Raw genomic sequence first — 57671 nt, forward strand, 5'->3', positions numbered from 1 at the left:
CGTATACGCTCACTCAAAAGAACGGTTACGTTCTTTAAACGTACAGCGCTGTGCGGGAAGGGGTTCGCGTGACATCCGCCGTATTCTGGAGGCGTTCGGCTAGACCGGGAAAGCGCCCGGCCCGAGCCGGGCATGTGCCGGGTGAACCGGGCTTCTGGGTGATCATCTTCGGTGATCTCTGCGCTTTCACCCTGTTTTTCGCTCTGTATCTGGGGCAACGCGCACACGATCACGATATTTTCGTGGCGGGCGAGCGCAAACTCGCGGTGGGGTACGGAGCGGTGATGACGCTCCTGCTACTGACCAGCTCATTACTGGTGGTCCGAGGAGTCCAACGGGTTCGTGAACAACGTTGGGGCGCAGGAATGTTCGGGGGAGCACTGGCGTGTGCAGCTGCATTCGTGTCGCTCAAGGTCATCGAGTGGTCATCGCATGTGAGCTCCGGCGATCTGTTGGGCAGCGACGGATTCTGGTCCTGGTACTTCGTCCTCACCGGATTGCATCTTCTGCACGTATTGTTGGGAATGGTGCTGTTGGGTTACCTGCAATGGGAATCGCGGCGTCCCAAAGAGGCGCTTTCTCGCATGCACTACATCGAGTGCTCCGCACTTTTCTGGCACATGGTGGACCTGCTGTGGGTCCTGATATTCCCGTTGCTCTATTTCATGAGGTGATGTGTGATGGTACTTGTTCGCGACCGAATTACGGTTGTCTGGTTGGTCCTGATGGTCGCCACTGCGGCCAACTGGTGGCTGGGTCGTGCGTCCGGACTGTCGATGATCGACGCGACCATCCCCAATATCTTGATTATTGCGGTGAGCCTTTTCAAGGCGTTCCTGGTTGGTCGCTACTTCATGGAAGTCGTAGATGCCCCGCGCTGGCTCCGGCGAACGATGGAAATATATGTGGTGTGGGCATTTATCATTCTTTCGGCGGTGGTTCTAGCGATGGCATGAGCAAGCGGGTAGTCGGTGCGGTCCGTTGGCATCGATATACTCCGGAGTTGTGGACTCACGCCGCTCCGTGTTGTCGGGAACGCACGGTGCCGACATGCCGGCCCTGCCGCGTGGCCGAGGGAAGCTGCCTGAGAGCGTCATAAAAGAGGCGCAGTACCGCCGGATGCTGCGGGCCGCGGTATCGGCGATTGCTGAAAAAGGTTATGCCGAAGTCACTGTCGCGGACATCGTCACCCGTGCGCGCGTCTCGCGGAAGGTCTTCTACGAGCACTTCAGTCATAAGAAAGACTGCTTCTTGGCAACGGTGCAGGACGGCGCTGAGTTGATCTTCGAGAGGCTAGTCGCCGCTGCCCAGAGCGCAGAACCGGGAGAAGAATTGCGCGGCGCCATGCGCGCGTACCTCCGGTTGGTCACGGAAGAGCCAGAGTTCATCCGGTGCTTCGGTATCGAGTTGTACGCGGCGGGTGACGACGGACTGCGGCTCCGCCAGGAAGCCTACAAGCGATATGCCGCGTTGCTACGGGCTTTGGTGAACGGCACTGCCGTCGGTAGTGACATCGAGCCCGTCGAACTTAGATCGAGGGACCGTGCGGTCATCGCCGCACTCGCCGAGCTAGTCGTCGCCAACATGCTCAACGGAATGATCGAGCAGATGCTCGAACTTGAAGACGACATCGTTTCCATCGTGCGCGCGCTTTACCGCGACGACATCTGATCGATCTGAACTCCCAGTGTCGCAACGTTTTTAAGCGACGGACGCCGAGCTCTCAAACCTCTTTGCAATAGTTTGGCGCTGCTATTGACTGCGGCGTCAGGCGCCCTTACTATCATCGTTAATAAAAGAACGATGTCGTATTTTTGTATGGATCATGAAGGGCCCCAACGGTGAACATCGAGGCGATGGTCGACAGAAGAGTGATGCGTGGGTGCGTCGGGGTCGCACTGGTGGGCATTGCGATGTTCGCGGGCGGCCTGTTCATCATGGGATTTATTCCACCGCCCTCGCCGAACGCGTCGACAGCCGAAATCGCAGGTCTGTGGCAATTGAATAGCGCCAGCATCCGGGTTGGAGTGATCGTCGCCGTGATCGGCGCTACCTTGAGTACCGGGTATCCGGCGGTGCTTTCGGCCCTTGTGCGCAGGTGCGAAGGGCAGGACAGTCCGCTGACCTACTTCCAGGTGCAATTGGGCGCCATCAATTACACGTTCGCGGCCGCAGTGATGGCGGTCATGGGTGCCGTGGCCATTCGGGAGAGAGCACCCGAGACGTATCAGTTCTGGATGGATGTGTTGTGGCTGTTGCTCATTGGCGTTCCGTTTTTGGGTGACGTCCAGATGGTTGTCATCGCCGTTGCCGCGTTCCGGGATCGATCGCAGGCTGTCTTTCCCCGCTGGTATGCGTGGTACTCGCTATGGCAGGCGTTCATTACCGCCCCTGCAGGGGTGGTGTTCTTCATGCCGAAAGGGGGGATGTTCGGTTGGAACGGCGGAGTCTCGTTCTATTTCATCTTTCCGATGTTCTTCATTTGGGTTTGCGTAACAGCGAGGGTCCTGTGGTTGAGTAGCGGTCGGATTGGCGTGGTGACAAGTGATGCGGCATCCCATCCCTTCGTGCGGTGCGGTGCGCCTGGTCAGCTTGCGGCGCAAGAAGATTCAGGAGTCCTCAGGCGACAGGAGGAACTGACAATGCCCACGTCCGCCTCACGTGACTTCGGAGCAGGCCAATGACGACACAGAGCAATTGCGACGCGCGGCGGCCCCTGGACCGCGACGTCAGCGGCGAGGTGATCGGCTGGGGTCGGCGGTATGTCGCTTCGCATCCAGTAATGTCGTTGGACACCTTGGGTGGGCAGGTTGTGCTCGCAATTCGGACGGTGCAGTGTCTGTTCACGGACATTTTCGTTGGACGCTTGCAGTTCCGCGAGTTCGTGCAACAAGCGGCATTTATGGCCTCAACTGCTTTTGTTCCAACGATTTTCGTGACGATACCGATTGGCGTCACGTTGGCTATCCAGTTCAGTCTGCTGGCCGGACAGGTGGGCGCGACATCCTTAGCGGGCGCCGCGACCGGCCTTGCAGTGATCCGGCAGGGTGCGCCACTAGTGGCAGCCGTGCTCCTGGCGGCCGCCGTCGGTTCGGCGGTATGCGCGGACTTGGGTTCCCGGACGATGCGCGAGGAAATCGATGCGATGACGGTAATGGGTGTGTCTCCGATCCACCGCCTGGTCGTCCCACGCTTCGTGGCGGTCATCGTCGTCGGGATGGCACTTACCGGCCTGACGAGCTTTGTCGGCTTTCTCGCCGGCTATACGTTCAATGTCTACATGCAGAACGGCACCCCGGGATCATTCGTCGCGACCTTTTCCTCATTCGCGACGCTCGGGGATCTGATGCTGGCACTTGCCAAGGCTGTTGTCTTCGGCTGCATCGTGGCAATTGTGAGCTGTCACAAGGGATTAAGTACTCGTGGTGGCCCGGCTGGAGTGGCCAACTCCGTCAACGCTGCGGTGGTCGAGTCGATCCTGCTGCTGATGATTGTCAATGTCGTGATGACCCAGCTCTATATCGTCATCTTCCCCCGAGCGAGCTTCTGACACATGACTGCATCGACTCATCAACCGTTCCCTGGACTGCGGCCGGTAGTCACCACCGCGCGGGCCGCCGGCATGCTCGTAGCCAAGAGCGGTCACATCAGTTACTTCTTTCGAAACATCCTGATGTCCGTACCCTTTGTGGCACGGCGATATTCCAAGGAATTCATTCGAGTACTGGCCGACATCTCGTGGGGCAACGGGGCGATCGTGGTAGGCGGCGGCACGATTGGGGTCGCGATCGTGCTCGGTGCCACCGCAGGGGCATTGATCAGCGTGGAGGGTTACAACGCCCTCAACCTGCTCGGTCTGGGGCCAGCTACCGGATTGATTTCCTCATTCGTTGGGACGCGTGAACTCGCGCCGGTGATGATCGCTTTGGCGTTCGCAACGCAGGCCGGTTGCCGCTTCACGGCGCAGCTGGGCGCGATGCGCATCAATGAGGAGATTGACGCCCTAGATGCCCTCGCCATCAACTCCATTGCCTACCTTGTCACTACCCGTGTCATGGCAGCTGTCGCGGCCGCCATTCCGCTGTTCCTCATCTGCCTTGCCGCCGCGTACCTGACTGCTCAGATCGTGGCGGGTGCCGTCAGTGATCACTCGGTGGGCACTTACCTGCATTATTTCAACTTGGCGACCAGCGGGCGCGATGTCTTCTTCGCCGTCATCAAGGCTGTCGTCTTTGTCTTTACCGCATCGACGATGCAGTGCTATTACGGCTATTACGCCAGCGGTGGGCCTGCGGGCGTTGGTGTCGCGGCCGGGCGTGCTATGCGCGCCAGCATCACCGTCGTGATCATCGTGAACATGCTGCTCACCATGGCGCTGTGGAGCGTCGACTCGGGCGCAAGGTTCGGCGGATAGCATGCCAAACTCATTCGACTCTGACTTCCGCGGACCGTCGAACCGGCGCCTGTTCGTGGCGGGTGTGTGTTTCTGCGCTATTACTACCGGAATCATCCAACTGTGTCTGATGAAATCCCAAGGCAGACTTGACGACATCGTGCGGGTGAGCGCCGAGTTGGTCAACGTCGGCGATGGTCTGCCGGCCAAATCGGATGTGAAGTTCCGCGGCTTGCTGGTGGGTGAGGTTACCGAGGTTCAGCTGCGTGGAAGCGGCCAACCGAATACCGTGCGGATCAACCTTAAACCGCAATACGCGTCCCGGATTCCCGACACCGTCACCGCACGAGTCGTCCCATCGAACGTGTTCGCGGTTTCCTCGGTGCAGCTGGTCGCCAATGGTCCCCGCATCCTGCCACTGCACTCGGGCTCCGTGATTCGCGAAGACACCAGCTTGCCGACCGTTCTGTTTCAGTCGCTTCTGACGAAAGTTCGGCAGCTGCTCAAGTCTGTGAGCCGAGACAGTACCGACAACACCGTTGGAGTATTGGCAGCTCTAAGTGGCGCCACTGAAAGCCGCGGCAGTGCATTACGGGACGCGGGAGCCGACCTGAATGATATTGTCAGTCAACTGAATACGGTTATGGGCGGACATGACGAGCCCACCACCTTGTCGAGCCTCGCCACCGCTGCCCAAGCGCTGCGGCAGGCCGAGCCGGAACTGAGCGACGCGTTGGCGAACGCCGTGGCACCGATGCGCGCACTTGCCGAGACGCGGTCGCAGCTGACTGGCTTGCTATCGGCGGGCGTGCAGACGACCGGAACGCTTGGCGATGCGTTTGACAACCAAACAGATCGACTGATCGCCATCACCACGCAGCTGACGCCCGTCGTCGGGGTCCTTGCTGACAACTCGGACAAGTTCAGACCGATTGCCACCCGGATGGCGCGGATGGCCGAACGCGTCGAGGACACTTACGACACGGAGCGGCACAACTACGTCATCAAAGTTGTCGTAACCCTGGCACCCTACCGCCAGTACGTCCGTGCCGACTGCCCCCGCTACGGCGTGCTCGAGGGTCCCAGCTGTCAAACGGCCCCAGAGGTGCCCACCGCGCCGGACCTCCTCCCGGCCCTGGCTTCAATGGGAATTCCGCCTCCGCCGGGAGCCAACGAGAATCGCCCCAACCTCGCCCCGCCGCGTGATTCGGTACGGCATGCCGGCGAGGTGCCCGGTGGGATCGGTGCGGACGCGTCCCCCGCACCGATCCCATCCCTAAGCCCGGCAACGAATCCAGGGCCAGCCGACCATGCCGGGGCCCAACCCCAACCCGCAAGCTACGGCGGCACCGTCGGTCCGGTCGGCAGCTCAACCGAGGGTGCCCAACTGAGCCAGATCGTCGGCCACCACGCCAACTCTTCAGATCGCCTGCTGTTGGGGCCTGTGGTGCGCGGCACTGCGGTGCATATCGAACCGGACGTAGGGAGATAGCGCGGTGAACGTTCGGAAGGCGTCTATCGGCTTGGCCTTGTTTCTTGTGCTGTGCATATCGGTCACCTGGCTGGTGTCAGTTACTTTGCTGCGCAAGGTTAGTGGGCCAGTGAACACGTATTCGGCAGTGTTCACCAACGTGGCGGGTCTGCATGCGGGTGATGACGTTCGGGTCGCTGGAGTGCGTGTTGGCCGGGTGGAGAAGGTTGTGTTGGGAGATGACGCGCTAGCCAGCGTGACATTTCAGGTCCACCGGGAACAGACCCTTTACACCGACACTGTGGCATCGGTGACCTATCAAAACATCGTGGGACAGCGTTACCTCGGCCTGGCATCCGGGCGAGACGAGAAAAGACAGATTCTGGCCGATCATGGCCAGATACCCGTCGAGCGCACAGAGCCCTCGTTCGACATTACGCAGCTGCTGCGAGGATTTGAACCTCTCTTCGCGCTGTTGGACCCGCAGCAAGTAGACAACCTCACCAAAGGGATTATCCAAGCGTTGCAGGGAGATAGCAGTTCGGTGCTGACGCTCATTACACAGACATCGGCACTGGCCGAGCTATTCGCCGGCCCCGATCAGATCCTCGGGGATGTCATTACCAACCTGAACGACACGGTGGGCATCCTGGCGAACCAGAACACGAACCTGCAGTTGGTCATCTCCCGCACCCGAGAGCTGATGGTGGCGTTGGGAAACCGGCGGACCGATCTTGTCGCGTCGGTCGGATCTATCACCTCCACCGTGAACCGACTGGCGTCGATCGCAGGGAAGGTCCAACCGGATATCAACGAGCTGATGGTCCGTGAACCCGGCCTCACCGGTCATCTCAGCACTGATGCGCGTGAGCGATTCGCGTACTTCGGCGCCAATCTGCCTGCCATGTTGAAGGGTTTGGCCCGCTCGATGCAATCTGGGACCTACGCCGACGTGTATCCCTGCGATATCAACGTCACTATTTTCGACTTCCTCGGCCGACTGATCCCCGACATCGTGCGGGCGGCAACACCTGGAAACACCATGAAAAACACACCGATATGCAGGTAGGTCACGTCATGATCAAACGCGCATTCGCGGGCCTGAAGCTCAGACGCCCTCTTGAGGATTACAACAGGGTGCAGCTGGGTCTGGTCGCCCTGGCAGTGGTCGTTGTCGTGGTCGGCGCAATCGGCTTGGCCGGCGCCGTCAATGTGGGGAAAACCGTTTACCGGGCCGAGTTTTTGCAGGCGGCTTCCGTTCGTAAGGGTGACCAAGTCACGATCGCGGGCATCGCGGTAGGCAAGGTCGAGTCCCTGAAATTGGCAGGTGATCGCGTCGACATCCGGTTGTCCATCGACAAGAACGTCCACCTCGGCAGCGGCACTAGGGCGGACATCAGGCTGACGACGCTCCTGGGGTCCCGGTACATCGAGGTGACGCCCGGGCGCACGGGCGACCTCGCGGACCGCACGATTCCCCTGGAGAACACCGCGGCACCTTACGACCTGCAAACTGCTTTGGCCGATGCCACAACAACATTCGATCAGATAGACGCCGATCAAATCGCCGAGTCTATGACCATCGCGTCCCGCAGTCTCCATGGCCTGCCCGAGGCGCTCCCGGACGCACTGCGCAACCTGCGGTCATTGTCCAGAGTTGTCTCGGATCGGCGAGATCAGATCGGCACCCTGCTGGCAAGCACTGACACGCTTACCGCGACGATTTTGAGCCAAAAGGCGAATCTCGGGCTGCTGGTGACGCAAGGCCGCGACCTGCTGAAGGAAATCACCACGCGCCGCGCGGCGGTTGAACGACTGTTCGATGGCACTACCGCCATGGTGGCGACGCTGTCCCGAATCCTCAACGACGCACCCGCCCTCAACGACATGCTGGCGAGCGTTCGCGACTTCTCTCGAATGATCGCCGAGCACGACGCCCTGTTTCGTAATACGTTGCAGGTCTTGCCGATTGCCTTGCGAAACGCTGCAAATGCCTCGGGCAGCGGCACCGCTGTGGACGGGACATTCACATCAGGTCCGCTGATCGATTCGTGGATGTGCGCGATAAGCGGGCGCGCGAAGCAGTTCGGATTAGTCGAGTACTTCGAGGATTGCGCATGAGTAAAAGAGCAGCTATCTCACTGACAGCGGCGGTGGTCGCGATGGCCATCGCGACGATCGTGATGATCACCCGGGCCGAGACCAAACCGATGACGGTCACCGCGCATTTCGAGGACGCCATCGGGCTATACGAGGGCAACACCGTAGCGGTGTTGGGAATGTCGGTGGGTCATGTTTCCCGCATCACACCCCAGGGTGATTCTGTGGAGGTCACGTTGGTGCTCGACGGGGACGTCGACATACCTGCCGACGTCCAGGCGGTTACCGTCTCCACCTCGATTCTGACCGATCGGCACGTGGAACTCACTCCTCCTTACCGCAGCGGACCCACGTTGCGTGACGGAGACATCATCGGCCTCGGCCGGACCCGCACCCCCGTGGAGTTCGATAAGACGTTGGCGATGATCGACCGGCTGGCGGTGGCGCTGCGTGGCGACGGAGCAGGTGCCGGACCGCTGTCTGGCCTGGTGAACATCGGTGCGCAGATCGCGACCAATAACGGTGATGACATCAAGGGCGCCCTGGGGGAGTTGTCGTCGGCCCTGCGACTGGGATCGGACCACGGCGCACGTACCAAAGAGAACATCGACCAGATCGCCACCGGCCTCGACGTTCTCAGCCAATCAGCGGCGGATAACGAGCAGACGATTCGGGAGTTTGGGTCAAACATCCACCAACTCAGCACAATCCTGGCCGACGAGAGCCTCGGCGCCGGAACCACCGGCTCGAAGATCAACCAGATTCTTGAGCGGGCGGCCTCGGTGCTGGAAACGAATCGAGACGGACTCAAGATCACAGCAACAGATGCACGAACGATCACCCAGGCCCTCGTGGACTATCGGCGGGAGACGGCCGAGTTCTTCGACCTCGCCCCGCTGACCCTCGACAACGTTTGGAACGTCATCGACATGGACAACGGCGCAGTGCGACTTCACGCACTAGCGGACAAGATCGTCCTGGACAGTCAGCTCGCCAAGGAGATGTGCAATCTCATAGGTCTTCGGCAACTAGGTTGCGCCACCGGCACTCTGCGCGACTACGGGCCTGATTTTGGGCTCACCGGAATGCTCGAGCTCATGGCAGGAACCGCAAAATGAAAGCCCCGATCGGTCGCGCACGCGTCCTCATAGCCATCGGCGCCGTAACGGTACTATCCGGCTGTTCCACCGGGTTGGAGAGCCTCCCGTTGAGCACACCCTCGGTGGGCGGCGAAACCTACCGATTGACAGCGGTTTTCACCAATGCCCTGAACCTTCCCGCCCACGCCAAGGTGAAAGTCGGCGGTACAGACGTCGGGGAAGTCGACACGATCCACGCCAAGGAGTTCACTGCGCACGTCACAATGCGGATCCGACGCGATATTTCGGTGTACGCGGGGGCGACTGCCGAGCTTAGGTCCGCCACTCCACTTGGTGACCTCTTTGTCGCCATCCGGTCCGATCAAGGCACGTCGGCGAACGCCCAGCCCTTGACCGACGGCAGTACGATACCGCTAAGCGCAACTTCCGCGGGTGCCACCGTGGAGGAGCTGCTCAGCTCGGCGGCCGTACTTGTCAACGGCGGCGTAGTTCGAAGTCTGACCCACATCCTCAACGGCGCAGGCTCGGCCGTCGGCGACAGCGGTGCGAAAATTGCCGATCTGCTTCGTCAATCGAATGAACTGGTCGCGCGGCTCAACGCGCGTTCTGGGCAGATCAAGGATGCCCTTGATCACACTTCGAAGCTCGCGGCGGCCCTCTCCGCACGTCAAGACACGCTTACCAGCGCACTCTCGGCGGCCGACCCGGCAATCGCCGCCATCGCGGACAATCGAGACCAGATACTCACCCTGATTGACGCCGTCGCCCGCGTGACGCGACAACTCTCACGATTTCCTTCACTGCAGGGCACCGATACCCGCGGACTGATCGCCGACATCAACGCCCTGAGTGCGGCATTCAACGACGCGAGCGTTGACCCCGCGACCTCGCTGACTTCATTCAACCGAGTAATTCCACGGGTTCTCAAGGTGACCTCCGGGGCCAACCTGCACGCATCGGGCGATGTTGAGCAACTCATCCTCGGGGCCCTGCCCGATATGAACTACCCGGGCGATCCCATGGCACACGGGCCCGACGGCACCGATTGGCACGCGATGATCGGCAGCCTGCGATACCAGTGGAACCTTTTACTGAACAGAATCTACGGACCCCACCGATGAACGCTTCCAGACTCTTCTCACGATGCCTTGCCACGGTCGTCGACGCCATCAGGGCTCTTCAATCACGACGCGCGATCGTTGCGATTGTCGGGTTGATCTGCGCCTTTCTCTTAGCGTTGTGTTACGTCTCGGCGGGCGCACTTGGCTACAACCCGATCCGACCCACCATCGCGCTGCACGTACAGCTTCCCGAATCGGGTGGACTGCTCGCCGGTCAGGACGTGACCCTGCGAGGCGTCCACATTGGCACCGTTGAGGCCATCCAGGTGGCGGACGAGGGACTACTCGCGGACATCGCGATAAACCCCAGCGTCCACATTCCGAGGGATTCGGCGTTTCAGGTATCGGGCCTGTCGCCGGCCGGCGAACAATATCTCGACATCCGACCCGCCCACAAAGACGGCCCTTTCCTGCACGACGGCGACACCGTCACCATGAATCAGACCGCCATCCCCGTGCAGTTCTACAGACTGGTGACAGATGCCGAAGGGCTTCTCGCGCAGCTCGATCCGGCACAGCTCGCGGCGATGACGAAGGAAATCGGCGTTGGGAAAGAGGGTCCCAGGAAGCTAGCGGATATCCTCGACGGCGGGGTATTTCTCATATCAACACTGGATTCTGTACTGCCAGAGACCATTCGCCTGATCCGCAGCAGCCGCACCGTGTTGACGATGATTTCCGATGCCGGTCCGAAGTTGCGTGAAACCGGAGCGAATGTGCGCGACGTAGTGGCGGGCGCCAGCCGAATGGAGGGTGGCTATCGGACGCTGGTGGGCGCCGGCAGTCGGCCACTGTCGGCGCTAGATTCCGTGATCACCGACAACTCGGACACTATGGTGCAGTTACTCGGCAATCTGACCACCGTCGCGCAGCTGTCCTACGTGCGGGTGCCCGCGTTGAAGGCACTCTTTCCTACTGTCGAGCAACGTGGTTCGGTTCTCGACGCCGTGGGCTCCATTTTCCACGATGGTTATGTCTGGGAGGTCGTCGACCCGTACCCACGCTATTCATGTGACTACGACCTGCCGCGGCACCCGCCGTCGCAAGCGGATTTTCCGGAGCCTTATCGGTACACCTACTGCGCCAACCCGGATCCCGCGGTTCTCGTCCGGGGTGCGCGCAATGCACCGCGGCCACCCGGCGATGACACCGCGGGACCACCCCCAGGATACGACCGTATGGCGGTAACCGACCCGACTCCGGTTGGCCCCAACACCATTCCCACGCCGTACGGCGGTCCACCGCCGGATCTGGCACCGCCACCGAAGTAGAACCAGGAGGATCTGTGCCTAAGCGAATGCCGCCGACGAACGTGTTCGACGCGATCGTCGAACAAGACATAGCCGAGCCGCGTCCGGATCGACGGGGCAGGCTCACCCGACGACTGCTACTCGGCTGCACCCTATCGACCCTGCTCGCCGCGGTAGGTGTAGCCGCCTTCCTCGGGTGGCAGCTCAAACGTCAAGACGAGATGCTGGACACCCGACGCGCGGCGTTGGCAGTTGCCAACGATTACGCGGTGGTCCTCACCAGTATCGACAGCGCCAAGGTGGACGAGAACTATGCCAAGGTGCTCGACGGCGCCACCGGTGAATTCCGAGACACATACGGTAAATCCGCCGCCCAACTACGCCAACTGTTGGTCGACAACAAGGCCGTCAGCCGCAGCGTCGTGGTCGATTCCGCCATCAAATCAGCCACCCCAAACAAGGTCGAGGTCTTGCTCTTCATCGACCAATCGATATCCAACGTGGCCAACCCCACTCCCCGAATCGATCGCAGCCGAGTAGTGATCACCCTGGAGCACATCGCAAACCGTTGGCTAGCAAGCAAAGTAGACATCAAGTAGGGATCATGGGCAACACTATCTTCAGGGCGATACTTGGTGCGGTATGTATCGGCTTCACCACACTGGCGGCCGCCTCGCCGGCACGGGCTGACAACGTGTGCGACGCGGCATTGGATGGTCAGTGGGATCGTCGCAATGACACGTGTACAACGATGATCGTTTCACAGCGCCAAGCGGTGATGGCCCTGAAAGTGGACCTGCCGCAAGATCTCATCGCCCACCCCACGCTCGGCCCGCCACTCCTCGGCTACCTGCGAGATCGCGCCCAGACCTGGCGCGCCGAGGGACGTCGAATGGTGCGCGCCAGCGATGTCACGATCGACCATCGAACGTACGCGCACAAGACCGTCAGATCGGTGGTGTTCCACGAGTTCCAGCAGACCGTGGGCAACCCGGCCAACAACGCCTTTCAGAGCTTCACCTTCGACCTCGACACCGGCAGACAACTTGCGCTCGCCGATCTTTTGCGGCCCGGTGTCGATCCGCGGACGACGCTGCCACCGCTGGCCAGGCCATTTCTCACCGAATCGCTCGACCATGCGCGACCACCCCACGACACAGGGACCTATCCATTCACCACCGACCGATTCGAACCACAGGCAGGCGCTTCTAACTACTCCGGCGACTACCGAGCATTCGCGTTGACCCCAGACGAACTGATCCTCTTCATGCCAGACCGACCCATGGCCCACGAGAATCCATGGCCCCAGGACCGGTTGGTGTGGTCCATGGACGGCGGCGCGGTCGAAACCCACATCCCTCTGGCCGCTCTCCGCTCGATCCTCCGCCAAGACCTGACCATGTACTAGTAATGGTTGAATTTATTGAAAGGCATTGAATAACAATATTTTTCGCGGAGACCGCGGTCACTGACCGTGCAAACGATTAGCTTCAGTGGAAGCTGAATTTCTCATACCTAGAACCGAACTCATACCTAGAAAACGGAACAGGTGGCGCACCGATGCCCTATGCAACTCATTACCGGATGTATATCAACGGCGAGTGGGTGGACTCGCCGTCTGTGGTCGAAATCCATTCGCCCACAGATGGATCGCTGGTCGCTACGGTCGCTGAAGGCGATGCGGATGCAGTAGATCGGGCGGTCGCCGCGGCAAGTGCGGCGCATAATTCGGGGATCTGGCGTGACCGGCCTCCAGCCGAGCGCGCGGCGGTCCTGGATGACATCGCGGACCGCCTCGAGGCGAGAGTAGATGAGCTCGTTGCGTTGCAGGTCCGTGAGAACGGCGCGACGATACGTGCGGCGGCCTCGTTTTTGGTCGGCTATTCGATTGCCCATCTTCGCTACTTCGCTGGTCTTGCCAGGATGTTTCCGTTCGAGTAACTCGGAGAGCTCCTCGAATCACCCACGCTCGCAACCGGAATTGTCCGAAATGAACCAGTCGGCGTATGCGGCGCTATTGTGCCGTGGAACTTTCCTTTGTTGATAGCGGTGTGGAAGCTGGGGCCGGCGCTGGCTGCGGGTAACACGATGGTTGTGAAACCCGATGAGCAGACACCACTGACGTTGCTTGAGCTTGTTCGCGCTGCCGACGAGGCGGGGCTTCCGGCGGGCGTGCTAAATGTAGTGACTGGCCCGGGCCCCACCACGGGAGCGAGGCTGGTCGAGCACCCCGATGTTCGCAAGATCGCGTTCACCGGCTCGACCGAAGTGGGCAGGCAAGTGATGCGCGGTGCCGCCGACAACATTAAGAAGGTCACCCTCGAACTTGGTGGTAAGGGCGCCAACATCGTCTTGGACGACGCCGATATCGATCTCGCGGTCGACGGCGCGCTGTTCGGGTTCCTTCTGCTCAGCGGCCAGGTCTGTCTGTCTGGGACACGGCTGCTGCTTCCAGCTTCCATCCACGACGCCTTCGTGGAGAAGCTGGTCGCCCGCATTGCAACGATCACTATGGGTGATCCGATGGATATCGGAACCGACATCGGCCCACTTGTATCGCTGAAGCAGAAGCAGCGGGTGGAGAAGTACATAGCGCTGGGTCAAGAGGAAGGTGCGACGGTTGCCTACCAAGGGACAACACCGCAGGACCCCGCTTTGGCCAGTGGGCACTGGGTGGCCCCGGTGATTTTCACCGACGTCACGAACGACATGAGGATCGCTCGTGAGGAGATCTTCGGACCGGTTCTCGCAGTGATTCGGTACGAGGATGATGAGGATGCAGTGCGGATCGCGAACGACAGCGAATATGGGCTATCGGCGGGCGTGTGGAGTACCGATAACCAGCGAGCCCTGACGTTGGCACGTCGACTTGATGCGGGGACCGTCTGGATCAATGACTGGCACATGCTGGACTGCCAGCACCCCTTTGGGGGTTTTAAGCAGTCGGGTCTCGGACGTGAACTAGGCCCCGATGCTCTGCGTGAATATCTCGAGCCGAAGTTGATACGTGTCGACATGACAAATGACAGGGCTAAGCGCGCGTTCTCACTGGTTGTGCCTGCGCCTGCCTGACCACCGAGCCCAACGGACTATTCGACGCGTGTTCGGACGATTAGCAGTCGCTCGCATCGTTGTGTTGTTGGAGCGGCGCTGTCGTCGGTGGACACGGCTCGTCACCCCGAACCTCGTCGATAAATAAACCTTGAGAAGGAGAATACCGATGAAGACAACAGCGGCAGTACTTCTAGAAGCAGGCAAGCCGTTCGAGATCATGGAGCTCGACCTAGATGGGCCCGGCGACGGCGAGGTGCTGATCAACTACACCGCTGCGGGACTGTGTCATTCAGACTTGCATCTCACTGAGGGGGACCTGCCTCCGCGGTACCCCATCATCGGCGGGCACGAGGGTGCGGGCATCATCGAAGACGTGGGGCCGGGCGTCACCAAGGTCAAACCCGGAGACCACGTGGTGTGCAGCTTCATCCCGACCTGCGGTCATTGCCGATACTGTTCGACCGGCAGACAGGGCCTGTGCGATATGGGCGCTACTATCCTGGAGGGCTGCATGCCCGACGGGACATTCCGATTCCGTAGCGGTGGAACCGATTTCGGTCAGATGTGCATGCTTGGGACCTTTGCTCAGAAGGCAACTATCTCACAGTACTCAGTGGTTAAGATCGACGACTGGATTCCGCTTGAGACGGCGGTGCTTGTCGGATGTGGTGTACCTACAGGATGGGGCAGTGCGACCTACGCAGGTGGGGTGCGGCCGGGAGATATCGCGGTGGTGTACGGGGTCGGTGGTATCGGCATCAACGCCGTGCAAGGCGCGGCGCAGGCTGGTGCAAAGTACATCGTGGCCATTGACCCCGTGCCGTTCAAACGTGACATGGCATCCAAATTCGGTGCCACGCATACCTTCGCAACCGCAGAAGAAGCCGCCGAAAAGCTCATCGAGCTGTCCTGGGGACAAGGCGCCGATCAGGCGATCATCACGGTCGGGGTGGTGGACGAGGAGGTCGTCACTGCCGCGTTCAATGCCATCGGCAAAGGCGGCACCGTGGTGGTGACCGGTCTGGCGAATCCAGAGAAGCTGACGGTTCATGTGTCCGGAATGGAGATGGTGCTATCGGGAAAGACCATCAAGGGAAGCCTCTTCGGCTCCGCTAATCCGCAGTACGACATCGTGCGGCTGCTTCGGCTCTACAACGACGGCCAGCTACAGCTCGACGAGCTGGTGACCACCAGGTACCGACTGGAGGACATCAATCAGGGTTACCAGGACCTGCGGGACGGCAAGAACATTCGCGGAGTAATCGTGCACTGATCTGCGGTGTGGTCAGAGTGGCCGTCCGGCCGAAATCGCGATTATGCGCCTGCGCCGGTACGGATCATGGCGCTCGGATGAACCCGGGCCTGCACCTGCAACCTGTCCACCTGCCAATCGAGTGCCTCAGTGTGTCTCAGTTGACGCTTCGAACAAGGAGTCGAATTGCCTACCAGCGCCGTGACAGTGAGTTCCGGTATGAAGTCGTATGACGTGGGACCGACGTGCACCCCGATCCGCGAGGGCACGATCGGGGTGAATTTCGAGCGGACGGTAGCGGCTAATCCGGACGTTGAGGCGCTCGTTGAGGTGGCCGGTGGCCGCCGCTGGACCTACCGGGAGCTTGATGCCGAGATCAACCGGGTGGCAAGGGGGTTGATGGCTCTTGGGATCGATCATGGTGACCGGGTAGGCATTTGGGCGCCGAACTGTGCGGAGTGGACTATCACCCAGTTCGCTACGGCGAAGATCGGCGCGATCCTGGTCAATATCAACCCGGCGTATCGCACCCACGAACTGGTATATGTGCTCAACCAGTCTGGGGTGCGGATGCTGATATCGGCCACCGCGTTCAAGTCCTCGGACTATGTGGCAATGGTGGCGCAGGTGCGTGCTAAGGCGGTGGACTTGGAAGAGGTGCTGTTCCTGGGTACCCCGGACTGGGACCGGTTGCGCAGCGGCGCCAGCCGAGTCAGCCACGACGAGTTGGCTGAGCGGTCGGCAAGCCTGGCCAACACCGACCCGATCAACATTCAATACACTTCCGGGACAACAGGGTTTCCAAAGGGTGCCACGCTGTCGCACCGCAACATTCTCAACAACGGCTTCTTTGTCGCCGAACAGATCAAGTTGGCCCCCGGTGACCGAATGTGTATTCCGGTGCCGTTCTACCACTGCTTCGGCATGGTGATAGGCAACCTTGGCTGCGTAACTCACGGTGCCACCATGGTGATCCCGGCGCCCGGGTTCGACCCGGGACTGACACTGGAGGGAATCGAAAAGGAAAGGTGTACCGGCGTTTACGGCGTTCCGACGATGTTCATCGCGATGCAGAACCACCCCGACTTCGCGGACCGTAACCTATCGACGCTTCGCACCGGGATCATGGCCGGCGCGGTGTGCCCGATCGAGGTGATGAAGCGATGCATCGAGGACATGAACATGTCCGAGGTCGCTATCGCCTACGGCATGACCGAAACCTCGCCCGTGTCGTGCCAGACCCTGATCGATGACGACCTGGAACGGCGTACCTCCTCGATCGGGCGCGCACATCCGCACGTGGAGATCAAGATCGTCGACCCAGACACGGGCCAGACCGTCGAACGCGGGCAGCCGGGCGAGTTCTGCACCCGCGGCTACTCGGTGATGCTCGGGTACTGGAACGATCCCGAAAAGACCAGTGAAGCAATTGATTCCGAAGGATGGATACACACCGGCGACCTCGCGGTGATGCGCGAAGACGGCTACTGCAACGTCGTCGGACGGATCAAAGACATGGTGATCCGCGGCGGGGAGAACATCTACCCGCGCGAGATCGAGGAATTCCTCTACACCCACCCTGACATCGAGGACGCACAGGTCACCGGGGTGCCGGACGAGAAGTACGGCGAAGAGGTCTGCGCCTGGATTCGGATGAAACCGGGTCGCCCACCTCTGGATGCCGCCACAGTGCGAAGCTACGCCACCGGCAAGCTCGCACATTACAAGATCCCGCGTTACGTCCAAATCGTGGACGAATTCCCGATGACAGTCACAGGCAAAGTCCGCAAAGCCGAACTACGCGCCACGATGTCCAAACAACTCGGACTCACCCCACCGGCGCAGTAACCACCCCGCTGTTGCCTTTCAGCATTTGGATCACGCGGTGGCGGCAACGGTGAAGCACACCTGCCTCGAAGGAGATCGCAATGAGGTCTCCGGAAGGCGTACTTCGGCCGGAGATTGCCATGTCTTGGGAGCGGTCGGCTCAAGCAGATTGGCCAGGGCGGCATTTCCGTCAGTCGAGGCATCTGCAGAAGAGGCAGAGTCATTGAGGGTGATGTTGCGGCCCTGCCGATTCTCTACGAGTTGTCATGTCGGATCGCGGGGACTCCGACTCAACAAGTCCGTCGGCGAGGCACCGTAGTTGTTCGAACGCTTATCTTCCGAGCCGCCCAGATAGTAGGTGGGCCTGTTCTAGTAGTAGCTTGCCGAGTTCGGGCCTGCGCTGTGGTTTGAAGCGTGTCTCGACGCCGGTCAGACTCAGCGCCCACGCCGGCCGACCCTGAGTGTCGAACACCGCGGCGCCGATCCCCCAGCTACCTTCGACGAGTAGTGCGGGGTTCACGGCATACCCCGTGATTCGGGTGGATTCGATCCGCTGCCGGATTGCTGTCTCGGAATGCTCATCTCCCCAAGATGAATGGAGTTGTACCCGTGTGAAGTAGTCGTCGATGTCGCGGGTGGGCAGGTGGCTCAAGATCGCTAGGCCGGCCGACGCGACGCCCAAAGGAAAGCGGATTCCCACATGCAGGACGTGTGAGCGCAGCGGGAAACTGCCTTCGGCGCCGAGAATGCACACGGTTTCATCCCCTCTGCGGGCGGACAAGAATGCGCTCTCGCCAGTTTCTCGGACCAGTCGGTCGATGATGTCGCGGGCTTGATCGGCGATGTCGTACCTGCTGGCTGCGCTGGCGCCCAGCAGGTACAACTCTGGGCCCAGCGACCACTGTCCGGTTTTGGTGTCGCGGTCGATGAGGCCCTCGGAGACAAGGGCGGCCAGCAGGCGATGGGCCGTTGGCCGGGGCAAGTCCGCCGCTGTCGCCAGTTCGGTGGTCGAGGCACCGTTTGGCTCAGCCGCGCCTACCGCGCGTAACAACGTACCTACCCGTGCGACCACATTGGGTCTCCGCTGCGTGTCCGTCACGCGGGTCAGTCTAGGCGGTCACTGAATGAAAGCCTAAGCCTCTCATGCTCATCTGACGAGCAGTTTACGCGCGAATAACAGAACCACTTGACGCTTTGAACTGGCATCTTGTTCACTCGAAGGGAGCACAAAAGCGTTTGTTCAGTGAACGTGATGGAGAGGGGCTCGATGGAATCCAAGGTTTACGGGTCGGCGGCCGAGGCGGTCGCGGATATTCCCGACGGCGCCAGGCTTGCGGTCGGCGGCTTCGGGTTGTGTGGAGTCCCGGACAAACTGATTGAAGTGCTGGCTGAGTCGGCAGTGACTGATCTTGAGGTCTTCTCCAACAACTGTGGGGTCGATGATTATGGGTTGGGGATCCTGTTGTCCCAGAGACGGATTCGGCGTGTCACTGCCTCGTATGTCGGCGAGAATAAAGAGTTCGCCCGGCAGTACCTGGCCGGCGAGCTTGAGGTCGAGCTGACGCCCCAGGGCACCCTCGCTGAACGGCTACGCGCCGGCGGCGTTGGGATTCCGGCATTCTTTACCCCCGCCGGCGTCGGTAGCCCGGTGTCCGAGGGTGGCCTGCCGTGGCGGTACGCACCGGACGGGTCGATTGCGATCCCCTCGCCGCCCAAAGAGACCCGCGTATTCGGTGAGATGCGATACGTCTTGGAGGAGGCGATCAATGCCGATTACGCGCTTGTCCATGCCGCATTGGGTGACACGGACGGCAATCTTGTGTTCAACAAGACTGCAATGAACTTCAATCCGTTGGCCGCAATGGCGGCGCGGATCACCATCGCTCAGGTCGAACAGCTCGTCGAACCGGGTGAGATCGATCCAGGCGCCGTCCACCTCCCAGGGGTCTTTGTACAGCGCATCGTGCATATCGGGCCGCAGGCCAAACGCATAGAGAAGCGGACTATCCGCACCGTAGAGGGAATTGAGGAATGAGCGCTTCGAATATCACCGGATGGAGCCGGAATCAGATAGCGGCCCGCGCGGCCGCGGATATGATCGATGGCGAGTACGTCAACCTCGGTATTGGTCTGCCCACCCTGATCCCGGGATATCTCACCGACGATGTGCGGGTGATCCTGCATTCTGAGAATGGCATCCTGGGAACTGGTCCTTACCCCACCAACGACGCCGTGGACGCCGAGCTCATCAACGCGGGCAAAGAGACCGTCACCGTCAATGACGGTGCGGCATACTTCGATTCGGCGCTGTCGTTCGGCATGATCCGTGGCGGTCACATCGATACTGCGTTCCTCGGTGGCATGGAGGTGTCCAAGACGGGTGACCTCGCCAACTGGATGGTGCCCGGCAAGATGGTGAAGGGCATGGGCGGGGCCATGGACCTGGTGCACGGCGCGGCCCGGGTCATCGTCGTTATGGAACACACCGACCGCAGTGGCAAGCCGAAAATTGTTGATGAGTGCACACTTCCGTTGACCGGGCAGGGCGTCGTCGATCGCGTTATCACCAACCTCGCCGTCATCGACGTGGTCGGGGATGGGGCCCTCGTTCTGCGCGAGCTTGCCCCCGGTGTCACCGCCGCCGCCGTCATCGCCGCCACGGGTGCCGAACTCAAGGTGGAGCTGTCATGAGCGCGGACAATCGGTCGGTCATCGTCGCGGGCGCACGCACCCCGGTGGGCCGTCTCATGGGTTCCCTCGCGGGCTTCTCGGGCTCCGACCTCGGCGGCATAGCGATCAAGGCGGCCTTGGAGAAAGCCGGTGTATCCGGCGATCAGGTGCAGTACGTCATCATGGGCCAGGTCCTCACGGCTGGTGCGGGACAGATACCTGCCCGCCAAGCCGCTGTCGCGGGGGGTATTCCCATGTCCGTGCCCTCGCTGACTGTCAACAAGGTGTGCCTGTCGGGCATCGACGCAATTATCTTGGCAGACCAGGCGATTCGGGCTGGCGATGTCGACATAGTGGTGGCGGGCGGCCAGGAGTCAATGACACAAGCTCCCCACATGCTGGGGAAGTCGCGAACCGGTTTCAAGTACGGCGATATCACGCTGAAGGACCACCTTGCCTACGACGGTCTCCACGACGTCTTCACCGACCAGGCCATGGGCGCTCTCAGCGAGGGAGCTAATGCGCTCAGCCGCGAGGAGCAGGATGAGTTCGCTGCTGCCTCGCATCAGCGTGCCGCGGCGGCCTGGAAGAACGGAATTTTCGACAACGAAGTCGCGGCGGTATCGATTCCCCAGCGCCGTGGTGATGCCCTCATGGTGGCGGAGGATGAAGGTGTCCGCCCGGAAACCACCACCGCTTCGCTGTCTGGCCTGCGTCCGGCATTCAGCAAGACGGGTACCATCACCGCGGGCAACGCCTCGACCATCAACGACGGCGCGGCGGCGGTCGTGGTGATGCGCAAAGCTAAAGCTATGGAGCTGGGGCTGAACTGGATTGCTGAGGTCGGTCCGCACGCCACGGTGGCGGGACCTGATTCGACGCTGCAGCAGCAACCGGCTAACGCGATCGCCGCCGCGTGCGCGCGGGCCAAAATCGACCCGGCAACACTGGATCTCGTTGAGATCAACGAGGCGTTCGCGGCGGTGGGCATCGCGTCGACACGTGCACTGGGATTGGATCTGTCGAAGGTCAATGTCAACGGTGGAGCCATTTCGATCGGGCATCCGCTCGGGATGTCCGGAGCCAGGATAACCCTGCACCTCGCGCTCGAATTGCAGAGACGTGGTGGCGGAGTCGGGGCGTCCGCCTTGTGTGGTGGCGGTGGACAAGGCTCGGCGCTGATATTGCGTGTGCCAGTCCGGTAAGCCTGCATGCGACGGTTGGTGGACTGGACTCGACACCGCTCCCGTCGGTGGCGAGCTGCCGCTACTGTTGCGTGTCCACAAGATCCTGGTTCGGTTAGCGAATGTCTCTTGGGCAGGCCCCTTCCCGGCCCGAGTCCAGGATCGCCTCCGGTGCATAGGTCGCTACCGACGTATGCGTCGGATAGGAACTAGCCGTAATACCAGTCGATTTCACCTCTACGGATCCGATAACGACTAACTGAACAGAACAGGGGTTGCCACATGGGTATAGGCATCGATGTAGACGGACTGAGTAAATCGTTCGGATCGTCAAAAATCTGGGAAGACGTCACGATGTCAATTCCCGCCGGTGAGGTCAGTGTGCTGCTCGGCCCGTCGGGTACCGGTAAGTCGGTGTTCTTGAAGTCACTCATCGGCCTGCTGCGCCCGGAGCATGGCTCGATCGTCATCGGCGGGGCAAACATCCTTGAGTGCTCGTCCAAGGAGTTGTACGAGATACGCAAGCTGTTCGGTGTCATGTTCCAGGATGGTGCGCTGTTCGGGTCGATGAACATCTACGACAACACTGCCTTCCCTCTGCGCGAACATACAAAGAGGTCGGAAGCCCAGATCCGCGAGATTGTCATGGAGAAGCTGGAACTGGTGGGTATGCCCAACGATGGGCACAAGTTCCCCGGTGAGATCTCCGGCGGCATGCGCAAGCGGGCGGGGCTGGCCCGCTCGCTGGTGCTGGACCCGCAGATCATCCTCTGCGACGAGCCTGACTCCGGTCTGGATCCGGTGCGTACCGCCTATCTGAGCCAGCTGCTCATTGACATCAACGCCCAGATTGACGCCACGATCCTGATCGTGACGCACAACATCAACATCGCCCGTACCGTTCCGGACAACATGGGCATGTTGTTCCGCAAGCGGCTGGTGACGTTCGGTCCTCGTGAGGTGCTGTTGACCAGCGACGAGCCGGTGATCAAGCAGTTCCTCAACGGGCGCCGCATCGGGCCGATCGGTATGTCCGAGGAGAAAGACGAGGCGACCGCGGCCGCTGAGCAGGCCATGTTGGAGGCCGGTCATCACGACGGCGGTGTCGAGGAGATCGAGGGTGTGCCGCCGCAGCTGATCGCTACTCCCGGCATGCCTGAGCGCAAGGCTGTCGGGCGTCGTCAGGCCCGGGTTCGCGAGATGATGCACACCCTGCCGCCTGCCGCGCAGGCTGCGATCCGCGACGACCTCGAAGGCGCCCACGGGTATGCCGTGCGTGAATTCGCCGAGGATATCTCACGGTGCGTCCCCGCGGACCACGAGACTGTGACTGCGCGCCTGTTTCCAGATTCACTTGGCGCTAGATTATGAATCGTATTACGTTGCCCGAGAAGTTATTTCGCGGAGACATGCCTTGCGTGGACGTCGATGGATACGGTGAATGCGCTTTCGCACCTATACATCCGAGTACGGTTGTTCTGCCGACCAACGAGAAGGCCAGCCGACCTCGTTACGCCATTGTGTGGGTGAATACCGCATTGCACGAGGTGAGTGTGGCCAGCGGGCTCTCGCTGGTAGATACAATGGTGCGTAGGCAGATTCGGACTGAGGTCATCAGATGACTACACCCCAGATCATCGAACAGCGCGGCCTGTGGTTCGAAGAGTTCGCGACGGGGGTGCGCTACCTGCACCGGCCGGGGCGCACCGTCACCGAGGCGGACAACGTCCTGTTCACTACCTTGACTATGAACACTCAGGCGCTACACCTCGACGCCGCGTTCTCCGATGCGCTGCCGCCGTTCAACCAGCGCCTCGTGAACTCGATGTTGACGCTGTCCACTCTGGTGGGGCTCTCGGTTGCGCAGTTGACTCAGGGCACTATCGTTGGGAACCTGGGCTTCTCCGAGATTGCCTTCCCCAAGCCGCTATTCCTCGGTGACACGTTGTATGCGGAGTCCGAGGTCATGGACAAACGTGAGTCCAAGAGCCGTCCGGGCGAGGGCATCGTGACGTTCGCGCACATCGGCCGCAATCAGCGCGGCGATATCGTCGCGATGGCAACACGAAAGACCATGGTGCGTAAGCGGCCTGAGGTAGGCCAGTGACACTCGCCGACCCGGGGCCGGGGTGGTTGTTCTGCCCGGCCGACCGACCTGAACGTTTCGCGAAGGCTGCGGCTGCGGCAGACGTGGTGATCCTCGACCTCGAGGACGGAGTAGCTGCTCATGACCGGGAAGCCGCGCGGTCAGCGTTGGTCGACACTCCGCTTGATCCCACGCGGACGGTGGTGCGCGTCAACCCTGCCGGTACCGATGATCATGTGCTAGATCTGGCGGCCGTGGCGCGGACCCACTACGGCACGGTGATGCTGGCCAAGACAGAACACGCCTCTCACGTATACGCGCTCGCGCCGCTGCAAGTCGTAGTGCTCATCGAAACTCCTTTGGGAGCAATAAATCTCGTTGAGATCGCGCGCTGCGACAATGTGTTCGGGACAATGTGGGGCGCCGAGGATCTCTTCGCCGCGACGGGGGGGACCGCCAACCGCTGGCCCGATGGCACGTACCGCGACGTCGCGCTGCATGTGCGATCCCAGAGTCTGCTGGCGGCAAAGGCGCTCGGCCGCCTGGCTATTGACTCGGTGTACCTCGATATCAAGAATCTCGATGGCCTGCGTGCCGAAGCCGATGACGCGGTGGCAGTGGGCTTTGATGCCAAGGTGGCGATTCATCCCAGCCAGGTTGCCGTCGTCCATGCTGCGTATGCACCAACTGGTGAGCAAGTGCTTTGGGCGCAAGGCATATTGGATGCAGCCAGCGGTGAGCGTGGCGTCTTCCAGTTCGACGGGACGATGGTCGATGCCCCGGTATTGCGCCGCGCGGAACGGATCGTGCGGTTGGCGGCAGTGCACGCCTAGCGCCTCCATCGAAAATTATGCTAGTTCACGGGTGGGGTTGCGTGCCCCACGGCGAGTGGTCGGCAATCAGCTCCTCCTGCGGCGGGCGCCCCGACTCGGGGACATGGACCAGATTGACCCGCACCCGGTACCAGACCGAGCTCGGTCCGCGCATCCCGTCCACGAGAATATCCTGTGGTTCAAGGAGTTTCGAGACATTGGGATACTTGTCGTGCCACTCGGCCAATGCGGCCTCGGCTTCCGGCTTGGTCTTCGTCCGGGCGATCTCGATCAACGGCATCATCGACTGCCGCCGTCCGTCGCGGGAAGTGCCCTTGGGCGCCCTTTCGGCGGGTCCGAGCTCTGCTGCCAGTTCCAGCAGCTGATCCAGCGTGCCGGTGGCGCCTTCGATGCCTTGCCACGGATCGCGGATATCGGCGAATCGTTCCCGCACCGTGGCCAGCGTGAATTCCGCAGGGCGGCAGCCTGCCACCTCGTCCCACCGCAGCGGTGTCGATACCCGGGCGTCCGGGACGGCACGCACCGAATAGGCGGAGGCCACCGTGCGATCCTTCGCGTTCTGGTTGAAATCGACGAACACCCCGTGGCGCTCCTCCTTCCACCACCGGCTGGTCGCTAGCTCCGGGGCGCGGCGCTCCACCTCACGGGCTACCGTCTCGGCGGCCAGCCGCAGCTCCCGGAATGCCCATCGTGGGGCGACCGGCGCGTAGACATGAAAGCCCCGCGACCCAGAAGTCTTGGGCCACGCGGTGAGTCCGTGATCCTCCAGAACCCCGCGGACGACAAACGCGACATCGAGGATCTGGCTCCACGGCACCCCTGGAACGGGGTCGAGGTCGATGCGTAGCTCATCGGGATGGTCCAGATCGTCGGCGCGCACCGGGTGCGGATTGAGATCGACACACCCCAGGTTGACCACCCAGGCGAGCGACGCGGCGTCGGTGACGACGGCCTCCCGGGCGGAGGTTCCGCGGGCGTAGTGCAACTCGGCGGAGGCGATCCAGTCCGGCCGCTTCTCCGGCACGCGCTTTTGGAACACCGCCTCCTGCGAGATGCCCTTGACGAATCGCTTCAGGATCATCGGCCGGTCACGCACTCCGCGCAACGCCCCGTCGGCGACATCGAGGTAGTAGTGGACCAGGTCGCCCTTGGTGATGGCCGCTGTGTTTTCCCCGCGGGGGAATATGACCTTGTCGGGGTGCGTGATGGTGACCTCGCGCCCCGCGACCTGCAGCACGACGTCTGCCATGGCGTCATCGTAGGGCTGCAGACCGACTTTCCCGGGGGTACTTGGTGGCGTGCCCCCGACCGACCGGTTGGCTGTGCTGCTGAGAGGGAGGTCACATAGGCTGTCGATCATGTCGATCACCGCCGAACGGCCGCTCTTCTCGAAACTTCAGACTCTTGCGAAGCGCGGTGGCGCTGAGCTGCATTATCTCCGCAAGGTCATCGAGGCGGGCATGCTCAAACTGGACCCGCCGAACGTGCTGGCGGGGCTCGTCCGCGACTTCTACCGGTTCGGCGAGATCGGTGCCGTACCGGCGTTCGGCGCCCATCGCAGCCCGTCGCGGACCGCGATCATCGATGACGAGGGTTCGATCACCTACGCAGAGCTGAACGACGCGGTGAACGCTCTGGCTCACGGCCTGAAACGTCTCGGTATCAAGGGCGGCGACGGCGTCGCGATCCTGGCGCGTAACCACCGTTGGTTCATCATTGCCAACTACGCCGCACATCGCGCCGGCGCGCGCGTCATCCTGCTCAACACCGACTTCTCGGGACCGCAGACCAAGGAGGTCGCCGAGCGTGAAGGTGCCCGCGTCCTGATCTACGACGCCGAGTACGCCGAGTTCCTGGACGGTTACCGCCCCGAGTTGGGCCGGATCATGGCGCTGCCCACCAACCCGGAGAACCCGGACCAGCCGGCCTCCACCGACGAGACCATCGCATCGGTGATCAAGCGCAACAGCACCACGCCGGCGCCGCGTCCGTCGAAGTACTCCTCTCTGGTGATTCTCACCAGCGGCACCACCGGAACCCCGAAGGGCGCTCCGCGCAAGCTGGCGCTGACCCTGGCGCCCGTCGGCGGCATGTTCTCGCATGTGCCGTTCCGTTCGGGTGAGGTGACGTCGGTGCCCGCCCCGATGTTCCACGCGCTGGGCTACCTGCATCAGAGCCTGGCGCTGACACTGGGTTGCACGCTGATCCTGCATCGGAAGTTCAAGCCCGAGAACGTACTTGGCGATATCGAGAAGTTCAAGGTCACCGCGATTGTGGTGGTGCCGGTGATGCTCAATCGCCTGCTCAACGCTCTCGATGAGGCCGAGGGCAAGCCCGACTTGTCCTCGCTGCGCATCGTTTTCGTGTCCGGGTCGCAACTCGGTGGCGAGCTCGCCGCCCGGGCGCTGGACACCCTGGGACCGGTGATCTACAACCTGTACGGATCGACCGAGGTCGCCTTCGCCACCATCGCACGGCCCCAGGATCTCGCCATCAACCCGTCCACGGTGGGCCCCGTGGTCAAGGGTGCGACCGTGAAAATACTTGACGACGAAGGAAAGCCGGTCTCGCAGGGCACCGTTGGGCGGATCTTCGTCAGCAACGCGATTCCGTTCGACGGCTACACCGGTGGTGGGCACAAGCAGATCATCGACGGTCTGATGTCCAGTGGTGATGTCGGCTACTTCGACGAGCACGGGCTGCTCTATGTGTCTGGACGCGACGACGAAATGATCGTTTCGGGTGGCGAGAACGTGTTCCCCGCCGAGGTCGAAGACCTCATCAGCGGGCACCCGGAGATCATCGAGGCCACCGCGCTCGGTGTCGACGATCCGGATTGGGGAGCACGGTTGCGGGCGTTCGTGGTTCGCCACCCCGAATCGACGGTGGACGCCGACAGCATCCGGGCGTACGTACGCGACAACCTGGCGCGATACAAGGTGCCGCGTGATGTCATCTTCCTGGATATATTGCCGCGCAACCCTTCCGGGAAGATCCTCAAGCGCCAACTGCGCGACTTGGAGGTGTAGCGCATGTCTCGGGAATATGACCGTGCCTATGACGTGGTCCTTTATGGGGCGACGGGATACGTCGGGAAACTGACCGCGCTCTATCTGGCCGGACGGGTTGAGGCCACCGGGGCACGGATTGCGATGGCCGGGCGAAACACCGAAAAGCTTGCCGCCGTGCGTGCTGAGTGTGGTCCGGCGGCGCGGGACTGGCCGTTGATCGAGGCTGACGCCACTCGGCCGGAGACGCTGGCGGCCATGGCCGCTTCTGCCCAGGTGGTTGTTACCACCGTCGGGCCGTACACAAAGTACGGGCTGCCGTTGGTGGCCGCATGCGCCGAGGCGGGAACCGACTACGCGGACTTGACCGGTGAGGTCAACTTCGTCCGGGAGAGCATTGACGTCTACGGCAAGCAGGCCGCCGATACCGGTGCCAGGATCGTTCATTGCTGCGGATTCGATTCCATCCCCTCGGATCTGAGCGTGTATGCGCTGTACCGGCAGGCTCAGGAAGACGGTACCGGCGAGCTGCTCGAGACAACCTATGTGCTGAGCAAGTTCCGCGGCGGTGTCAGCGGTGGTACGGCGGCGTCGATGGTCGAGGTCATGGAGGCCAGCGCCGAGGATCCGGAGGTACGTCGCAATTCCCAGGACCCTTACTCGCTGAGTCCGGACCGCCCGGCCGAACCGGAGGTGGGGCCCCAGCATGAATTCCAAACGCTCCGCGGCGAATCTGTGGCACCGGAGTTGGCGGGCAAGTGGCTGGGGGCCTTCTTCATGGGGCCGGTGAACACCCGGATTGTGCGACGTAGCAACGCGTTGTTGGACTGGGGCTACGGAACCCGCATGCGTTATCGCGAGGTCATGAGCCTGGGAAGTTCGGTGGTCGCACCGATCGCCGCGGCCGCCGTAACAGGTTTCCTGACAGCCGGTTTCGGTCTGGGTACGCGGGTGCCTATGCCAAAATTCGTTGCCCAGCGCCTGCTGCCGAAGCCGGGTTCTGGTCCCAGTGAGCGCACCCGGAACAAGGGCCACTACCGGGTCGAGACCTATACCACCACAACCCAGGGTGTGCGTTATCGGGCGGTCATCGCACAGGAAGGCGATCCCGGTTACAAGGCGACCGCGGTGCTGCTGGGCGAGAGTGGTTTGACCCTGGCTCTGGATCGCAGTGAATTACCGGACCGGCTAGGGGTTTTGACGCCCGCGGCTGCCATGGGTGATCCGCTGCTGAAGCGGCTGCGGGTGGCCCAGGGCGTGACGGTCGAAGTCGAACGGCTCTAGGTTTCTCCGCTAAACGAAGGAGTGGATGTATGTCTGTATCAGTGGTAGGCGCGGGGCCTCAGCAGATCAGTCGCTCAGTCGAGGTGTCTGCCCCGGCAACGGAATTGTTCGGCATCGTCGCAGACCCGCGGCGTCACCACGAACTCGACGGGTCGGGCACTGTCGGCCAGAACATCCGCACGCCTGACCATCTCGAGGTTGGCTCGCGCTTTTCCACGGGAATGCGGATGTTCGGGCTTCCTTACCGCATCACCAGCACCGTGACGGCGCTCGAACCCGACAGGGTTGTCGAATGGCGGCATCCTCTGGGCCACCGTTGGCGCTGGGAGTTTGACGCACTATCGCCGACCAGCACGCGTGTCACCGAGACGTTCGACTTCCGCAATGCCGGCCCAATACAAAATCTGTTGAACTACAAGCTAGCTGGCTTTATCAAGGGAAACACCCGAGGGATCGAGGCCACGCTTACCCGACTTCACGCTCGGTACAGCTAGCCGACAACAGCCTGCCGGGACATCGATTACCCGGCAGACTCCGTGGTAACTCTGGTGGCTGGTTCCTGACGTAGTGCCTCCAGCACCGTCACGATCTCGTTGACGACCTCGCTGGCACGCTCATTGGGCAGCATGTGCCCCGAACCCGGATAGGTGCGCAGCTCGTTGGTCTGCAGGGCCGCAGCGATGACGCGTGAATCGCCGGCGGGAGTGAGGAAGTCGCGCGCACCTGCCAGTACTGCAGCAGGCTTGCCGCGGTAGGCGCCCAGGCCTTCGGTTAAGTCCTCGTGGAGCACCATGCTCTCGGCGGCATCCTTGTAGCTTCGCGGGGTACCCGAGCGGATCTGGTCCCAGACTCGGCTTACGTCATAGGGCCGTGGGTCGCGTCCGAACACCAGCGTCGAGATGATGGCGCGCATGAGGTAGCCCTGCTGGAGGAACCAGCCGTGCGCCACGACACCCAGGATCACCGCCTTGACTACCTCGAAAACCGGCGGGACGACCCGGAGCCGGTGCAGAAGCCTGCCTGCGGAGGTGGCGACGAATACCGCACCGGAAATCCGCCGGGCCACGAGCTCGGGGTGGTATTCACCGAGACCCATCATGGTCATGCCGCCCATCGAGTGGCCGACGATCACGATCTGCCCCGCGGGGATCTCTGCGCTGATGAAATCGGCGGCATCCGTGGCCAGTTGGGGAACATTCACGGTGCCCCCGGGCGCGGGATCAGACTTGCCGTGGCCCCGGTGGTCGAGCGCGATGACGCGTAGTTCGGGATTGCGCTCGTGCAGCGGACCCGCGACGTCATCCCAGGCCTCGCGATTCTGGGTCCAGCCGTGCAGGAATAGGACTGTCACAGGCGCTGCACGGTTCCCGGTATCGGAGAATCCAATCTGGGTGCCGTCGGCGGCGGCGAAAAATCCCTCGTTCAGGCGCCAGCCGGTTTCAATGGCGGAATTACGGGTCACGCGGCAGTCCTAACAGTCGCTCGGCAATGATGTTGAGCTGCACCTCGGAGGTGCCGCCGTAGATGGTGGTGGCGCGGCTTGCGAGAAGATAGTCCGCCCAGCGGCCTTGCTCCTGCTCAGAATCGCCGATGGCGCCATCCGGTCCGAAATGGTTCACGACGAATTCGGCATATCCCTGTCCGGTGCGCATGCCAAGGAGCTTGGAGACGGCTGCCGACGGCATCGGGTCGCCGCCGGCAAGGGTCAGCAGGGTGGAGCGCAGGTTCAGCAGCTTCACCCCGTGTCCTTCGGCGATGAGCTGTCCGGCCCGGTCGCGCGCGACCTCGTTGAGCTCGCTGTTGCTGACGAAGGCCACCAGGTCATCCAGGCTGGCCAGGAACGGCAGATCCGAGCTGCCGATCGAAACCCGTTCCGCCGTCAGCGTGTTGCGGCTGACCTCCCAGCCGCGGTCGACCTCGCCGACCACCAGCTCATCCGGCACGAACACGTCGTCGATGAAGACCTCGTTGAACAGCGCGCCGCCGGTCATCTCGCGCAGCGGCCGAACGGTGACGCCCTCGCTCTTCATGTCGATGAGGAAGTACGTGATGCCGTTGTGTTTGGGCGCGGACGGATCCGTGCGGGCCAGGCAGGCGCCCCAGTCGGCGAACTGTGCCACCGAGGTCCAGATCTTCTGGCCGGTGAGGCGCCAGCCGCCTTCCACCTTGACGGCCTTCGTCGACAGAGCCGCGAGGTCTGACCCGGCGCCGGGCTCGGAAAACAGCTGGCACCACATCATCTCGCCACGGAACGTGGGAGGCAGGAACCGCTGCTTCTGTTCCTCGGTGCCGTACGCGACGATGGACGGCACCAGCCAGGTCGCAATGCCGAGCTGTGGCCGGCGCACCTTTCCAGTGAGGAACTCCTGGGAGATGATCACCTGCTCGATGGGGGAGGCGGCGCGTCCCCACGGCGTGGGTAGGTACGGCAGCACCCAGCCGCCTTCGGCGATGGCCGTGTTGCGTTTTCCGGACGGGATCTCCTTGAGCGCGGCGACCTCTGCGCGAATCTCGTCGCGCAGCACCTCCGTTTCCGGTGCCAGGTCGATGTCCACCTTGCGTAGGCCGTGCTCGACGGCGGTGCGCACCACGGTCGCCGGTGCACTGCCGGAACGGCCCAGGGCGGCAATGAGACCCAGCGCTCTCCGGTAGTAGATATGGGCATCGTGTTCCCAGGTGTAACCGATGCCTCCGTGCACCTGAATGCAGTCCTGCGCACACTGCTGGGCAGCAGCGGGTGCCAGCGTGGCGGCCGCTGCTGCCGCGAACTCCACCACGCCGGCGCTCTCAACGGCATCGTCGAGGGCGCGTGCGGCGTCCCATACGGCAGCGGTCGCGCGCTCGGTGACGGCGGCCATGGTGGCGCATTTGTGTTTGATGCCCTGGAACTGTCCGATGGGACGGCCGAATTGCTCACGCACCTTGGCGTATTCGGATGCGATATCGGTGGCCCAGCGGGCGACGCCGACGGCCTCGGCCGACACGATCGTGGAGATGATGCTGGTGGCACGGGCGTCGGTGAGGTTGGACAGCACGCGGTCGGCGGGTACCTGCGCGCCGGTTGCCGTCACATGCGCGACTGGTCGCAGCCGGTCCACGCTCTGCTGCGGGGCGAGGGCGACATCGTCGGCGCTCAGGACCACCCACACCCGGTCGGCGCCGACGGAAACCGGCGCCACCACATACGCCGCCGACGCGGCGGACAGCACCGAACGAGCCTGCCCATCCACGGTAAGGCCACCACCGGTAGACGTTCCGGTGAACGACGACGCGGAGGAGAAGGTGGCGATGGACGCACCCGAGGCGAGATCGTTGAGCAGCGGATGGTCGGGGTCATGGGCGCTGATGAGCGCGCTCGCGATCACCGACGGGACGAATGGTCCGGGCACGGCTCCCCGTCCGAACTCGGCCACCACGATCGCGAGCTCCAGTGCGCCGAATCCCTGGCCGCCAACAGATTCGGCGAGATGTACGGAGGTAAGACCCTGGTCGGCGGCAGCCTTCCAGAATGGGGGCGGCCACGGCAACGGCGTTTCGAGTGTCTCGTGGAGCAGCTCGGAGGGCACCACACGTTCGACGAACGCATGCGCCGAATCCGCAAGTGCTACATGCTCACTATTGATGGCGATAGGCATTGGGCTGCTTCCTAACTATTCGGCGCTGGGCTCGCTGTGGCTGGCGCGGTCCTCGTATGCGGCACGCGCCGAGGTGCCATGGGCGTCGAGCATGAAGTGATCCATCCCCAGTGATCGCGCTGCGGGACCGTATAGCGCTCGGGGCAGCATGGCGGTTGTCCGCAGCAGTGGGCCGAGTTTCTTGGGCACCATGACGGGGAACTTGCCCTTGCGCACGGCCTTCAGTACGCCGGCGGCAATGTCTTCGGGCTGAACGATTCCCAGCAGCCAATGCTCGTCGAGGCCGGCCACCAGCTCGGTGTTAACCACGCCGGGCATCACGCAGACAACGGAGATGTTGTCATCCTTGAGTTCGAGGGTCAGCGACTCGCAGAGGCCGACCACCGCCCACTTCGTCGCGCAATAGGTGGCGAGTCCGGGCACGCCCATCTTGCCTGCCGCCGACGCGATATTGACGATCACGCCGCCACCGCGCGGCTTCATTCGCTGGACGGCGAGCTGGCTGCCCCACATGACGCCGCGCACATTGATGTCGAGCTGGCGCTGGATGGATTCGAGTGATTCTTCCCCGAACGGTGTGATCGGCATGATGCCCGCGTTGTTCACGATCACGTCGACGGGTCCCACGGTGGCCGCGATGGTGTCGAAGAAGGCCTCAAAGCTGCCGTAATCGGTGACATCGAGTGGCAGACCGATGGTGCCGTGACCGATCTCGGCGGCGGTGTTCTCACACAGCTTCTTATCGATATCGCCTATCGCCACCTTCGCACCTTGGGCGGCGAATGCCGTGGCGATGGCCCGGCCGATTCCGCGTGCTCCGCCGGTGATGGCGACGACCTTGCCCGCGAGTTGCACGGTTGTTCCCATTCGTCCTCCCACGCCATTGTGGTGTTCGTTGTACGAATTTTTACGAATTCTGCCTAGTGTAAATCTTCGGGCGCTAGCCTAGCGCACCCGGTCAGCTAGCGGCATCCCCTCGTGTATACGCCGACAGTTGTCTATTGCATGCTCCAGGTAGCGCGTCATGGTGTCGGCGGTGAACCACGTGACATGCGGCGTGAGCACCACGTTGGGCAGGGCCAACAGTGGGTTATCCGGTGAGACCGGTTCTTGCGCAAAGACATCAAGACCCGCGGCCCCGAGGGGGCCCTGTCGTAGCGCTTCGACCAGCGCTGCCTCGTCGACGACCGCACCGCGTGAGGTGTTCACCAGAACCGATCCGGGTTTCATCCGGGCCAGCGCCGCAGCGTCGAGCAGGCCGGAGCTGGCATCGGTCAGCGGCAGATGCAGCGACACAATATCGCTGCTGGTCAACAGGTCATCGAGGCTGCGCCAGCTGGTAGAGCCGTCGTCGCGGGTGCTGGTGTGCACCACGGTGGCGCCCATCGCCAGCAAGATCCGCTCCAGGGTCTTGGCGATGTTGCCGTATCCCACCAATCCGACTGTGCAGGAGCCGATATCGCGAACGGTGTCGCCGAGGGACTGATCGGTGGGCCACCCGCGACCGGCCCGAATGTCCTGGTCCAGCCGTGGCAGGTGTCGCAGGGCCGCCAGCATCAACAGCAGCGCCCCCTCGCCGACCGACGGTGCGTTGGCCCCTGGCATGTTGGCGACGGCGACGCCCTGCGCGGACGCCGCGTCCAGTGCGATGGTGTTCACGCCCGCGCCGAACTTGTGGATCAGCCGCAGCCGTTCGCCCTTCGTGAGGTCGTCGGCGGACAGTGGACGAAGTACATGCCACAGCACCTCGGCGTGCGGCAGTTCGGCGTAGAAGGTGTCGTCGTCGTCCTCGGCGCAGAAATGGACGTCGAGCCAATCGGTGTGCGGTGCAAGCTGTTCACGGACGCGTGGGCCGCCCGGAAAGTGTGCGAGGACTCTCACCCGATGATCTTCGCGCGAGTGGCTCATCTCAGTCCCACCGCGTGCTTGCCCACTCTGCGATGGTATCTGCCTGCTCCTGGCGAGCCCCAGGGTTCTGGAAGTAGTGGTCGGCGTCGATGGAGGCCTGGGACTTGTCGGTCGAGCCCAGTGCGTCATGGATGTGCTGGGCGTCCGAGGGGAAGACTCCGGTGTCCCCATCGGCGTTGATGACCAAGGCGGGGACGGTGACATCGGCCAGATGTGGCTCGGCACGGGTCTGGGCGTGCGACAGGCTCCACATGCCGAGCCAGTTCTTGAGCGTGGTGGCACAACCGATTCCGAAGGTGGAGCGGTTGGCCTTGACCGGCACGCCCGCGTAGCAGAGATTGGCCGGGCGTTTGGTGGGCTCCAGCGTGGGATCGACCATGCGGGGATCGGCCCAAGTCCGGTGCACGGTGAAGGCACGGTCGCTGAACCCGGCCGCGCGCACCCGCGTGAGCTCGTCGAGTGCCCACGCGGTGATCCGGTGATTACGCGCCACCTGGCCTTCGCGGTACTTGGCGACAAAGGCGGGGGAGTACGCGGGCCCGTTCTCCTCGTTGAACAGGTCGAGGGCTGGGTCAGTGGAGGCCGGGTCGCTCTCGTCGATCACCGAGGCGTCCATCCAGTCGGTCAGCACATCGGGGCGGCCGAGATGGGCGGCGCTGGCGACGTAGCCCGATGCGGCGGGCAGGCTGTCCAGGCCCTCGGCCGGGCGCATGCCCTCCAGCGGTGTCACCTTGGGAGCCACCGCCTGCGATTGGTAGGCCGCCATTAGCGATCCACCCCCCGAATTGCCCAGCAGAAGCACCGTTTCCACGCCTGCCTGTTCCTGTAGCCAGCGCACCCCCACGCCGATGTCCACCAGCGCGTGGTCAAGTAGGAAGTGACTTTCGAATCCCCGGAATCGGGTATTCCAGCCCAGGAATCCGTACCCGTGCCGGGCCAGGTATTCGGCGATGTAATGCTCGGAGAAGTCGATCTGATAGTGGGTGGCGATGAAGGCGACCTTGGGCGTGGTTCCGGCCGCCCGGTGATACAGACCCTGGCATGGATGCCCACCGGCACCGTTGCGTCCGGCGGTCGGTGATGGTAGCCCGATAAAGTCCCGCACGATCGTCGTCATGTTCAGCAGACCTCCTTGGAATAGATGGCGCGATAACAGATTCCGGCCAGGGTGTCTATGCAGGCATCGTCGTTGACGGTGGCGGCATTGCCCTGGCTGAGCTGGTTGTAGGCGAACTGGTTCATCATCGAGACGATCGCGGTGGCCATGAGATGCGGATCATTGCCGGGGCTGTAGCCGTCACGCTGTGCCCGTTTGATGGTGCTTGTCAGGAAATCAATGGGTTCAGAACATATTTGATTCCAGAACTCGGCGAACTCACTACTGATCATGGCCATCTGCGAGACGCTGATCATCTCGGCCAACTGGTGGCGCCAGGTGAGCCAGTGCGCGGTCGCGATGTCTCGTGCGCGCTGTTTATCTGTCTGTGCCCGGGGCTCGGCCACCAGCGAGGAGACCCGTTCCTGCGCCTCGGTGCGAAATCGCATGGCCCACTGCGCGACCATCGCTTCTTTGGAGTCGTAGTAGTTATAGAACGACGCCGTGGACCGGCCGGCCTCGCTGGCAATATCGGCGACGGTAGTGGCAAGGATTCCTTTGCGGGCGATGACGGTTCGCGCGGCTTCATCGATCGCGGCCTGGGTTTGACGGCCTCGCACGGTGGGTTGGACCACGCTCACCCCTGTCTGCTCGTCATACGCTATTGACCCGTTTCTGAATCTGATGTTAGATTCAGATTAGCGTAAAACGCAAGGCTGTCATGCGGTCGGATCAAGGAGGCTCCCCATGACGATGATCAAACCGAACAACCCCAACTCCGAATTCGAGTTCGGCGGTTTTAACCATGTGGCGCTTGTGTGTTCGGACATGGAGCGCACGGTGGACTTCTACACCAACGTGCTGGGCATGCCGCTCATCAAGTCGCTCGATCTGCCCATGGGGCAGGGGCAACACTTCTTCTTCGATGCCGGCGGTGGCGACAGTCTGGCCTTCTTCTGGTTCAAGGATGCGCCGGACGGCGTCCCGGGCATTTCGGCCCCGGCCGCCATCCCGGGAATCGGCGACATCATCAGCGCCGTCAGCTCCATGAACCACATCTCGCTGCATGTTCCCGCCGAGAAGTTCGATGAGTACCGCGTCAAGCTCAAGGCCAAGGGTGTGCGAGTGGGACCCATTCTCAACCACGACGAGAGTGAGTTCCAGGTGTCGAAGGAACTACACCCGGGCGTGTACGTGCGGTCGTTCTACTTCCTCGACCCTGACGGAATTACACTCGAATTCGCATGCTGGACCAAGGAGTTCAGCGCAGCCGATGTCCGTGTTGTGCCGAAGACGGCTGCCGAGCGCACCCCACGGGAAGTCGCTACCGCCTGACCGGATCGAGCAGCCGGGTGAGTACGACGACAAGCTCGTCTGCACTGAGCTTCAATTGGCCGGTCACCCAGGCCGCGAGCGTCTGACCGACGCCGCCGACGGCGAAATAGGCGGCGGCGCGCATCGATTCGTCGTTCGGGAGCTGATATGTCTTGTTCAGGTGCTGGCCGGACAGAGCGGCAAAAAGCTGTTCTGCCGCGCTACGGCGTTGTGCGATCACCGAATTAGCGGGATTGCTGCCGAAGAGTAGATGGCCTATCCGGGGATCGGCGGCGATAACATGCACGATGTTGGCGACGCCTGCCTCGGTCTTCTTGCGCAGCGGCGCGGCGTCGACGGCTTTCTGTGTGGAGGTGGCGACTTCGCCGATCACGCCGTCGTACACCTGCGCCGTCAATTCGTCGAGATCGGTGAAGTTCTCATAGAAGTACCGGGCGACCACACCGGCGTGCTTGCACACGCCGCGGACCGTCACAGTGGGTGCGGGGCCAGAGGTCAGCAGGTCCAGACCCGCCTCCAACAGCCGGTTCCGGCGCTCGGCCTGGCGGTCAGGAGCCTGCACGCCTCCATAAACCCGCGATGACGTCACCAGTACATCTTGACAGGTGGTATCCCGCTGGAAGATATTTGAGAACAAGCGTTCGCAGATTAAGGGGTCAACGGTGACAATCGAACGGGTGTCAGAGGTCGATCAATCGATCGTCGGCGACGGAGGTCCGGGTACGCGGAGCCGTCGTGACGAGCCGGTGCCTCCCGCCGCGCGTCTGTCGCCGTGGTGGTCCTGGCGGCGTCACAGCAATATGGCCGACAACCTGATGGGGTTGGCCCTGCTGGGAGGCCCGGCCAACATCGTCATGCAGTTGGCACGCCCAGGCGTCGGGTACGGCGTCGTCGACAGCAAGGTGGAAAGTGGCCGCGCCGATCTGCACCCCGTGAAGCGGGCCCGTACCACCTTCACCTTCCTGGCGGTGTCGTCCCTGGGGAGCCCGGAGCAGAAGGCGGCATTCCGCAAGGCGACCAATCGCTCCCATGCGCAGGTTCGCTTGGCCCCAGGGGACACGGTGCAGTACAACGCCTTCGACCCGGATCTGCAGAAATGGGTGGCGATCTGCCTCTACAAGGGATTCGTCGATGTGTACGAGGCCTTCGTAGGTCCGATGTCGGCCGATATGGCCGAGCGGTGCCTGCAAGAGGGTGCCGTCATGGGGACGACGCTGCAGATGCCTCTCGCGATGTGGCCGAAGTCCTGCGCGGAGTTCGATGCGTACTGGGAGCAATCCTTGGACCTGGTCCACATCGACGATCACGTGCGGCCGTACCTGTATCGGATCATTTCCGCGGCCATTGCGGTACCGCGGTTCATGCGTCGGCCGGTGGGTGCCTTCTCGCGACTCATCTCGACGGGATTCTTGCCGCAGCGGTTCCGGGACGAGATGCGGCTGCCCTGGAGTCCGGCACGCGAGCGAACCTTCCGGGCCGTCGTCACGCTACTTGGTGTGGCGAATCGCCTCCTGCCTAACGGACTGCGACGCTTCCCGTTCAACGCGCTGATGATCGATCTCGACTGGAGAATCCGCACCGGCCGCGCGCTGGTCTGAACCATATTGGGCTAACACACGTATCCAGTTAGCGGTGTGACGTGCGCCATATTGACGTGCTGACCATATGGTTTACCGCCGTTGCCAGAGTTAGTGGGCGCTTCTGCTGCTGGTGAGCAAAATCTGTCAGGTCGAAAATGGGTGAGCCCATGACCCCTTGGCCGCCACGGATGGCCCCTTGCTTTTTTCGCAGATGTTGCCCGACGGCTTCTTCCGATCGTCGGCGGCATTGCTGGCGGCCCTCGTTACGACGTTTGTAGTGAGCTAATTTGTACATGACGAACTTTGCTTCGACTTGACGGAATTGTTTATTTGCCCAGGTCAAGGCTGATTTATTCATTTCCGAGTAAGAACAATCTGTACATTTACCGGGCGGGCGGGTGATCTCAATCACAATTGCAGCCCGCTGGTGGTGAGGTGTTGCCCGGTGGCAGTTCTCTGGATACATTTCGTTCCGTACATAACTGGGTAACGGGCGTTTCATCTTTCGCGTGGCCACCGACCCGATTCGTTCGGGCGACGGTTGTCATCGCCGGGTTTCACGGAGACCTCGGCGTCTGGCGCTTCATGACACAGGGCTTTTTGGTTTTTGCTGTTGGGGTTGTTCTGGAAGGACACGCTCGTGGTCGCGGTGAACGAAGGCTCGCCTGCGCCGACCCGGCTGAGGGGCCGGATCGGCAGCGTGCGGCGCCCGCGCCGATCACAAACGGTCGGTCAAACCTCTGCGGGGCACCGGGCCGCGCAGTGGGGCGAGCGCTACACCCGGTGGCTGATGCTCACGGACACCCTGATCGTCGCGGTCGCCGGCTGGACCTGGATCGAACTGCGCAACGCGACCAACCCGATGAACGCCACCGAGCTGTGGATCAGGATTGGCTTCTTCTGCTACTGGGCGCTGCTGCTCGGTGTGTACCGCAGCAGGGAACCACACCTCATGGGCAGTGGTGGCGAGGAGTATCAGCGGGTACTGCGCGCGACATTCCACATGTTCGGTCTTTTCGCCATCGTCAGCGTGCTGTTCAAATTCAATGTCTCGCGTTTCGCGATGGGAATGTCCTTCCTCGTCGGAATCGTGTTCCTGTTGCTCAACCGGAAACTCAGTCGCAGTTGGCTCAACCGTCAGCGTGCGCGCGGCAAGCAGATCTTCAGAGTGGTGGTGCTCGGCGGCGACGCCGCGGCGCTCAACCTCGCCGAGGCCTTCGGGCGTGACACCGCGCTCGGGTATCGCGTCGTCGGCGTGTGTGTTCCCGGATATCTGGGTGCACCGGGCCAGAACATTGAGGTCATCGACCGGGTGATCCCCATCCTGGGTTCGGAGGACCGCATTATCGCCGCGGTACTGGAGGCCGGTGCGGACACCGTGGCGGTGACTGCCACCGAGCAGCTCGGCCCGGAGAAGATGCGCGAACTGGCCTGGCATCTCAGCGAAATCGGTGTCAATCTGCTGGTCGCGCCCGGTGTTTTCGACGTCGACCAGCCCCGGGTTCGGGTGCGCCCGGCCGGGTCCGTGCCGCTGATCCATCTGGCAGAGCCCCAGTACGAGGGTGCTTCACGCATGCACAAGGTTCTGTTCGACCGTGTGGGTGCGCTGTTGCTCATCATCGCGTTTAGCCCGATTCTGTTGGCCTGCGCCCTTGCGGTGAAGCTGGAGTCACGCGGGTCGGTGTTCTACTCGGCCGAACGCATCGGTGTGCGGTCCAAGCCGTTCCGCATGATCAAATTCCGGTCCATGGTGGCGGGTGCCGACCAGATGGTGGCCGAGCTGCTGGCACAAAACGACGGCGCCGGACCGCTTTTCAAGATGCGCGAAGATCCGCGGGTCACGATGGTGGGCAGGTTCCTGCGCCGCACCAGCCTCGATGAGCTGCCCCAGCTGTTCAATGTGCTGCGGGGTGAGATGAGTCTGGTGGGTCCCCGGCCGCCGCTGCGCCGGGAGGTCGAGGAGTACACCGACATCATCAAGCGTCGGCTGCTGGTCAAGCCCGGGATGACCGGCTTGTGGCAGGTCAGTGGGCGTTCCGATCTGCCGTGGGATGAGGCGGTGCGGTTGGACCTGTCGTATGTCGAGAACTGGTCCATGGTGTCCGACGTGTCCATCCTGTGGCGCACGTTCCGCGCGGTGGTGCGCAGCGACGGTGCCTACTAGCGCCATCCACGCGCCCACGCATGTCAACCTAGTTGTCACAGTTGCGGGGTATTGTCGCGACCATGCGTACCGATCGCGATAATTGGGACATCAACACAAGTGTCGGCTCGACGGCGCTGTTCGTGGCGGCCAGCCGAGCGCTCGAGGCCACTAAACCCGCGCCGCTGGCCGCCGATCAGTACGCGGAGGTGTTCTGTCGTGCCGCCGGCGGGGAGTGGGCCGACCTGGTCGCCGGTGGCGTACCCGAACACCCTTTGCGTTCAGAGGAATTCGGGCAGTACTTCGTGAGCTTTCAAGGCGCTCGCACCCGCTACTTCGACAATTACTTCGGTAAGGCGATCGAGGCCGGAGTCAAGCAGGTGGTGATCTTGGCCTCGGGGCTTGACTCGCGGGCCTATCGACTCGACTGGGCTCCTGGGACGACGATCTTCGAGTTGGACCAGCCCTTGGTGCATCAGTTCAAGCGCGAGGTACTCGCCGAGCATGGCGCCGAATCCAAGGCGTCTCGCCAGGAAATCTCTGTGGACCTTCGCGAGGACTGGGGTAAAGCACTACGGGACAAGGGTTTCGATCCATCGGCGCCGTCGGCGTGGATTGTCGAAGGATTGTTGATCTATCTGCCGGCCGATGCGCAGGAACGACTTTTCGAGTCCATTGACCAGCTGGCCGCGTCGGGCAGCTTCGTGGGTATTGAGCAGATGACGACGTACGCCGACGTGGTCTTCGACATGTTGGTGGCGGGCGCCCAGGAAAGTGGAGATCAGTCGAACTCCGACTTCTTCTCCTTGATCTACAACGAGCAGCGCAGTGAAGCCTCGACCTGGTTCCATTGCCGCGGTTGGGATTCGAAACGCACCGAGCTGCTGGATTGCCTGAACGTTTCGGGGCGTGCCTTGCCGGAGCCGAGTCAGCCCGCCTGGTACATGTTCAATTCGATCAACCTGGTGTCGGCGGTCAAGGGTTAGTGCCGAGATATCGGTCGAGGAAGTCGGTCATGTGATGCAGATAGTCGCCCTGGTTCACGTGCAGGATGTGATTTCCGGGGAACCAGTGCAGTGCGCAGCGATCCCAATGCTCCCACAGCATCTCGGATTGCTCCGGAGGTGCTAGGCGGTCGCCGAGCCCGGTGATGATGAGGCGCCGCTCCTTGGGTACTACCGGTTGATACGTCAGCGGTGATGAGTAGGAGAGGGCCGCGTTCAGCTGGTCCTGATTCAGGTGGCCCAGCTTGGCGGCGAGCTTGATCGTGGGCTCCGCCGGAACCCAGCCGTGCAGCAGTGATTTCACATCCACCACGGGAACATTGGGGATGGCGACATCGATCCGGCGCTCCACGGTGGAGATCAGTCCGGTGGTGTAACCGCCCAACGACAAACCAGTCAGGCCGATCCTCTCGACGCCGGTGCCCCGTAGGTAGTTGACGAAGATCCGGAAGTCGTGAACGGCCTGACACATGGCCTCGGAGAAGCCGGTGAATCCGTGGCTGAAGTACCCGGCCCCGCTGAACGGTGAGTACTTCTCGGCACGTCGGCCGTGAAAAGGCAAGGTATATAGCAAAATATCGTATCCATTGCGGAAGAACCAGGGTAGGGCGAAAAACACCCCGTTCAGTAGATACTGCGATCCGAAGAAGCCGTGGATGACGCACAGGGTGGGGCGGGGGCCGTCGTCATGACGCCAGTGCTGGGCCCGCGCGACACTGTTGTGTGGGAAGCGCTTCCAGTAGTCCCGGAAGGCCGGATTGCGTGTCACGTAAGGGCTTTCGAAATCCAGATTCTCGACGGTGCCCTTGGCAAGGGCTTGCGCGACCGGCCCGGCGGGGCGAGAGAACACCACGGGCGTGGTCTCCGGTGCCGGAAAGGAAAGATCCGCATCGCCCATCGCGGCGAGCTCGCCGTAGAAGGCCAGGTTGTCGCGCTCGCGGGCCACGAACTCGCGGTCGATGACCAGGCTCGGGGCCACCACGCCCATGACGGACAGCGCCCCGACGGTGCGAAGGGCGACATCGGTGAGTGCGGAGGTCTCGACCAGCGCGCGTTCCCGCAGGGTTAGGTCGCCACGACGCGGCAGCTGTGGGCGGGCCGTGTGGGCGGGGCGCGGGGTGATCCGCGGCTGGTCGATGTCTTCCGATAGCTCCGCTGTCATGGGTGTACCTTTCGCCCGCGTGCTAGCCACGCTGCTAGCTCACAGCGAATGCTAGGGCACCCAAGCGAAATTCGTTCGTCAAGCGCGGTGATGCCGCCGTCCTGGCGGGAGTCTGGAAACGTCGAGAAAGCCAAGCAAACAGTGTGCTGCTCAGGTCTGCGGGCAGCACAAATAACGTTTACGTTTTGACTAGTTTCGACAATAAAACTTGTGGCGTCAACCCCTTGTGCGGGCCTCTTGTGTGGGTTCAGAGTGAAGGTATGTCCGAAGCATGGATTGAGGGCTTACCGGTCCAGCGGATCATGTTCCGTGACGGATTGGTAATCAGCCTGGGTGACTACAACGAGGTGGTTATCGCTGTGCCGATGTGGCTCACGCTTCCCCCGGCGGGGAGGTGGCCACGGGAAATCGTCTGCGTTGATCCGAAGGCGATCCTGGATGAGGAGCGTCCGCTCTTCAGCATCTCGGGTGCTACGTGCATCGAGGCCAGGTGGAGCGACACAGGCGATTTGCACATGGAGTTCTCCGACGACCACGTGATTGATGTGCCGCATCACGACTTCGACACGGCGTGGGAGATTTACGGCAAGTACCACGGGTACGTGGCGAGCCTGCCGCGCGGCAAGGTCCGCGTGGTGCGCCACGATGTGCCGGAGGAAGCCGGGGCCTAACCGGCTTTCGCCGCGATCGAACCTGACGGTGGGTTGGTTCGTGGTTACCGCGTGAGAGTTCTCGCGGTGGCATGTGCATCAGCGGTACTCGCGACGTCCGTAGGAGTGAATGCTCCGCCGGGACCGTCCGCGCATAGCGCACGGTTCGACGTCGATCTCACCGCGGCGTCGGTGCAAGCCCCGCCCGGTGCGTTGATCACCCAGTTCTTGGCCAATCAGGTGCAGAACTGCTCGCTGATTTGCCCCTTCGTCGTCCAGGGTGCCGTCCAGGTGCCAATGGTGGCGCTGCTGGCGCCGGGGACGTTCGTCACCCAGCTGCAGTCGGGACAGCCCGTGCTGCAGGCGCTTGGACTGGCTGGCGCGACGGTCAGTGGGGTGGCCAACGATGTGTGGACCGGGCTGATTCGCACCGACCTGGATCAGGTGGTGCCACGCACACAGTTCGGCACCGAGGTGATCGCGGTGGGGCTCGTGCGGATCGGCGAGGCGGCGTTCACTCAGCCCGGTCAACTCCCGGGGGTTCTTGGGCACGCGCGCTCCGATCTGTCCGATGCGTTGAACAATCCCCCGGGTCCCGAGTCCGTGCCCGTCGTGCATACGCCGCTTGAGGCTGCCGCGGTGCGCGGCACTGAGGTGTTTTGGGCGGTGGCGTTCCATTCGACAGAGCAGCTCACGCTCATCGTGACGCGGGTGCCCAATGCGTTTCTGGCGACGTTGGGAAGCACCGGAGATGTAGGAAAGGCGGTGCAGGCGACGGGGGAGTCGGTGGTAACGACGGTCTCTGAGTCGGTTGCGCCGATCCGCGATGCGCTGACCAAGCCCATCCCGATTACGCCGGTGGCGGCGGCCACAACAACGGACACCAAGGCAACGGGTAAGGCGACGGAAGCCGCCAAGGTCACCCCGCCGACGAAGGCGCCTACGACGCGGCCCGGCCTCACGCCGAAGCTGTTGACGAAGCCGCCGGTGCTCATGTCGAAACCCGATCCCGGGGTGTCTCCGACGACCAAGCAGCCCAACGTGATGCGTGGGCTGGGCGGTGCCATCAAGAAGGTGCTGGGAGACGTCTCGGGAAAGAAGCCCAGCGCCCCGGACAAGCCCGCGAAGAAGGCTGCGGGCGACTAAATCCGTTGCGGCATTATTGGGGTCAGAAATAGATTGGACCGATGACGTCCAAAGAGCTGCACGCGTCTCCCGTCCCGCTGAGCGAACGAGTCAGTGCCCCGGCCGTGGTGGAAATGCCAAGCGCCGGAGATGACTTGACGTGGCGGGCAGCAACCGAAGATGACATACCGCCGCTGTTCGACCTCTGGCGAGCCTCGGGAGCGATTGATCACCCCACGAGCCTGGTCATGATGGACGAACTCGTAGAAGAATTCGATGACGACGACTTCGATCCGGCGCTCGACTCGGTCATCGCCGTCGACCAATCGGGGCGAGCGGTCGCGTTCGGCTCGGCAACGGTGAAGTCCAGCAATGAAACTGTCGTATGGGTGACGTTGGATGGCACCGTTCATCCCGACCGGCGCGGCGAAGGAATCGGGACCAGTCTGCTCCGTTGGCAGGAGCAGCGCGGGCTGCAGCATCTCGTGGAATCGGATGAATGCATGCCTGGTTGGCTCGCCGGAGTCGCGGAGGAAGACGCTGTCTGGATGACCGATTTGTTCCACCGCAACGGATACGAATCGGTGAGGTGGTGGCATGAGCTCGAGCGTGATCTCAGTCAACCCATCCCTGACGTCACTCTTCCTGAGGGCATGCGGATCCAGACCTATGGTCCCGAATGGTCTGAAGCAACCCGGGACGCCCACAACGAGGCGTTCCGTGATCATTGGGGCAGCCAGCCGATCGCCCGCGTGGACTGGGAATCGGACCACAGGCTGAAGGCGTTCCGCGCTGACCTCTCATTCGTCGTCGTCGCACGTGATGCCGCGGGACAGGATACCGTCGCCGCGTACCTGCTCAGTGACGTCAATGAGGAGGAGTGGGAGGCGAACGGTTACTCGTTCGGGTTCATCGACTTGGTGGGTGTCCGGCGCGACTGGCGTGGACGCAAACTCGCGCAGGCGGTGTTGACGTACGCCATGCGTACCTACAAAAACGAAGGGCTTGAGCGGGCCGTTCTTGACGTTGACGCGGATAGCCCCACCGGTGCCGTGGGACTCTATGAGGGGCTGGGGTTCTCGGAGGTCAATCGCTCGGTCAGTCTGGTGAAGCAGTTCTAACGCTATGTTTCGTGGAGCCGATGACGGGAATCGAACCCGCGTATTCAGCTTGGGAAGTCGAACGGGTGAATATCGGTGAGTATCAGTGGGTTTCCACAGTGTCGCGACCTGGGGAGACGCGTCTATTGCAGTGCCATCGAGTACACGGAAATCGATTCGACTTGTGACCCGCACGTGACCCTCGGGGTCATATCCAGGTGCATTGGCGACCAGGATGTTGCCCCGTTGCCCCCCGAGGGGTGTGCACAGCGATACACATCCTCGACGGGAGCCGAGGAGGATGTCCGCGAACTGGGACACCCCTCGCGACAGCCCCATGGCTTCTCCTCTACTTCATCACTGCGTGAAGAAGTAGAGTGCGCGGCCCCTTCCGCTAGGTGATGGTCGGGGGTAGAGTTCGGTTTCTATCCCGTTCTGGGATCTCATGGCGTGGCACGGATATCTATCCGTTCTCATTTGAAAGGTCCACGCCCCATGTCTATCAACAGCTCTCTACGTCGCCAGGCTGACGCTCTTGGTCTGCGCGTCACGAAGATTCCCGAGTCCTCCCCACGCTTCGCGCAGTACGGCCCATTCATGTTGACCGACAACCGCACTAATACTGTCGTTTCAGGTGGCCTTGAGGCAGAGGACATCGCCAGAGCGCTCGATCACCTCGGTGAACAGTTCACCGAGGTGTAAGGGGGGTGTCGATCTCCGACGACACCCTTTTACGGTCTACACCGAAAAACGCAGCTCAGGGCAAGGGTGTCCGAGTTCATGGACACCCTTGGTTTTGAACGTGCTACATCGACTTAGGTTCTGAGGGCAGAGCTTCGAGGAATCGATCGAGTTCAGTGATCAGGTACACCGGTTTGCTTCCTGGGTATCTGGGGCAGACATTTCCCGCCCTGCGGTGACGGTCGAGGGTTGATCGTGAGATGCCGCAGTACTTGGCAGCGTCATCTGCAGCCAGAGCACCGACTGGATTTTCAGTCGTGCGGCACCGCCGGTCAGCGAAATCAAGTTGAGTCATGCGCCCAGATATACCCGTGTACCCGACAAGCCATGAGCTGGCTTTTTATCCGTTCGAGTAGAAAGCACTGATGATCAAGATCGCCTATAACCGCAAGGAAGCCGCAGAGGCTCTCGGTATCAGCCTTTACAAGCTGGACGAGCATAAGCGGAACGGGGAGCTGTGCCCCAGGTATGACGGCACCACTCCGTTGTATGACCCGGATGACCTCAAGTCGTTCTACAAGTCTCTGCCGTCCGAACCGCCCACCAGGCTCTAAATCTCCGTTGCGGAAGGGGTTCCGCACGTGTCACCGTGGACTCATGCGCAGTGAGCACAAGTCGAACGGCGATGAATGGGATGCATTCACCGGCGCGCGGCACATGCTCGTCAGCATGCGTCGTGCTGGTGTGCGCAAGTTGCTCAAGAAGCGGTCGCATCGGATAGACCGCCGACGTGCGCGGCAGCGCTTGGCATCAGATCCGCAAGACCGTTAGCGATCAGCGGTAGGGCACGTGGTACACGATCACGTAGGTGATGCCGCCTTCGGCGTTGGGAATCAGGACAAGAATCCCGCGCCCACCAATGTATTGATCGCATGAGCCGTAGTCGTTGCGGTCGATCGTGATACCTGCGTATTCAAGGATGCCTTTTTCATAGGAGGCTCCGATGAGCGGGCGCCGTTCGTATCCCTTGTATTTGACGTTCGCGCAGGTCTGATTCATCACCTCTTCGCGTGGAGCGACGAAGCTGATGAGGGCTTTGGCGCGAAAGTCTTCCAAGGGTGGCTTAACGACTTGCACGTGTTCAGCTCTGGTCGGCAAGGCAATGTTGAAGTCGCCCATGATCTGCCGGGCTTCCTCTATAGGCGGCAAGTTTGGAGATGCACTGGATGTTGTCGTGGTCGTTGACTGGTGAACCTGCTGTGTGCCAATGCAACCCGATAAAACTGCGGCGCATACCAGCAGTGTGGCGGCGAGCGCGCGTGTTCTAGCCACCAGAGCGCCATATCCCGGTGCGGCCACCCATGGTGAACTCCTGTGCGTATCCGATGAGGTGGAAGCGGGCCATTTGCGAATCGGTGACGGGGGTTCCCATGATTGGGGTGAGCTTGCCTATGTCCCAGTTATACCGGTCGCGGGTGTTCACATCGGCGCTCACCTCGTAGCGCCAATCGCGGCCATCAGAGGGCGGGAACACAGTGACTTGCCCGGCCAGGTTGTAGTCGAATCGTCCCGATGCCAAGAACCAGTCGTGTTCTGCCCCTGTGGCGGACTGACGAGCCTCTGAGCCCAGCCATTCGGTATTAATAGGGAAGGTCAACGGTCCAGTGGCCCCGGTCGCTTGCGCCCTTGAAATAGCGTCAGCGCCCAAATCTCTTGTCACAGTATCGACTCCGTTACGGAAGTCAGGGATATCGCCAAGCATCTGTTTCACATCTTGCGGGAGCGGCGCACCGCTGGCCCCGAGGTAGTGCTCCAAATTCCGCGCCGCGTGCGGTATCTCGCCTTGCTTAAGTTCGACCCCAGCCTCAACCGTTTGTTTAGCAAGCCAGTCGCCGGGGTTGCGCGGCTCCCACGAACCGAACGGACCGGCGCCAGCGTCTTTGGGCTCCCACGCGGGAGGCTTGGGCTGCTCAGGCAGTGTGGTGCCCTCCACCGGATCACCAAGCCTATCCGGGAAAGGCTCCCCGCCAGGTGTCCCGCCTTCAATGGGTGTGCCTGGAGGTGGCCACTTACCAGGCTCAGGCACTGGGTTGCGCGGCTCGGCGGCGCGCTCTATCGACTCGTCCTTGGGCGACTTGCGGTCACCGTCATCGAGCATCTGAACCGTGCCGTCGCGGCCCTGGCCGTCGAACGTGATGCCCTCCAGCTCAGCGGCTTTGGTGGCTAGATCCTTGCCCACCTTGGTATCGGCTGCGACGAGCGCACCCGCGCGCCACCGGATGAACTCGGCGTGTTCCTTGGCGGCTTTTGCGCGCTTGGCCTGTGCATCCTCATCCGATGACGAGTTGGCGTCGGTGACGGACAGGTCTTCGGCCACTGTGAAGCCCTTGCCCTCCGCATCGGCGATGGACTCCAAGGCTTTACGTTGCGCGCCCCGAACGTCTTCGGCGCCTCTGGTTGCGGTGTCGGCGGCTCCCCGGAGGGCTTCGCTCTGCCTGCGGACCACCGACAGATCGGCGGTTACCCGATCCCATGCGGCATCCTTGGCTACACCTTTCCACTCGGTGTCACCGGGGGCCGCAATATTCGCCTGGTGCTGCTCAAATAACCGCTCGGACTCGCTGGCCATCTTCTGCCACCGTGACGCAGCCTGCTCCAGGTGCCCGGCATCCCAGCTCTGTATCTGCGACCGGCTCGGCGTCGCTACTGCCGCCACAGCGGGGCTCACATCGATCTCGCAATGTCCGCGGCGCTACGAGCCACAGTGTCGTCATAGGCCTTGCCACCAGCGGCCATGTCGCCTGACTGGCCTTCGACGCGGCCCGACTGGGCACCACGAATCGACATGGCAGCGCCATCGACAGCGGCGACCCCAGCGTGACTGGGCTGGCTGCCCGACCCAGTTCCCGCACCGCCAGACGCGAGTTCATCGGCTAGCCCCGCACTGCGAGCTGCCGCCGACCGCAGACCGTCGGCATCTGCACCTAAGTAGCCAGACATCGCACCCCCTGGTAGCTAACAACTACGCGCACAGTAACACCGCGATAAGGGCCATGCCTACGGTTGTCAGCCCCTCTGGTACTGCCACGGTGGCGGGGTTGCCCGGATCATGTACACCTCACCACGGGTCCGGGTTTCCGCGACAATCTTGCCGTTGAGATAGCGGGATCCTGACCTCCATGCCGGGCTGGACCTCGAATCGGGCGTACTCCTTGCCCTCACGTAGGTCGCCAGTGATGGTTTCGGTCCAGACGCCGCGGCCCCAGTTGTGCATCACGGTGCACACCGTTTGGCCGGTCGTGAGCTTGTTGACGTGGAGCTTGACCACACTCGGACGGTATGTCGTGGGTATGACAGCGAGGTACTTACCGCTCGGGGCGAATCCCGCCGTTTACGCAGGCCCAAAACTTTTCCTCGGTGACGCACAGCTGGTCGCGCAGTATCCGCTTCCACAAGTCAATGCCGTACGTATCCCGTTTACCGATCGGGTGCGAGATTTTCGTCCTGAGGATCTGACCGTCTCGAAGTGTCAGTTCGTATCGAACATGATCGTTGTTCTTACCCCGACGACCCGAGCCGTGCGAAACGCAAACCCAACCATCTGCCTCGCAAAACTTCTGGTGATCCTTGCGCGAGGCAACCGGCCAGCTAGTCACCGGCCTGCGTCATCAACCAGCCGTGGAGCTCATCGTCAGACATCGTCTGCGCTAGGTAGACGATGGGAACGTTCCCCTCATGGTTGGGCGCAAAACGTAGACGGCTAACCCAGTCCTCCGCGTAATCGCGGATCTCGTCAACCAGGTCGTCGAAAACGTCGGACAATGACTCGCCCTCCGCGGCTAGTGGCAGTCCACGTAGGGCCGCCGTGTACAGACCCTCACCAGAGTTGTAATCCACCTCGACCGAGTCGGCAACGATCCGCTCTAACAGATCACGCAACACCGTCGTCTTAACCACCGCGACGGAGCCAGCTCGTAAATCTCGATTCGAGCGTCCACGCCGCAGGCTAACCAACAAACCGTCTTGAGCAGTGTCAATGACATCCGAAAGGTGTGCCCTGCTGTCTTTGAGAGTGTCGTACTGGAGCGGCTGATGCGGACCACTCTTCACTGCAGGCATGAAGCCACGTCCTTGTTTGAGTGTTGCGGGTACCGTTCGTACATTTTGTACGTTTTGTACATCTAACGCAACCTTCAGACATTCTGTTCCCGAGGGGTTGGGTACAAAAAGCCCCTCCGTAAGAGAGCTACCGGAGGGGCTTTGACCGGCCGGTACCGCGAGACCGAGACATCGCCTAACGGCTGTCCACAGCCAAATGCACACTCGTGATCTGGAGATTCCCAATTCCGCGTATCACCGCATCTAGTGGTGGTACTACCTGTACTCAGGCCGGAAACTCGACACGGGGGTATCTATGCGCAAGTACCTCTTCTCAGACGAGAGCGGCGATTTGCAGTGCCGCGCTGACCCTAACGTATCCAGGTTCTTCGCAGTCGGGAGCCTGTTTGTGACGGAGAGCGAGCTTATCCAGCTCCGCTCAGCCATGTCGTCACTCCGAGACGAACTCGCCTGGAGCTCACACGGTTTGGATTCCGCCTTCCATGCCACTACCGACAAACAGTATGTTAGAGACGAGGTCTTTGAAGTCCTGCGGCAGCTGAACTTCCGCTTCGATGTAACCCTGCTAGAGAAGCGGAAGAGCCAGGCGCACATACGTTCCACTGAGGAAATGCTCTACAAGTACGCCTGGTACTACCACTTGAAGTATCACGCCAACCAGATGTTTCGCGAGAACGATGAAGCGCTCATAGTTGCCGCTGAATTGGGCACGAGGAAGAAGCGACAGGCATTCCGCGAAGCGATCGAAGATGTCATGACGCAGTGCCTCCCGTACCGAGTGAAACGGGCTTTAGCGTTCTGGCGTGACGAATCCGACTTTGCTCTGCAAGCTGTGGACTACCTCACTTGGGCGGTCACACGGTTTTACGAGCGGGGGGACGCGCGGAGCTTCGAATTGATTCAGGGGAAGGTCAACTCCACCTTCGACCTCTTCAAATGGGGCACCCAATACTACTTCTGAACTGCAAAAATAACGAACCCCCGATCAACTAGGCGTTAGCCAGAGCCCAGGGGCTCTTTCGTCGATCGGGGTCGCTGCCTCGAAGTGTAGACCGCGACCATGACATTGCTTTGGATTTTCCAGTCAGGTGTCTAGGCATGCCGCGTCCCACGGTTAGTTGATGATCTCCACAGTCGCAGCGGCGAAAGCCCATCCCGAGGAACCATCCGGTTGAGTGAGCGATCCGTCCGTGGTTGTTGAGTCTTTTGTGTTCAGCACCATGGACCGTGAGCTGGACGGCCCCGCGACGACGCGGCGTGTGTAGCCAGCAGGCGCGGAGCTCCACCCGGCACCGTTCAGGAAAGCGGTGGCGTGGAAGTGCAGCAGGACCGAGGACCCATTGGCGTGGGTGAGCGTCACTGACGGTGCGGTGACGTTGACGGCAGCGCCACCAACGGCGGCATGCCCACCGATTGGAGAGGTTGCGACCGACCCGGTGATCACTACGGCGATCATCTGCTCTGCCCACGTCCACGTGCCCGAGGTGGTGTTGGTGGCGGTGGCTTTGAACCACGCCGTTGTCAAAGCCGCTTGTCCGGCAGAGGTATTGGTGTTGTCGATGTAGTTCCAGTTCGGCACCGTGCCGCCAGCCGAGGGCTTCGTAGGCGCTGTGTTCTGTGAATCGAACGCGCACAGCAGGATCAGATCGCCGACCTGATGGGTCGGGATAGTTACCGAGTTAGTCGTGCTCGCGTTGGAAGAGACATACGAGATCGGGGCTGTGATGGTCACTGTTGGGGTGCCGCCAGTGAGGGTGAGGCTTGCGGGCGTGGGAGCCACTGTCAGGCCGATCGATGGGGTTCCGCCGGTGAGCGTCAGAGTTGCGGGCGTGGGCGTGATAACCCTGCCAATCGAGACAGTCGGCACCCCACCCGTGAGGGTCAATACCGCCGCTTCTGGTCGCACCGTCTGGCGAAGCGCCGGCCGCCCGCCGATTAACGTCAGCTCGCCGGGTGTCGGCTCTATGAGAACGTTTTCCGTGACAACAACGTCCGGGACACCGCCCGTGAGAGTGAGTTCCGCCGCTGTGGGTTCGATGATGGTTTCGGCCCACCAACCTGTCACACCGCTCATGGGGCCACTTCCTGTCTTCGTATGATCTCGTTGTCGGCGGGCATCAGAACATCCCCGACGAGGCGGCACAGCCGTACGCCATGAGGCCAGTCCACTTCGGGTGTCACACCGTCGCCCCAGCGGTGAATCAACACATCGTTGCCGTCTGCCAGATCGGCTAGCCGATCGCGCAGTCGGTCGCACTCTTGCCCAAAGTCGTAGACGTCAGTGCTTGTGTTGTTCTCTAGCCGTTCCAGTGCGGCCACGGTCCCGGCGATCAACAGATCTCGCAGACCGTCAATGGCCGCAGCTTCCGGCCTGATACGCCTAGCCAACGCCCTGCGCCCTCTTCCGAGCCTCGTTGTGGGCCCGCCATTTGACCTGTGCAGCCTTCTGCTTCGCCGGATCCTTGGTGGCGGCCTCTTCCATCTGAATACCGGCCAGCACCCGAGCCAGTGCCGCGCGATGCTGACGCACCTCAGCGATAGCGGGATGCAGAACCACACGCCCGCTATTGAGGACCACCGACAACCCGTCAGTGGAGATGCACTCCTCGAGCTCAGTGATCCGACTCGCCAGATTCCGGGCCTGCTCTAGCCATTCGGCCTCTCGCCCATCGGGCCTCAGACCACACTCAAGCATCTCAGCGGTGATCCGCTCTACCAGAGCATCACCCGCGGTCTTGTCATTCTTACGACTTACCATGTCCTACCTGCGCATTCTCTATGCGGCCGGGCCCGTGGGCACCAAAAAACAGTTCTGTGTGCAATGCAGAGACCGAAATCAGCAGCTTCGGCCCGTGGCGCTGGGATAGGCCACCGGGGGGTGGAGGCCGGGGGGTGATTCGGTGCTCTGTGTGCAGTCGTGGGGGGTGATCGGCGTGGTGGTGTGTGATCCCTTACCGGAACGCGCACAGGGGCAATCAGCGGCTTGCGGTCTTCTATCGTGACAACTGTGTGGTCAGGCGCCACCATGTCTCCTTGCTTGTGGTGACCCCCGCTCGCTGTGTGAAACGGGGCAGCGAGCAGGGGTCAGGTGGCGTGTCCTTCCCCGCTGTCTGAGAGCGGGGAATTGTGCGCCGGGGTTTGGTACACCTGCCGTCCATGGCTGCTATGTCATATCTGGCAGCTGTACCGGGGTTGGTGCAAAGGAGTGACCCTTCCTTGCACCGAATCGATGCTGTGGTCACGACGCGTATCCGTTTCGGTGGGCGTCGTCAGCATCGAAGTCTCTGTCTACTTGTCGGGGTCGAACTTGCCGCCGTTAGTGGGGCGCAGTGTCCCTCTGCGGTCGATTGGCAGACGGCCCGCTGTGAAGAAGTCCAAGCGGTCCATGACCTGTGCGTCACCGCGTCGGCCATCGGCGATACATCTGCGCAGGTATCGCGCGGAATGCTGCAATAGCATCTTGCCGCTCTCGGCGGTGTCTAGCCGCTTCTTGATGGCTGCATACTCAGGGACGCACTGACGGGTGTAGTCGTCGATCCAATCGGCGGAGAGACCAGTGGATTTCAGATACGTGGGTAGCTCCTCTAAGAGGACACCCAGTTGTTCGCGGGTGGAGTTCTTGATGAGGTCGCGGGCAACAAGCATCTTGTCGTGACCAGTGGAGCTGTCGAGCAGGCGCTCAGAACGATGCCAGAACCGGGTGTTTCGACTCTCCGCTGCCGCATCGCCGGGAGTGACCAGGCTAGAGAGATACCCGTCGAACTCGGCACGCGCCTTCTCGTAGCGTGCCTCCACTTGCTGCTCTGCACGGTCAACGGCCTTGACCGCATCAGTATTGGCGAACAGTGCTATCTGCTCGCTGTATCCCGAACTGGAATACCGATGGGCTTCCTTCTCGGTTGCCTCCAAGTGCCGGGCCAACTCCTTGTGCGCGTGCGTAATAGCCGTCGCAGCCTGTTCGTAGGCAGTCCCCTCGACTACTGTCGCACCTGCGCTCACACCACCAGGCTCAAGACGAACCGAGTCGGGCGGTTGGGATGGGCTGTAGTCGGGCTGGCTCGGATACAGGCTTTGCGAGTCATTTCCGATCATGATCATTGTTCCTTCTCCGTGAGAGTCCACAATTCCGTTGCGGCTGTAGCTGTTTCGGGATACGCCGCAGTGTAGGCGTCGCGGGTTTGCGGCCAGCGGTGGTGATACGCGGCGTGCAGTAGCGCACGCACCATCACCTCGTCGTGTGCCGACATGGCCAGGGTGAGAAGCCGAGTGGCCATATCCTCGGATTCCACAGATGCAACCCGGTCGATAGCGTCGCGCTGTTCCAGGATGCCGAAGATATCGACTGGATGTGGTTGGTCGAGCAGTTGCGCGGACAATGCTTGACGCCGGGTCTCGACGGTCATCACTAATGCCTCCATATGTTTGATGGTGCGTTATTGCCCTGGGCGGGTGAGTTTTTCTTGCCGCTAACGGCAATCAGAAGATCTCGGAGCTGCCGAGGAACATGCCCATCAGCCCCCACACTGCGGCGAGGGTGCGGGTGGCTTTGGCTACGGGATCTTCTTCCTCGGAGTCGTCCCCGATCGACAGCTCGATCGTCATGGGGGTGGACTCGTCGTAAGACCTACGGATAGCGGTGCATTGGTCAACGTGGATGACGTTGGCCATCTGGAACCCCAACCGGTCACCAAGGGTGAAATCGGTATCCAGCAGGTAGGGCATCCCATTGCGGATGGATGTCTTAAAGCTCGTGTAGGCCCGTGTTTTCCAATGCCCTGAGCGCAGGTTCAGGATTCCGGACACGGTGTATGCGGTGCCGCCACCACCCTGCTCGAAGTGCTCCAGGAACCCGAAGTCGCCCATGCGGATAGCGCGGATCGGATCCGTGAACCGTTGGAAGGCAAGAAGAGTGTCGTCCAGCTGGCCTTGGTAGAGCTCCTCTAAACCGGGAGTTCCGGGTTGTTGGTAGGCCCCGATCGCGTAGGAGATGACAGCCGACAGCTGAGACAAGGAGTACTTGATTCCGAATGTCTGAAGCTGGTTCACCCACCCCGGAGAACGACCGCCGATCATGATGGTTTTCGCTGTGGCGCCGTGCGTTGTTCTCTGAGACTCGACAATTCCCGAGTACTCGCCGTCCTTGAACACAACCCACGGCGGCTTTGGTGCCACGCCAAACCACTTGCGGATCAGGGGATCCGTCTCGCCGTCGTTGTCCTTGTCTAGATCAATGACACTTGAGAGGGTCTCGGTGATCATGTCGTCCGCCGTGGACGCGATCAGGTTGATCGGGCCGTCCAAAAGTGTTCCCGTAGGCCCGGTCACACCAGACTTGTCCTCAACGGCGAGGATCACGGCGTTACGGTGAGGACGGGCTAGTTGTCCAGCAAGGGTTCCCAGTTCGGGATGGGGTGAGTCTTTATCCTCGGTGAGCCACGTGTAGGCCCGGATCATGCAGCCGGCATCCTCGAGCAGCGGTGCTGTGACGGTGTGGATGTCCGTCCAGCGGGAGGTGAGGATCGTCGTCCGGGACTGATCGAAGAGCGGGTTGACGAACTGCACCTGCACCGGCCACAGCAGCGGATCAAACCCACCGATTATGTCGGCAACCCCCAACCACGCGCCGGGGTTGAAGATGTTCGTCGGAATAGACAGCAGCGGAAAGAACTGCCGCGCAAGGTTAATGAACATCGTCAGAGAAACGGCAGTGCGGCAGTTCCACGGAAGCACGAACATCTTCGGAAACTGGATCTCAGGCGGGAAGATTGGATTGGCACCAGCTAGAAGGTGTTTGACATGCTCGCGGTTGTGGACCATCTCCATTTCGACGGTGTGCAACCCGTCATTGGAGCGCTTCGCGGTGACCCCGGTGACTTTCCCGCCCCACCGCGTCCTCCAAGACCGGTTGGTCGGAATCGGATCAAGGGTGAAGTGCAGGTCCTCTTCAGCGCGGCGGTCGTACAGGATGAAGTCCGACAACCAGTTGTCGCGCCGTATCACACACGTACCGGTGCCAGAGTCGGCCATCACCTCTTCGACACGCACGCTCTTTTCCTGAGCGATGGTGCCGATGAACTGCATGTTCTTGTCCCACAACCGAAGCAGGGGGCGCTGTTTGGTCTCTTCGATGGTGGTATGCCGGCGGGCGTCGAGGTACCGGTATGCGGACATGGGATTGCCGACAGTCGGCGCTTGGGTAGCGCCGATGATGCGGTCAAGGATTTGTTGAGGGGACGAGATGCCCGTGAGGTCGACGTTCCAGCTCATCCGCGTTCCACCGCGGATGAGGCACTTACTGTTCGGCTAGAAAGATCTCCAGGTCGGCGCGGTTGATAACCCAGTCGCGACCCTGTTTGGTCGCCCTGAGGCGGCCTGTTCGGCACCAATGACGTACGCAACGCTCAGACCTCCCGGTCTCATGCGCAGCCATGGTTGTTGTCACTTTCAAGTCTGTAGCATTCCCTTGAACGCCAGCGAGTTTCGTTCCGCTAGCGGCAAGGGTGGCGAATTGAGCGGCGAACTGCAGGGCTTGTAGGAACGAGAATTTGTCCGGGTCGTTCATCCGAACACGCAGCCGCACATCACCGTTGATCCCCGCGTAGTTCTGTAGCCACAGGGCGAATTCGGGCGGGATGATCAACTCACAGTTTTCCGTAAGGTACTGGCTTGGTGGCTTCATGGGCTCTCCGCGGCATCAACGATATGATCCGCGAACCGCAGGGCCGCCTCGACGGTGAGGACGCACCCGCCAATGTGCAGCGCGCTTCCCTCCCTGCGTATCTCGGGATGCTCAGAGCCACGGCATTGCAGGCATACCCCACCCTTGGCGCGCGTGCGGCGCACACGACACCGGACACAGGGCCGTACGTTGCGGCGGCGCCTCACCGAGCCCGTTTGCTCTCACTCATGCGTCCCACCATCCGTACTTGTCACAGTTCTCTCGGGTCCATTCGAGCCCTGTTTCCTGCGCCCGTTGCCTTATTACTTCAACCCAATCGTTGTATGCCTCAAGGACATCAAGGTCCAATTCTTTCCAGAACAGCAGCTGATCCATTTCAGCGCGCGTGCTCGGGAGACGGTCAATCTGGAAGTAGACCCACATGTCGTACTGCAGTTGTGCGCGTTCGGCCGGGTCAAGTCGGTTCGTGTCGAAATCGTCCATGCCACACCTATGCCCCGCTTACTTGCGCTTCGCATCGCGGCGAGTACGCCGAGACTTGCTCTTGCGCTTGTGGGTAGGCCATTCCGACCCGTCACGTCCGCTCTTGCTCATTTGCTTATCCGATCGAAGGCGGCAATTGCTTCACGCAACCGATTGATGTCCCGGCCATCGAAGTTGAAAGGGCCACACTCGATACACCAGTCGCTTGCAGTGTTGTGAGTGAGCCGCAGTGGCATTGACCGCCACGAATCGGTCTCGTCCTCGTATGGCTCGAGGTAGCCGAATTCGTCTGCGATAAAGCGCTGATACTCGTTATCTGCGTAGGTGCGGGGGTAGTC

General features: G+C 61.7%; 61 protein-coding genes and 1 pseudogene (1 of these 62 running past the window's edge). 37 read left to right on the plus strand and 25 right to left on the minus strand.

What is annotated here, in order from left to right; translation table 11 throughout:
• Positions 1–68 precede the first annotated feature (68 nt).
• From B4383_RS20735 to B4383_RS20815, 17 genes and pseudogenes are all read left to right on the plus strand, one after another.
• Positions 69–674: a cytochrome c oxidase subunit 3 gene (locus tag B4383_RS20735; RefSeq protein ID WP_139360942.1), complete on the plus strand. Its 606-nt coding sequence runs from the start codon at positions 69–71 to the stop codon at positions 672–674.
• A gap of 42 nt (positions 675–716) precedes the next feature.
• Positions 717–956: a cytochrome C oxidase subunit IV family protein gene (locus B4383_RS20740; protein ID WP_176138497.1), complete on the plus strand. Its 240-nt coding sequence runs from the start codon at positions 717–719 to the stop codon at positions 954–956.
• A gap of 94 nt (positions 957–1050) precedes the next feature.
• Positions 1051–1671 (plus strand): TetR/AcrR family transcriptional regulator, encoded by a 621-nt coding sequence (locus B4383_RS20745; protein WP_139360943.1) that lies wholly within the window; start codon positions 1051–1053, stop codon positions 1669–1671.
• Between the two features lie 170 nt (positions 1672–1841).
• On the plus strand, positions 1842–2684 hold the full coding sequence (locus B4383_RS20750) for a hypothetical protein (protein WP_078293083.1): 843 nt from the start codon (positions 1842–1844) through the stop codon (positions 2682–2684).
• The gene (locus B4383_RS20755; RefSeq protein WP_139360944.1) at positions 2681–3550 is read left to right on the plus strand and encodes an ABC transporter permease; all 870 of its coding nucleotides are present in this window, start codon (positions 2681–2683) and stop codon (positions 3548–3550) included. The genes B4383_RS20750 and B4383_RS20755 overlap by 4 nt, the downstream gene beginning before the upstream one ends.
• A 3-nt stretch (positions 3551–3553) precedes the next feature.
• Positions 3554–4414 (plus strand): ABC transporter permease, encoded by an 861-nt coding sequence (locus tag B4383_RS20760; RefSeq protein WP_078293084.1) that lies wholly within the window; start codon positions 3554–3556, stop codon positions 4412–4414.
• Between the two features lies 1 nt (position 4415).
• The gene (locus tag B4383_RS20765) at positions 4416–5885 is read left to right on the plus strand and encodes an MCE family protein (protein WP_078293085.1); all 1470 of its coding nucleotides are present in this window, start codon (positions 4416–4418) and stop codon (positions 5883–5885) included.
• Between the two features lie 4 nt (positions 5886–5889).
• Positions 5890–6933, plus strand: coding sequence for an MCE family protein (locus tag B4383_RS20770; RefSeq protein WP_176138413.1), 1044 nt, complete (start codon positions 5890–5892; stop codon positions 6931–6933).
• 8 nt (positions 6934–6941) lie between these two features.
• The gene (locus tag B4383_RS20775; RefSeq protein ID WP_286150700.1) at positions 6942–7985 is read left to right on the plus strand and encodes an MCE family protein; all 1044 of its coding nucleotides are present in this window, start codon (positions 6942–6944) and stop codon (positions 7983–7985) included.
• Positions 7982–9082 carry an MCE family protein gene (locus tag B4383_RS20780; RefSeq protein ID WP_078293086.1) on the plus strand — a complete coding sequence of 367 codons (1101 nt, stop codon included), beginning with the start codon at positions 7982–7984 and terminating at the stop codon, positions 9080–9082. Before B4383_RS20775 ends, B4383_RS20780 begins: the two co-directional genes overlap by 4 nt.
• Positions 9079–10185, plus strand: a complete 1107-nt coding sequence (locus B4383_RS20785; protein WP_078293087.1) for an MCE family protein — start codon at positions 9079–9081, stop codon at positions 10183–10185. The genes B4383_RS20780 and B4383_RS20785 overlap by 4 nt, the downstream gene beginning before the upstream one ends.
• A complete protein-coding gene (locus B4383_RS20790) occupies positions 10182–11456 on the plus strand; it encodes an MlaD family protein (RefSeq protein ID WP_078293088.1) in 1275 nt (424 codons plus the stop codon). Before B4383_RS20785 ends, B4383_RS20790 begins: the two co-directional genes overlap by 4 nt.
• A gap of 14 nt (positions 11457–11470) precedes the next feature.
• Positions 11471–12034, plus strand: a complete 564-nt coding sequence (locus B4383_RS20795) for a hypothetical protein (RefSeq protein ID WP_286144110.1) — start codon at positions 11471–11473, stop codon at positions 12032–12034.
• Positions 12035–12039: 5 nt separating this feature from the next.
• The gene (locus B4383_RS20800) at positions 12040–12843 is read left to right on the plus strand and encodes a DUF3298 domain-containing protein (RefSeq protein WP_078293089.1); all 804 of its coding nucleotides are present in this window, start codon (positions 12040–12042) and stop codon (positions 12841–12843) included.
• 152 nt (positions 12844–12995) lie between these two features.
• A pseudogene (locus B4383_RS20805) lies at positions 12996–14507 on the plus strand (aldehyde dehydrogenase family protein).
• Positions 14508–14655: 148 nt separating this feature from the next.
• Positions 14656–15762, plus strand: coding sequence for an NDMA-dependent alcohol dehydrogenase (locus B4383_RS20810; protein ID WP_078293090.1), 1107 nt, complete (start codon positions 14656–14658; stop codon positions 15760–15762).
• Between the two features lie 198 nt (positions 15763–15960).
• Positions 15961–17589 carry an AMP-binding protein gene (locus B4383_RS20815; RefSeq protein WP_078293091.1) on the plus strand — a complete coding sequence of 543 codons (1629 nt, stop codon included), beginning with the start codon at positions 15961–15963 and terminating at the stop codon, positions 17587–17589.
• 310 nt (positions 17590–17899) lie between these two features.
• Here the strand turns inward: B4383_RS20815 and B4383_RS20820 are convergent, their stop codons facing one another.
• On the minus strand, positions 17900–18667 hold the full coding sequence (locus B4383_RS20820) for an IclR family transcriptional regulator (RefSeq protein ID WP_078293092.1): 768 nt from the start codon (positions 18665–18667) through the stop codon (positions 17900–17902).
• 168 nt (positions 18668–18835) lie between these two features.
• Here B4383_RS20820 and B4383_RS20825 point away from each other — a divergent pair, with 168 nt between their 5' ends.
• The 6 genes from B4383_RS20825 to B4383_RS20850 all read left to right on the plus strand — a co-directional run bounded on the left by B4383_RS20825 (position 18836) and on the right by B4383_RS20850 (position 24341).
• Entirely contained in the window at positions 18836–19603 is a 768-nt protein-coding gene (locus B4383_RS20825) for a CoA transferase subunit A (protein ID WP_078293093.1), read from the plus strand.
• A complete protein-coding gene (locus tag B4383_RS20830; RefSeq protein WP_078293094.1) occupies positions 19600–20259 on the plus strand; it encodes a 3-oxoacid CoA-transferase subunit B in 660 nt (219 codons plus the stop codon). Before B4383_RS20825 ends, B4383_RS20830 begins: the two co-directional genes overlap by 4 nt.
• Positions 20256–21443, plus strand: a complete 1188-nt coding sequence (locus B4383_RS20835; RefSeq protein ID WP_078293095.1) for an acetyl-CoA C-acetyltransferase — start codon at positions 20256–20258, stop codon at positions 21441–21443. The genes B4383_RS20830 and B4383_RS20835 overlap by 4 nt, the downstream gene beginning before the upstream one ends.
• A gap of 261 nt (positions 21444–21704) precedes the next feature.
• Positions 21705–22793 carry an ATP-binding cassette domain-containing protein gene (locus B4383_RS20840; RefSeq protein ID WP_078293096.1) on the plus strand — a complete coding sequence of 363 codons (1089 nt, stop codon included), beginning with the start codon at positions 21705–21707 and terminating at the stop codon, positions 22791–22793.
• Positions 22794–23040: 247 nt separating this feature from the next.
• Entirely contained in the window at positions 23041–23529 is a 489-nt protein-coding gene (locus tag B4383_RS20845) for a MaoC family dehydratase (RefSeq protein ID WP_078293097.1), read from the plus strand.
• Positions 23526–24341, plus strand: a complete 816-nt coding sequence (locus B4383_RS20850) for a CoA ester lyase (protein WP_078293098.1) — start codon at positions 23526–23528, stop codon at positions 24339–24341. The genes B4383_RS20845 and B4383_RS20850 overlap by 4 nt, the downstream gene beginning before the upstream one ends.
• Before the next feature lie 25 nt (positions 24342–24366).
• Here the strand turns inward: B4383_RS20850 and ligD are convergent, their stop codons facing one another.
• Positions 24367–25578, minus strand: coding sequence for a non-homologous end-joining DNA ligase (gene ligD, locus B4383_RS20855; RefSeq protein WP_078293176.1), 1212 nt, complete (start codon positions 25576–25578; stop codon positions 24367–24369).
• Positions 25579–25699: 121 nt separating this feature from the next.
• Here ligD and fadD2 point away from each other — a divergent pair, with 121 nt between their 5' ends.
• From fadD2 to B4383_RS20870, 3 genes are read left to right on the plus strand one after another with little or no spacing between them, the layout of a single operon-like run.
• A complete protein-coding gene (gene fadD2, locus B4383_RS20860; RefSeq protein WP_078293099.1) occupies positions 25700–27370 on the plus strand; it encodes a long-chain-fatty-acid--CoA ligase FadD2 in 1671 nt (556 codons plus the stop codon).
• A gap of 3 nt (positions 27371–27373) precedes the next feature.
• A complete protein-coding gene (locus B4383_RS20865) occupies positions 27374–28633 on the plus strand; it encodes a saccharopine dehydrogenase NADP-binding domain-containing protein (protein WP_078293100.1) in 1260 nt (419 codons plus the stop codon).
• A 29-nt stretch (positions 28634–28662) separates the two neighbouring features.
• Positions 28663–29127, plus strand: a complete 465-nt coding sequence (locus tag B4383_RS20870; RefSeq protein ID WP_078293101.1) for an SRPBCC family protein — start codon at positions 28663–28665, stop codon at positions 29125–29127.
• Positions 29128–29153: 26 nt separating this feature from the next.
• Here B4383_RS20870 and B4383_RS20875 read toward each other — a convergent pair whose 3' ends face one another.
• From B4383_RS20875 to B4383_RS20900, 6 genes are all read right to left on the minus strand, one after another.
• Positions 29154–30095, minus strand: coding sequence for an alpha/beta hydrolase (locus B4383_RS20875; protein WP_078293102.1), 942 nt, complete (start codon positions 30093–30095; stop codon positions 29154–29156).
• On the minus strand, positions 30085–32268 hold the full coding sequence (locus B4383_RS20880) for an acyl-CoA dehydrogenase (protein ID WP_078293103.1): 2184 nt from the start codon (positions 32266–32268) through the stop codon (positions 30085–30087). The genes B4383_RS20875 and B4383_RS20880 overlap by 11 nt, the downstream gene beginning before the upstream one ends.
• A gap of 15 nt (positions 32269–32283) precedes the next feature.
• Positions 32284–33135, minus strand: coding sequence for an SDR family oxidoreductase (locus tag B4383_RS20885; protein WP_078293104.1), 852 nt, complete (start codon positions 33133–33135; stop codon positions 32284–32286).
• Positions 33136–33213: 78 nt separating this feature from the next.
• Positions 33214–34176 (minus strand): 2-hydroxyacid dehydrogenase, encoded by a 963-nt coding sequence (locus B4383_RS20890; RefSeq protein ID WP_078293105.1) that lies wholly within the window; start codon positions 34174–34176, stop codon positions 33214–33216.
• A 1-nt stretch (position 34177) separates the two neighbouring features.
• Positions 34178–35293: an alpha/beta hydrolase gene (locus B4383_RS20895; RefSeq protein ID WP_078293106.1), complete on the minus strand. Its 1116-nt coding sequence runs from the start codon at positions 35291–35293 to the stop codon at positions 34178–34180.
• 2 nt (positions 35294–35295) lie between these two features.
• A complete protein-coding gene (locus B4383_RS20900) occupies positions 35296–35907 on the minus strand; it encodes a TetR/AcrR family transcriptional regulator (RefSeq protein ID WP_078293178.1) in 612 nt (203 codons plus the stop codon).
• A gap of 118 nt (positions 35908–36025) precedes the next feature.
• On the opposite strand from B4383_RS20900, the gene B4383_RS20905 reads away from it, so the two are divergent.
• Entirely contained in the window at positions 36026–36607 is a 582-nt protein-coding gene (locus B4383_RS20905; RefSeq protein WP_078293177.1) for a VOC family protein, read from the plus strand.
• On the opposite strand, the gene B4383_RS20910 is transcribed toward B4383_RS20905, so the two are convergent.
• Positions 36597–37199 carry a TetR/AcrR family transcriptional regulator gene (locus tag B4383_RS20910; RefSeq protein WP_078293179.1) on the minus strand — a complete coding sequence of 201 codons (603 nt, stop codon included), beginning with the start codon at positions 37197–37199 and terminating at the stop codon, positions 36597–36599. The two genes, B4383_RS20905 and B4383_RS20910, sit on opposite strands and share 11 nt — an antisense overlap.
• Before the next feature lie 208 nt (positions 37200–37407).
• Between B4383_RS20910 and B4383_RS20915 the strand changes: the two genes are divergently transcribed.
• Positions 37408–38205 carry an oxygenase MpaB family protein gene (locus B4383_RS20915; protein WP_286143782.1) on the plus strand — a complete coding sequence of 266 codons (798 nt, stop codon included), beginning with the start codon at positions 37408–37410 and terminating at the stop codon, positions 38203–38205.
• A gap of 28 nt (positions 38206–38233) precedes the next feature.
• Here the strand turns inward: B4383_RS20915 and B4383_RS26445 are convergent, their stop codons facing one another.
• Positions 38234–38599 (minus strand): hypothetical protein, encoded by a 366-nt coding sequence (locus B4383_RS26445; RefSeq protein WP_139360948.1) that lies wholly within the window; start codon positions 38597–38599, stop codon positions 38234–38236.
• Positions 38600–38827: 228 nt separating this feature from the next.
• Between B4383_RS26445 and B4383_RS20920 the strand changes: the two genes are divergently transcribed.
• Positions 38828–40351 carry a sugar transferase gene (locus B4383_RS20920; RefSeq protein ID WP_286143777.1) on the plus strand — a complete coding sequence of 508 codons (1524 nt, stop codon included), beginning with the start codon at positions 38828–38830 and terminating at the stop codon, positions 40349–40351.
• A 62-nt stretch (positions 40352–40413) separates the two neighbouring features.
• Entirely contained in the window at positions 40414–41316 is a 903-nt protein-coding gene (locus tag B4383_RS20925; protein ID WP_078293108.1) for a class I SAM-dependent methyltransferase, read from the plus strand.
• Here B4383_RS20925 and B4383_RS20930 read toward each other — a convergent pair.
• Positions 41306–42496, minus strand: coding sequence for a prolyl oligopeptidase family serine peptidase (locus tag B4383_RS20930; RefSeq protein WP_078293109.1), 1191 nt, complete (start codon positions 42494–42496; stop codon positions 41306–41308). The genes B4383_RS20925 and B4383_RS20930 overlap by 11 nt on opposite strands.
• A gap of 260 nt (positions 42497–42756) precedes the next feature.
• On the opposite strand from B4383_RS20930, the gene B4383_RS20935 reads away from it, so the two are divergent.
• The 6 genes from B4383_RS20935 to B4383_RS26780 all read left to right on the plus strand — a co-directional run bounded on the left by B4383_RS20935 (position 42757) and on the right by B4383_RS26780 (position 46883).
• The gene (locus tag B4383_RS20935) at positions 42757–43167 is read left to right on the plus strand and encodes a DUF6188 family protein (RefSeq protein ID WP_078293110.1); all 411 of its coding nucleotides are present in this window, start codon (positions 42757–42759) and stop codon (positions 43165–43167) included.
• Between the two features lie 105 nt (positions 43168–43272).
• Entirely contained in the window at positions 43273–44292 is a 1020-nt protein-coding gene (locus tag B4383_RS20940; RefSeq protein WP_078293111.1) for a hypothetical protein, read from the plus strand.
• Positions 44293–44405: 113 nt separating this feature from the next.
• Positions 44406–45392, plus strand: coding sequence for a GNAT family N-acetyltransferase (locus tag B4383_RS20945; RefSeq protein WP_286143783.1), 987 nt, complete (start codon positions 44406–44408; stop codon positions 45390–45392).
• A gap of 474 nt (positions 45393–45866) precedes the next feature.
• Positions 45867–46073, plus strand: coding sequence for a hypothetical protein (locus B4383_RS20950; protein ID WP_078293113.1), 207 nt, complete (start codon positions 45867–45869; stop codon positions 46071–46073).
• A gap of 404 nt (positions 46074–46477) precedes the next feature.
• Positions 46478–46666 carry a hypothetical protein gene (locus B4383_RS20960; protein ID WP_078293115.1) on the plus strand — a complete coding sequence of 63 codons (189 nt, stop codon included), beginning with the start codon at positions 46478–46480 and terminating at the stop codon, positions 46664–46666.
• A 43-nt stretch (positions 46667–46709) separates the two neighbouring features.
• On the plus strand, positions 46710–46883 hold the full coding sequence (locus B4383_RS26780) for a hypothetical protein (protein WP_176138414.1): 174 nt from the start codon (positions 46710–46712) through the stop codon (positions 46881–46883).
• Positions 46884–46886: 3 nt separating this feature from the next.
• Here the strand turns inward: B4383_RS26780 and B4383_RS20965 are convergent, their stop codons facing one another.
• From B4383_RS20965 to B4383_RS20990, 5 genes are all read right to left on the minus strand, one after another.
• Positions 46887–47411, minus strand: a complete 525-nt coding sequence (locus B4383_RS20965; protein ID WP_139360950.1) for a hypothetical protein — start codon at positions 47409–47411, stop codon at positions 46887–46889.
• The gene (locus tag B4383_RS26785) at positions 47377–48780 is read right to left on the minus strand and encodes a hypothetical protein (RefSeq protein WP_176138415.1); all 1404 of its coding nucleotides are present in this window, start codon (positions 48778–48780) and stop codon (positions 47377–47379) included. The genes B4383_RS20965 and B4383_RS26785 overlap by 35 nt, the downstream gene beginning before the upstream one ends.
• Positions 48777–49052 (minus strand): hypothetical protein, encoded by a 276-nt coding sequence (locus B4383_RS20975; RefSeq protein ID WP_078293117.1) that lies wholly within the window; start codon positions 49050–49052, stop codon positions 48777–48779. Before B4383_RS20975 ends, B4383_RS26785 begins: the two co-directional genes overlap by 4 nt.
• Positions 49053–49170: 118 nt before the next feature.
• Positions 49171–49380 (minus strand): hypothetical protein, encoded by a 210-nt coding sequence (locus B4383_RS20980; protein WP_286150703.1) that lies wholly within the window; start codon positions 49378–49380, stop codon positions 49171–49173.
• 320 nt (positions 49381–49700) lie between these two features.
• A complete protein-coding gene (locus B4383_RS20990) occupies positions 49701–50171 on the minus strand; it encodes a hypothetical protein (protein WP_078293119.1) in 471 nt (156 codons plus the stop codon).
• A 295-nt stretch (positions 50172–50466) separates the two neighbouring features.
• Here B4383_RS20990 and B4383_RS20995 point away from each other — a divergent pair, with 295 nt between their 5' ends.
• Positions 50467–51132, plus strand: a complete 666-nt coding sequence (locus B4383_RS20995) for a DUF3800 domain-containing protein (RefSeq protein WP_078293120.1) — start codon at positions 50467–50469, stop codon at positions 51130–51132.
• A gap of 153 nt (positions 51133–51285) precedes the next feature.
• Here the strand turns inward: B4383_RS20995 and B4383_RS21000 are convergent, their stop codons facing one another.
• The 9 genes from B4383_RS21000 to B4383_RS21040 all read right to left on the minus strand — a co-directional run.
• Positions 51286–52245 carry a hypothetical protein gene (locus B4383_RS21000; protein WP_078293121.1) on the minus strand — a complete coding sequence of 320 codons (960 nt, stop codon included), beginning with the start codon at positions 52243–52245 and terminating at the stop codon, positions 51286–51288.
• A complete protein-coding gene (locus B4383_RS21005; RefSeq protein WP_078293122.1) occupies positions 52242–52559 on the minus strand; it encodes a hypothetical protein in 318 nt (105 codons plus the stop codon). The genes B4383_RS21000 and B4383_RS21005 overlap by 4 nt, the downstream gene beginning before the upstream one ends.
• Positions 52552–52929, minus strand: a complete 378-nt coding sequence (locus B4383_RS21010; RefSeq protein ID WP_286150706.1) for a hypothetical protein — start codon at positions 52927–52929, stop codon at positions 52552–52554. The genes B4383_RS21005 and B4383_RS21010 overlap by 8 nt, the downstream gene beginning before the upstream one ends.
• Before the next feature lie 530 nt (positions 52930–53459).
• Positions 53460–54263, minus strand: coding sequence for a hypothetical protein (locus tag B4383_RS21015; protein ID WP_078293123.1), 804 nt, complete (start codon positions 54261–54263; stop codon positions 53460–53462).
• Positions 54264–54265: 2 nt separating this feature from the next.
• Positions 54266–54589, minus strand: a complete 324-nt coding sequence (locus B4383_RS21020) for a hypothetical protein (RefSeq protein ID WP_139360951.1) — start codon at positions 54587–54589, stop codon at positions 54266–54268.
• Between the two features lie 58 nt (positions 54590–54647).
• Positions 54648–56438, minus strand: a complete 1791-nt coding sequence (locus tag B4383_RS21025) for a hypothetical protein (protein WP_078293124.1) — start codon at positions 56436–56438, stop codon at positions 54648–54650.
• 25 nt (positions 56439–56463) lie between these two features.
• Positions 56464–56850: a helix-turn-helix domain-containing protein gene (locus B4383_RS21030; protein WP_078293125.1), complete on the minus strand. Its 387-nt coding sequence runs from the start codon at positions 56848–56850 to the stop codon at positions 56464–56466.
• Positions 56851–57075: 225 nt separating this feature from the next.
• Positions 57076–57333 (minus strand): hypothetical protein, encoded by a 258-nt coding sequence (locus tag B4383_RS21035; RefSeq protein ID WP_078293126.1) that lies wholly within the window; start codon positions 57331–57333, stop codon positions 57076–57078.
• 107 nt (positions 57334–57440) lie between these two features.
• On the minus strand, positions 57441–57671 hold the 3' portion of the coding sequence (locus B4383_RS21040) for a hypothetical protein (protein WP_078293127.1). 54 nt of this gene lie beyond the right edge of the window; 231 of the gene's 285 nt are visible here — the last part of the coding sequence; its start codon lies off the right edge, out of view; it ends in the stop codon at positions 57441–57443.

Source organism: Mycobacterium sp. D16R24, assembly GCF_002013385.1.
In the GTDB taxonomy this organism is placed as follows: Bacteria; Actinomycetota; Actinomycetes; order Mycobacteriales; family Mycobacteriaceae; genus Mycobacterium.

Coding starts and splice junctions, on each gene's coding strand:
- B4383_RS26780 (WP_176138414.1), top strand. CDS start 46,710: ATGCGCAGTGAGCACAAGTCGAACGGCGATGAATGGGATGCATTCACC.
- B4383_RS20865 (WP_078293100.1), top strand. CDS start 27,374: ATGTCTCGGGAATATGACCGTGCCTATGACGTGGTCCTTTATGGGGCG.
- B4383_RS20915 (WP_286143782.1), top strand. CDS start 37,408: ATGGCCGACAACCTGATGGGGTTGGCCCTGCTGGGAGGCCCGGCCAAC.
- B4383_RS20945 (WP_286143783.1), top strand. CDS start 44,406: ATGCCAAGCGCCGGAGATGACTTGACGTGGCGGGCAGCAACCGAAGAT.
- B4383_RS20745 (WP_139360943.1), top strand. CDS start 1,051: ATGCCGGCCCTGCCGCGTGGCCGAGGGAAGCTGCCTGAGAGCGTCATA.
- B4383_RS20925 (WP_078293108.1), top strand. CDS start 40,414: ATGCGTACCGATCGCGATAATTGGGACATCAACACAAGTGTCGGCTCG.
- B4383_RS20870 (WP_078293101.1), top strand. CDS start 28,663: ATGTCTGTATCAGTGGTAGGCGCGGGGCCTCAGCAGATCAGTCGCTCA.
- B4383_RS20990 (WP_078293119.1), bottom strand. CDS start 50,171: ATGCCTGCAGTGAAGAGTGGTCCGCATCAGCCGCTCCAGTACGACACT.
- B4383_RS20895 (WP_078293106.1), bottom strand. CDS start 35,293: ATGACGACGATCGTGCGGGACTTTATCGGGCTACCATCACCGACCGCC.
- B4383_RS20960 (WP_078293115.1), top strand. CDS start 46,478: ATGATCAAGATCGCCTATAACCGCAAGGAAGCCGCAGAGGCTCTCGGT.
- B4383_RS20930 (WP_078293109.1), bottom strand. CDS start 42,496: ATGACAGCGGAGCTATCGGAAGACATCGACCAGCCGCGGATCACCCCG.
- B4383_RS20975 (WP_078293117.1), bottom strand. CDS start 49,052: ATGTCTGGCTACTTAGGTGCAGATGCCGACGGTCTGCGGTCGGCGGCA.
- B4383_RS20935 (WP_078293110.1), top strand. CDS start 42,757: ATGTCCGAAGCATGGATTGAGGGCTTACCGGTCCAGCGGATCATGTTC.
- B4383_RS20780 (WP_078293086.1), top strand. CDS start 7,982: ATGAGTAAAAGAGCAGCTATCTCACTGACAGCGGCGGTGGTCGCGATG.
- B4383_RS20775 (WP_286150700.1), top strand. CDS start 6,942: ATGATCAAACGCGCATTCGCGGGCCTGAAGCTCAGACGCCCTCTTGAG.
- B4383_RS20800 (WP_078293089.1), top strand. CDS start 12,040: ATGGGCAACACTATCTTCAGGGCGATACTTGGTGCGGTATGTATCGGC.
- B4383_RS20760 (WP_078293084.1), top strand. CDS start 3,554: ATGACTGCATCGACTCATCAACCGTTCCCTGGACTGCGGCCGGTAGTC.
- B4383_RS20880 (WP_078293103.1), bottom strand. CDS start 32,268: ATGCCTATCGCCATCAATAGTGAGCATGTAGCACTTGCGGATTCGGCG.
- B4383_RS21015 (WP_078293123.1), bottom strand. CDS start 54,263: ATGATCGGAAATGACTCGCAAAGCCTGTATCCGAGCCAGCCCGACTAC.
- B4383_RS21035 (WP_078293126.1), bottom strand. CDS start 57,333: ATGGACGATTTCGACACGAACCGACTTGACCCGGCCGAACGCGCACAA.
- B4383_RS20890 (WP_078293105.1), bottom strand. CDS start 34,176: ATGAGCCACTCGCGCGAAGATCATCGGGTGAGAGTCCTCGCACACTTT.
- B4383_RS20790 (WP_078293088.1), top strand. CDS start 10,182: ATGAACGCTTCCAGACTCTTCTCACGATGCCTTGCCACGGTCGTCGAC.
- B4383_RS20885 (WP_078293104.1), bottom strand. CDS start 33,135: ATGGGAACAACCGTGCAACTCGCGGGCAAGGTCGTCGCCATCACCGGC.
- fadD2 (WP_078293099.1), top strand. CDS start 25,700: ATGTCGATCACCGCCGAACGGCCGCTCTTCTCGAAACTTCAGACTCTT.
- B4383_RS20995 (WP_078293120.1), top strand. CDS start 50,467: ATGCGCAAGTACCTCTTCTCAGACGAGAGCGGCGATTTGCAGTGCCGC.
- B4383_RS21025 (WP_078293124.1), bottom strand. CDS start 56,438: ATGAGCTGGAACGTCGACCTCACGGGCATCTCGTCCCCTCAACAAATC.
- B4383_RS20815 (WP_078293091.1), top strand. CDS start 15,961: ATGAAGTCGTATGACGTGGGACCGACGTGCACCCCGATCCGCGAGGGC.
- B4383_RS20765 (WP_078293085.1), top strand. CDS start 4,416: ATGCCAAACTCATTCGACTCTGACTTCCGCGGACCGTCGAACCGGCGC.
- B4383_RS21020 (WP_139360951.1), bottom strand. CDS start 54,589: ATGGAGGCATTAGTGATGACCGTCGAGACCCGGCGTCAAGCATTGTCC.
- B4383_RS21010 (WP_286150706.1), bottom strand. CDS start 52,929: ATGGTAAGTCGTAAGAATGACAAGACCGCGGGTGATGCTCTGGTAGAG.
- B4383_RS20840 (WP_078293096.1), top strand. CDS start 21,705: ATGGGTATAGGCATCGATGTAGACGGACTGAGTAAATCGTTCGGATCG.
- B4383_RS20950 (WP_078293113.1), top strand. CDS start 45,867: ATGTCTATCAACAGCTCTCTACGTCGCCAGGCTGACGCTCTTGGTCTG.
- B4383_RS20905 (WP_078293177.1), top strand. CDS start 36,026: ATGATCAAACCGAACAACCCCAACTCCGAATTCGAGTTCGGCGGTTTT.
- B4383_RS21030 (WP_078293125.1), bottom strand. CDS start 56,850: ATGAAGCCACCAAGCCAGTACCTTACGGAAAACTGTGAGTTGATCATC.
- B4383_RS20835 (WP_078293095.1), top strand. CDS start 20,256: ATGAGCGCGGACAATCGGTCGGTCATCGTCGCGGGCGCACGCACCCCG.
- B4383_RS20810 (WP_078293090.1), top strand. CDS start 14,656: ATGAAGACAACAGCGGCAGTACTTCTAGAAGCAGGCAAGCCGTTCGAG.
- B4383_RS20785 (WP_078293087.1), top strand. CDS start 9,079: ATGAAAGCCCCGATCGGTCGCGCACGCGTCCTCATAGCCATCGGCGCC.
- B4383_RS20755 (WP_139360944.1), top strand. CDS start 2,681: ATGACGACACAGAGCAATTGCGACGCGCGGCGGCCCCTGGACCGCGAC.
- B4383_RS21000 (WP_078293121.1), bottom strand. CDS start 52,245: ATGAGCGGTGTGACAGGTTGGTGGGCCGAAACCATCATCGAACCCACA.
- B4383_RS20845 (WP_078293097.1), top strand. CDS start 23,041: ATGACTACACCCCAGATCATCGAACAGCGCGGCCTGTGGTTCGAAGAG.
- B4383_RS20830 (WP_078293094.1), top strand. CDS start 19,600: ATGAGCGCTTCGAATATCACCGGATGGAGCCGGAATCAGATAGCGGCC.
- B4383_RS20825 (WP_078293093.1), top strand. CDS start 18,836: ATGGAATCCAAGGTTTACGGGTCGGCGGCCGAGGCGGTCGCGGATATT.